Below are 56958 nucleotides of genomic sequence, written 5' to 3'. Positions count from 1 at the left end.
GCTGCGCCGCGCCGTGCTGCAAGACCTGACCTGCGACTCCGACGGCAAGATCAAGCAGTACGTCGACGAGCAGAGCATCGAGACCAGCCTGCCGGTACACGCCCTGAACGAAGGTGAAGACTACCTGTTGGGTATCTTCCTGGTCGGCGCCTATCAGGAAATCCTGGGCGACATGCACAACCTGTTCGGTGACACCGATTCGGTGAACATCTACCAGCGTGAAGACGGTTCGGTGTACAGCGCCGGGATCGAGACACACGACACCATCGAAGACATGCTGCGCTACGTGCACTTGTCGCCGGAGGAGTTGATGACTCACTACCGTGACAAGTGTGCGAGCGCGAAGATCAGCGCGTCGGAGCGTACTCAGTTCCTGGACGCGTTGCGTTTGGGCCTGACGCGCTCTTCGTACCTTTCCTCGTAAGCACAGGCGACACAGATCCAGTGTGGGAAGGGGCTTGCCCCCTCCCATAGCTGGGCCTCGTTTGGCAGTACCTTCTTCGTGGGGGCCAATGATGTCGAGCAAATACCTGCAAGCGTTTACCCTGGCCTTCGCCGCCTTCCTGGCAGCCTGCTCCCCAATAAAAGTGCTCAACGCACTCACTCCCAACAGTACCTTCACCAAGACTTCAGCCATTGCCTACGGCGATGATCCCCGCCAGAAACTCGATATATACCGAGCCGATCCTGCCGTGCCCAACGCTCCCGTAGTGGTGTTCTTTTACGGCGGCAGCTGGAACAGCGGATTCAAGGACGACTACAGCTTCGTCGGCGAAGCCCTGGCTTCAAGGGGCATCGTGGTGGTGATCGCCGATTACCGGCTGTACCCGCAAGTGCGTTACCCCGCCTTTCTTCAGGACGGCGCCAAAGCGGTGGCCTGGACATATAACCACGCCGCTGAATATGGCGCCGATCCCCAGCAGCTTTATGTGATGGGCCACAGCTCCGGCGCCTACAACGCCTCGATGCTGGCGCTGGATGGGCGTTGGCTAAAAGAAGTGGGCTTGGCGCCGTCGATCTTCAAGGGATGGATCGGCCTGGCCGGGCCTTATGACTTCCTGCCGATTGAAAACCAGGACGTGCGCCCGGTGTTCTTCTTCCCCGATTCACCGCCGGAGTCGCAGCCGATCAACCACGTCAGCCGTGACGCGCCGCCGACGCTGCTGATGGCCTCGACCGACGACAACTTGGTCAACCCGACGCGCAATACCGCAGGGCTGGCGAAAAAATTGCGCGAAGCGGGTGTGCCGGTTGAGGCGTTCTACTTCACCAGGACCAACCACGCGACGTTAGTGGCGTCTTTCGCCAAACCGTTGCGCTGGCTGGCGCCAGTGTTGAACCAAGTGACAGCGTTTATCCAAGCCACTGATCCCGCTGGTTCAAGCGCCAGGCTATCGCCCACAAAGTGAGGCTGCGCAGGGCCATGAACAGCAGAAAGGTTATCCACAACCCATGATTGCCCAGGCCCTGCAACGCCCAGGCAAACGGCAGTGTCAGCAATACCGTCAGTAGCATCCCATTGCGCATTTCTCGCGCGCGGGTGGCGCCGATAAACAGGCCGTCCAGCAGGTAACTCCACACCGCAATCAGTGGCAGCAGCGCCAGGTAAGGCAGGTAGATGTCAGCGGTGTCGCGCACGCTGGGGATATCGGTCTGCATGGCGATGAACAGGTGCCCGGCAAAGCTGAACAGCAGCGCAAACCCGACGCTGGCGATCAGCGACCAGCCACCGGCGACCACCAATGAGCGGTGCAGCGATTGGCGGTCGCGGGCGCCGATGGCGTGGCCGCAGAGGGCTTCGACCGCGTGGGCCAGACCGTCCAGCGCATGCGCCGTCAGCAGCAGGCCGTTAAGCAGCAAGGCATTGGCAGCAACGGTGGCATCCCCCAGCCGCGCGCCTTGCACCGTGATCATGAAAAACACCGATTGCAGCGCCAGGCTGCGGATAAAGATGTCGCGGTTGACCGCCAGCAACGGGCGCCAGCTTTGCCACACTTTCAACGCGGCCCAAGCGATATGGCCTGGATAGGCGCGCAGGGCCTTTTGTGTGAGCGCCAGGCCGAGCAGGGCGCCGGTCCATTCGGCGATGACCGACGCTCTCGCCGACCCGACGACACCCCAATCCAAACCGAGTACGAACCACAGGTTGAGAGCGATATTCACCAGGTTAGTGGTCAGCAGAATTGCCAGCGGCGCACGGGCGTTCTGTGTGCCGAGGAACCAGCCGACCAGCGCATAAGTGGCCAGGGCTGCGGGCAGGCCGAACAGGCGCGTGTGGAAGAAGTCGCGGGTGAGCTGATTCAGCTCGGGGGAGGGCTGCATCCATTCCAGGGCGAGGTGGCTCAGGGGGATGCCCACGGTGCCCAGCAGCATCGCCAGCCCCAGTGCCAGCAACAGACCTTGCAGCAGGATTTGCCGCAGTGCCGCCCCGTCATTGCGCCCTGCAGCCTGCGCGGCAAAACCGGTGGAGCCCATGCGCAGAAAACCCATGGCCCACGCGAGAAAGGTATACAGGCTGGCCCCGACGGCCACGGCGCCCAGTTGATGGGCATGGGGAAGGTGGCCGATGACCATGCTGTCGACCAGGGCTACCAGCGGCACCGAGATGTTCGACAGAATCATTGGCGCGGCAAGGGCCCAGACGCGTCGATGGGTAGGGCGGTGGCGCCAGTCGGTGAGTAAGGTGGACATGCAGGCTCCTTGGGGGAGCGGCATTGTAACCGTCCAGTAGCTACGCAGCAGAACCAATGTGGGAGGGGGCTTGCCCCCGATAGCAATAGATCAGCCAGCCTATCTGTAGCTGACCCGCTGCTGTCGGGAGCAAGCCCCCTCCCACAGTTTGATCTCCAGTGGGTGTGGGAACTGGCTTGGCTTGAGCCGATCGAGAACCAAACCACCCTCCGTCGGTCAATGTGACCAGCGCCACATCGGCTTCGCCGGCACTGATATATAGTTCACCCCTCGGTTCCCTCTGACTACGAGTGCCCCATGCTTAACAAAGGATTGTTCCTGGCCTGCGCGCTGGCCCTGCTGAGCGCCTGCGATTCCTCCGATAAAACGGCTACGCCGCCCGCGCCTACAGTGGCGGCAGCGCCGAAACCGGCCAAGGCGGCGGTGGATGTGCCAGCGCTCAAGCAGCGCTACGCCGGGCGTGAGTTGAGCGTGGTGGACGTGTCCGAGGTTCAGTTGGACGGGGCCAGCACCTTGTCGGTGAGTTTTTCCATTCCCTTGGACCCCGATCAGAAATTCGCCGACAAGCTCCATCTGGTGGACAGCAAGTCGGGCAAGGTCGATGGCGCCTGGGAGCTCTCGGATAACCTGATGGAGCTGCGCCTGCGCCACCTTGAGCCGCAACGCAAACTGGTGCTGACGGTCGACGCCGGTGTAAAGGCGGTCAACGACAACACGCTCGCCGCCGAGTACATCGCCCGCCTGGAAACCCGTGACCTGCAGGCCACTGTCGGCTTTGCCAGCCGTGGCACCTTGCTGCCGACGCGCCTCGCTGAGGGCCTGCCGGTGATCGCGCTGAACGTCGACAAAATCGACGTTGAATTTTTCCGCATCAAGCCTGAATCCCTACCGTCATTCCTGGCGCAGTGGGGGCGCAACACCAGCCTGCAAAGTTATGAATCCCGCGAACTGCTGCCGCTGGCGGATCTGGTCTACGGCGGCCGTTTCGACCTCAATCCGGCGCGCAACACCCGCGAAACCCTGTTGCTGCCGATCGCCGGCCTCAAGCAATTGCAACAACCGGGCGTGTACCTGGCGGTAATGCGCGCGTCGGGCACCTACAACTATTCGCAACCGGCGACGCTGTTTACCCTGAGTGATATCGGGCTGTCGGTGCACCGCTATGCCAATCGCCTGGATGTGTTTACCCAGGCGCTGGAAGGCGGCAAGGCGCTCGATGGCGTGGACCTGGAAGTGCTCGATGCCGATGGCCGCGTGTTGGGCCAAGGCAAGACCGAGAAGGGCGGCCACGCTGAGTTGCCGTTGCCGAAAAAGGCCCAGGTCTTGCTCGCCAAGCAGGGCGAACAGACCAGCCTGTTGCGCCTCGACAGCGCCGCGCTGGACCTTGCCGAGTTCGACATCGGCGGCCAACCCTCGCACCCGTTGCAGTTTTTTGTGTTCGGCCCACGCGACCTGTATCGCCCCGGCGAAACCGTGCTGCTCAACGCCCTGCTGCGCGACAAGGACGGCAACGCCGTCAAGCCGCAACCGGTGAGCGTCGAGGTACGTCGCCCGGATGAACAGGTCAGCCGCAAATTCGTGTGGGATGCTGACGCATCCGGCCTGTATCAGTATCAACTGCAACTGGCCGGCGAAGCACCGACCGGGCGCTGGCAGTTGGTGTTCGACCTGGGTGACGGTAAACCGCAGCTGTATGAATTCCTCGTCGAAGACTTCCTGCCCGAGCGCCTGGCGTTGGAACTCAAGGGCAGCGACACTGCGCTGAGCCCGGCGGATAACCCGGTCATCCAGGTTAACGGTCGTTACCTGTACGGCGCGCCTGCGTCGGGTAATCGGGTCAGCGGGCAAGTGTATGTGCGGCCGCTGCGCGAAGCGGTCAAGTCGCTCCCTGGTTATCAGTTCGGCTCGGTCACCGAAGAAGAACTGAGCCAGGATTTCGAACTGGACGAAAGCGTCCTCGACGCCAAGGGCCAGGAAAAACTGACCCTCGAAAGCAAATGGGCCGAAGCTAAATCCCCCTTGCAACTGATCGTGCAGGCCAGCCTGCAAGAGTCGGGCGGTCGGCCGATCACCCGTCGCCTGGTGCAACCGATCTGGCCGGCCGAGCAACTGCCGGGCCTGCGCGGGCTGTTTGACGGCACCGAAACCAATGGTGATGGCCCGGCGGAATTCGAAGTGCTGCTTGCCAATCAGGACGGGCAGAAACTCGCCGCGCAAAACCTTAAGGTGCGCCTGGTGCGCGAGCGCCGCGACTATTACTGGAACTACTCCGACAATGACGGCTGGAGTTACCACTACAACGAGAAATTCCTAAACCTCGACGAACAGACCCTGAATATCAAGGCCGGCGACACCGCCAAGGTCAGCTTCCAAGTGGAGTGGGGGCCTTACCGCGTCGAAGTCGAAGACCCGCAGACCGGACTGGTCAGCAGCCTGCGTTTCTGGGCCGGTTATCAGGCCCAGGACAACACCGAAGGCGGCGCCGTACGGCCCGATCAGGTCAAGCTGGCGCTGGATAAACCGGCCTATGGCGACGGCGACACCGCCAACGTCACCGTGACGCCGCCCGCTGCCGGTAAAGGCTACTTGCTGGTGGAGTCCGCCGAAGGACCGCTGTGGTGGCAGGAAATCGACGTACCGGCCGAGGGCAAAAGCTTCGCCGTGAAGCTCGACCCGAAGTGGTCGCGCCACGACCTGTACGTGAGCGCCCTGGTGATTCGCCCCGGCGAGCGCAAAGCCAACATCACCCCCAAACGCGCAGTGGGCCTGCTGCATCTGCCGCTCGATCGCACCCAGCGCAAGCTTGGCGTGACCCTCAGCGCGCCGGAAAAAATGCGCCCCAAACAACCGCTGACGGTGAAGATCGCCGCCAAAAATGCCGACGGCAGCGTGCCGAAACAGGTGCATGTGCTGGTGGCAGCCGTGGACGTCGGCATCCTCAATATCACCGAGTATCCGACGCCCGATCCGTACTCCAGCCTCTTCGGCCGCAAGGCCTATGGCGTGGACCAATTCGATATCTACGGCCAGTTGATCGAAGCCGGGCAGGGCCGTTTGGCCAGCCTGGCCTTTGGTGGTGACGCCGCGCTGGCCAAAGGCGGCAAGCGCCCGGACACCAGCGTGACCATCGTCGCCCTGCAAAGCGCGCCGGTGACGTTGAACGACAAAGGCGAGGGTGAAGTCAGCGTCAATATCCCCGACTTCAACGGCGAGTTGCGCCTGATGGCCCAAGCCTGGAGCGATGACCGTTACGGCATGGCCGAAGCCAAGACCGTGATTGCCGCACCGCTGATTGCTGAACTGTCAGCGCCGCGCTTTCTGGCCGGCGGTGACCAGACCACCTTGGCCCTTGACCTGTCGAACCTGTCGGGCAAGGCGCAGAAACTCGATGTGCAATTGAGTGCCGAGGGGCAGTTGGAATTGGTCAACACTGCCGCGCAGACCGTTGAGCTCAAGCAAGGCCAGCGCACCACCCTGCGCATCCCGGTGAAAGCTTGGGGCGGGTTGGGCAAAGGCAAGGTGAAAGTGACAGTCAACGGGCTGGATCTGCCGGGTGAAAACCTGCCGCCGTTCAGCCGTGAGTGGACCTTGGGCGTGCGTCCGGCCTATCCCGCGTTGCTCAAGCATTACCGCGCAGTGCTTAAAAGCGAACCCTGGAGTTTGCCAGCCGGCACCCTGGATCAGTTCGACACCTCCGGGCGCGAGGCGCTCTTGAGCCTGTCGAGCCGGCCGCCGCTGAACCTCGGCGCACAGATCTCGGCGCTCAAGGCTTACCCCTATGGTTGCCTGGAGCAAACCGCCAGTGGCCTGTACCCGTCGCTGTACGCTGACGATGCCTTGCTCAAGCGTCTGAGCATCAAGGGCGAGCCGGATGCCGAGCGCAAGCGCAAGATCGAGCTGGGCATTGAACGCCTGCTGGGCATGCAGCGCTACAACGGCAGTTTTGGTTTGTGGGGCGCTGACGGTGAAGAGGAATATTGGCTGACGGCCTACGTCACCGACTTCCTGCTGCGCGCCCGCGACCAGGGTTTTGCCGTGCCGCCTGAAGCCTTGAAAAAGGCCAGCGAGCGCCTGCTGCGGTATGTGCAGGAGCGCAACCTGATCGAAGTCGACTACAGCGACAACGCCGAACACACACGCTTCGCCGTGCAGGCCTACGCCGGCATGGTGCTGGCGCGCAGTCAGCAGGCGCCACTGGGGGCGCTGCGCAGCATTTTCGAACGGCGCAGCGATGCGCGTTCCGGGTTGCCGCTGGTGCAGTTGGCCATTGCCTTGCAGAAGATGGGCGACCAGCCACGCGCGGACCAGGCCTTGCAGGCTGGCTTGGCAGCCCAACGTAGCGCCAAGGAATGGCTGGCCGACTACGGCAGCCCGCTGCGGGACCAAGCGATGATCCTGGCGTTGCTGGAAGAAAATGACTTGGCCAAGGGCAAGCGTGAGGAGCGTCTGTTCACGTTGTCGGATCAACTGGCTGCCAGCCCGTACCTGTCGACCCAGGAGCGCAATTCACTGTTTCTGGCGGGGCGGCTTGGGTTTGCCAAGCCTGAGGCGAACTGGCAAGTGTCCCTCACCGGCAGCGGCGGTGTGCACGAGTTGAACAACCAGCAGTCGACGTTGGCGCTGGAAGGCAACCTGCTGTCCAGCGACCTGAGCCTGAGCAATCAGGGCGAAACTCCGGTGTACCAGCAACTGACGATCTCGGGTTACCCGCAAGTGCCCCCGGCACCGGGTGGCGACAACCTGAGCATCCGCCGCGAATACCTGGGCATGAACGGCCAGCCGCTGAACCTGCGCAACCTCAACAGCGGCGACCTGGTGCTGGTGCACTTGGCGGTCAGCGCCAAGCAGCGTGTACCGGATGCCTTGGTGGTCGACCTGCTGCCCGCGGGCCTGGAGCTGGAAAACCAGAACCTGGCCCAGAGTGCCGCCAGCTTGGAAAACGCCAGCAGCCAAGTGAAGGAATGGCGCGAGTCGATGCAGAATGCGGCGCTTAAGCATCAGGAGTTCCGCGATGATCGCTACGTGGCGGCGATTAACCTGGACGGCGATGGCACCACGCACCTGCTGTACCTGGCACGTGCGGTGACTCCGGGCACCTATCGCGTGCCGCCTCCGCAAGTGGAGTCCATGTATCGACCGAACTGGCAGGCGGTGGGAGAGACCCCGGCGGACTTGGTCATTAAGGGTCGTTGAAGAAACAATGTGGGAGGGGGCTTGCTCCCGAGAGCGGTGGGTCAGTTGCCAGATGCATTGACTGAAACACTGCTATCGGGAGCAAGCCCCCTCCCACAGGCGATTGCTGACCGTCCTGGCTTAGTGCACGACCCAACTAAGCAGCCAAAGGCCCAGCAGCAGCCAGATAATCCCCATGATGATCGACGCCCGCATAAACGCGCGTACTGCCGAGTACAGCAGCATCAGGCCGACGATCAGCGTGATGATGCTGATAATCGACGTATCCATGCCCAAGGTTCGGGACAGGCCTTCGACAAAGTTGCCCCCGGCATGAGTCAGGGCCCCGAATAATCCGCTGAGGCCGTCGACGATAAAACGGATGATGGAACCGAGCGCCTGGCCCAACCATTCGAAAAAGCTTTCTACCTGCATGTGCATGTCCTGATAAGAGGTGGGCGTGTCTGTGCCTTTGGTTGTTAATGCAACAGGCTAGTTCCCTACCAGCATAGAGGTTTGCCCGTTTGAATTTGCGTTTAGTTGCCCGCTGGACCCTGGCGACCCTTCTGTTGGTGATTGCCCTGCTGTGGCTGGCCGACCGCATCTGGCCGCTGCCCCTGCCCAAGGACGACTTGGCGCGGGTGGTGCTGGCCGAGGATGGCACACCCTTGTGGCGGTTTGCCGATGCCAATGGGGTGTGGCGCTATCCCGTGCAAACCGGTGAAGTCTCGCCGTATTACCTGGATGCCTTGCTCACCTACGAAGACCGCTGGTTCTACCAACACCCTGGCGTAAACCCGTTGGCGTTGGTGCGCGCGACGTGGCAGAACCTGACCGGCGCGAGGGTAGTGTCGGGCGGCAGCACCTTGTCGATGCAGGTCGCCCGTTTGCTCGACCCGCATTCGCGCACCTTCCATGGCAAGTTGCGTCAGCTGTGGCGCACGGCGCAGTTGGAGTGGCACCTGTCCAAGGAAGAGATCCTCAACCTCTACCTGAACCGCGCGCCGTTTGGCGGCACGTTGCAGGGCGTGGCGGCGGCCAGTTGGGCGTACCTGGGCAAATCCCCTGCGCAATTGACCCATGCCGAAGCGGCCTTGCTCGCGGTACTGCCACAGGCGCCGAGCCGCCTGCGTCCAGATCGGCATCCGCAGCGCGCCCAGGAGGCTCGGGACAAGGTCTTGCGCCGCCTCGCCGAGTTCCAGGTATGGCCGCAATCGGCGGTCGACGAAGCCCTTGAAGAACCGCTGCTACTTGCCCCGCGTCTGGAACCGAGCCTGGCGCCCTTGCTCGCTCGCCGCCTGAACCGCCCCGACAGCCCGCCGCTGATCCGCACGACCGTTGACGCCACCCTGCAACGCCGCCTCGAAGATCTGTTGCTGGGCTGGCGCGCGCGGCTGCCGGAGCACACTTCGGCGGCGATCCTGGTGGTGGAAGAGGAAACCATGGCGGTGCGGGCGTACCTGGGCTCGGTGGATATCAACGACGCCAAGCGCTTTGGCCATGTGGACATGATCAGCGCGCTGCGCTCGCCGGGCTCGACGTTGAAACCCTTTCTGTATGGCATGGCCCTGGATGATGGGTTGATTCACTCCGAATCGCTGTTGCAGGACGTGCCCCGGCGGTATGGCGATTATCGGCCGGGCAACTTCTCCATGGGGTTTACCGGCGCGGTGCCGGCGAGTACTGCGTTGTCCAGCTCCCTTAACCTGCCGGCGGTGCAGTTGCTGGAAGCCTACGGGCCCAAGCGGTTTGCTGCCGAGATGCGCATCGGCGGTGTGCCCTTGGCATTGCCCGCGCTGGCCGAGCCGAACCTGGCGCTGATCCTGGGCGGCGCGGGCAGCCGTCTGGAAGATCTGGTGGGCGGTTACAGCGCCTTCGCCCGGGACGGCAAGAGCGCCTCTATCCGACTGCAGCCGGACGACGCGCTGAGAGAGCGGCCAATGCTGTCGCCGGGCTCTGCCTGGATTGTGCGGCGCATCCTCAGTGGGCAAGCGCGGCCGGATCGCGACCCGCGTGCCGAGTTGGTGCAGCGCCCGGTGCTCGCCTGGAAAACCGGCACCAGCTATGGCTTTCGCGATGCCTGGGCGATTGGCGTGGGGCCGCGTTACCTGATTGGCGTGTGGATCGGCCGACCGGACGGCACGCCCGTGCCGGGCCAGTTCGGCTTGGCGTCAGCGGCGCCACTGATGTTGCAGGTGCACGACGTGTTGACCAACCGCGACAGCCAGCGCGGCATCAGCGCGCCAGTCAAACCGGTGCCGGCCAACGTCGGCGTGGCGGCGATCTGTTGGCCGCTGGGCCAGCCCATGAGCCGCAGCGACCCCAATTGCCGCCGCCAACGCTTCGCCTGGACCCTGGACAACACCACGCCGCCGACCTTGCAGGCGTTGGATCAACCGCTGAGTGTGGGGTTGATGGAAAGCGTCTGGGTCAATGCCAAGGGCTTGCGGGTCGATGCTCATTGCCCCGGCGCAGTCGCCAAGCCTATCGCCCTGTGGCCAGCACCGCTGGAACCTTGGCTGCCAAGGGCCGAACGCCGTGAAGCACGCATCCCAGCCGCCGACGCGGATTGCCCGCCGCCGGCGCTGGCCGCGTCTTCACCGTTGTCCATCGTCGGCGTGCGTGAAGGCGACCAATTGCGCCTGCCCGCCGCCAGCCAACAAGCCCTGCGTCTTAAAATCTCCGCCTTGGGCGGCAGTGGTCGACGGTGGTGGTTCCTTAATGGCGCGCCGTTGGGCGACAGCGCCAATCAGGACTTTATCAATGCCAGTTTCGAGCGACTGGGCCGCTATCAATTAAGCGTGCTCGATGAGGCGGGGCAGACGGCCAGGATTGAGTTCAGCGTGGTGGATTAACTTGCCTTCTCTGAATTTCCGCCGGAAGCTACACACCTTCAGGAGCCCCTCCCATGAACCTCGAACACCTCACCGAACGTCTGCACCGCATCCGCGATACCAACGACTGGAAGCAGTTCCACAGCCCTAAAAACCTGGCCATGGCTGCCAGCGTGGAAATGGCCGAGCTGGTGGAAATCTTCCAATGGCTGACCGAAGACCAATCTCGCCAGTTACCCGCTGACAAACTCGCCCACGCCGGCCAGGAAGTCGGCGATATCGTGCTGTACCTGCTGCTGTTGTGCAGTGAGCTGGGCCTGGACATGAATGAGGTGGTGCGCGCCAAACTGGCTGACAGCGAACGGCGGTTTGCCCATGAGTGATCGTCATTTCGACCAGTTGGCTACACGCTTTGCCGAGAAAATCTACGGCGGTGCCAAAGGCGCGATCCGCCTGGCGGTGCTTCAGGCCGACCTGGCCGAAGCCCTGCCGGAACGCCCGTTGCGCGTGTTGGATATCGGCGCAGGCCTGGGGCATATGTCGCTGTGGTTGGCCGAGCGCGGCCACCTGGTGACCCTGGCCGAACCCGCCGAGCCGATGCTTGAGGGTGCGCGCCAACGCTTCGCCGAGGCCGGGCAAACGGCGACCTTTATCCAGGCGCCCTGGCAAGACCTGCTTGGCCAGCTCACCGAACCTTACGATCTGGTGCTGTGTCACGCGGTGCTGGAATGGCTGGCCGAACCCCATGCGATCCTGCCGGTGCTGCACCAGCTGACCGTGCCCGGTGGCTGGCTGTCCCTGGCGTTTTACAACCGTGATGCGCTGATTTATCGCAACCTGCTCAAAGGCCACTTCCGCAAAATGCGCAAGAACGACATGGCCGGCGAAAAGCAGAGCCTGACCCCGCAACAGCCCCTCGACCCCCGCGAATTAGCGGCGCAACTCGACGGGCTTTGGCAGGTCGAAAGCCAAAGTGGCGTGCGGGTTTTTCACGACTATATGCCGGTGGAATTCCAGGCCCGCGCGGATTTACAGGACCTTGTAGAGATGGAACTCGCTCACCGTCGTCACCCAAGCTTTGCCGGACTTGGGCGTTATTTGCACTGGATCTGCCGTCCGGTTTAAGCGGCCCAGCCTGCGGAGGTCGAAATGCGTCGTCTCTGTTTGATTTTGTTATCCCTTGGGCTGGGCGCGTGCTCCAGCCCTAACCCTTATGTGGCGGCTTCTGCGCCCATGCCACCGGCGCCGGCCCAGGCAGCCACTACGTTCGATGCCAGTGCGTACCCTGCGCCGGTACGCGACTACGGGGCCTACCGTAATTGGGCCTGGCGCAACGGCCAACTGCCGGCGGGCTCGGCATGGGCCGATTCGGCGCAGATTGCCGAAGCCGTCAGCGGCGCCCTCGACCAGCGTGGCCTGCGCCCTTTGCACGACAACCGGGCGCCCGACCTGCTGGTCAGCGCAGATGTGCGCCTTGAGAAGCGTCTCAAGCAAGTCCAGGACGATTATGGCTACGGTTACGGCGGCTATAACCGCTACGGCAATGGCTATGGCATGTACAACTCGGCGCCGATCGTGCGCACCTACGAGGTGACGGTTGCGGTGGTGCGGGTCAACCTGTTTGATGCCCGCAGCGGTCAGCCCGTGTGGAGCACCAGTGCCGAAACTGCCAGCCAGGGCAGCCTGAGCGAACGTGCTGACGCTTTGCGCCAGGCCGTGCAAAAGGCCATGACCGCTTACCCGCCCAGTTAACCGCTATTCTCATTTCAAGCGCAGTTCGCTCTTTGGAGAAAACCATGTTTCGTCGCATCGCTATGCTCGCTTTTGTCGTGCTGCTGGGCGGTTGCCAGACCAACCAGGTCAACCACGATTTTGACGCCAGCCGAGACTTCGGCGCCTACCGCAACTGGGCCTGGAAAGATCCGGCCCTGCAATATCGCCCAGATGATCCACGGATCAAGAGTGACCTCACCGAACAGCGCATCCGCCAGGCGGTAGGCGAGCAACTCGACCAACGGGGCCTGCGCCCAGCCGCAGCCGGCACCAAGGCTGACCTGATCGTTCAGGCCTACCTGATCGTCGAAGACCGCCAGCAACAAGTCACCACCAATTACGGCGGCGGCTGGGGTGGCCGGTGGAACGGCTACTGGGGTGGGCCGATGTACAACGAAACGCGCAACATCACCTACAAAGTGGCGACCATCCAGATCGACCTGCTCGATGGCAAGGACGGCAAACTGGTATGGCGCGGCAGTGATGAGCAGATGATGGGCAGCACGCCCAACCCACAGGACCGCAACAACGCGATCCGCACGACGGTGACGCACATCCTCTCCACCTATCCGCCGCACTGACTTCAGCCGCCGCGATTTGTGGCGCTTGGCCAGCGCACATTCCAAGCCTTGTCTACACTCCACAGCACCTACGGAGAGTAAGCGCTAAGGAGTGCTCGATGTCTCCCGGACTTCGTTGCAGGCAGCGTGGTGCGATCGGCTTGATGGCGGCCTTGACGCTCGGTTTGGCGTTGGTCTTCTTACTGCTGGTGGTCGACAGCGGGCGGCTCTATCTCGAAAAGCGCAAGTTGCAAGGCATTGCCGACATGGCCGCGCTGGAAGCGGTCCAGCGCAATGGCGATTGCCTGGCCGCGAACAACAACACCGCCACCACCTATGCCGGCGCCAGTGCGGTGCGCAACGGCTACATCATCCCCCCCGCCAATGCACTGGACGTGCGCTGTGGTTCGTTGACCACGGCGGCTTCGAATCTACGGGTGTTTTCCGCAGATGCCACCAAGCGCGATGCGATTCAAGTGATCGCCTCGCGCCCGGTGTTGACCAGTGTCGCCGGTGGTATCTGGTCGATGTTCAATGGCGGCGCCTACAGCCTGACCACCCTGTTGACGGCCAAGGCCGTGGCCGCGCCGAAGATTTTGCCGCCCCAGGCACAATTGACGATCAAGTCCACGTTGGTGACGGTCAACTCCACCGATTCCGCCGCGCTGAACCTGCTGTTCGGCAAGTTGTTGGGCGGTAACCTGTCGCTCGATGTGGCGGGTTGGCAGGGGTTGGTGGACACCAATCTCAACCTGTTGAGTTACCTGAACCAGTTGGCACTGAACGTGGGCGTCCAGGCGGGCAATTACGACGAGTTGCTGGCCAAGAACCTCAAGCTCGGTCAACTCATCGATGCGGCGGTAACCGTGCTTCAAGCCGGGTCGGGTACCGCGACGGTGGCCGCCTCAGGGCTTACGAAGATCAATGCATTGGTGGGCAATCTCGACGTGACGCTGGGCAGCCTGTTGCAATTGCAGACAGGGGCAGTGTCCGCCGGGCTTAACACCACGTTGAACGCGTTCCAGCTGGCTGAGGCATTTGTGCAATTGGCCAACAAGAAGAACGGGGTGGTGGCTGCGGTGCCTGTGACCATTCCCGGTGTGACGGCGAATCTCAAGCTCAAGGTCATTGAGCCACCCATACTGTCCGCGATCGGTGACCCCACCTATGCCAAGAATAAAACCGATGCGAGTACGCGGATTTATGTGCGCACGGCGCAGGTAAGCCTGGGGCTGACAGTGACGCTGCCGGTACTCAACATCCCTGCGGTGAATCTGGTTGTGAACGGCTTGGTCGCTCCGCTTACGGACGTGCTGAACAATTTGCTCAGCCTGAACCTGGCCGGGACTGTCAGTTCGCTGCTGTGTGCCGTGGGAGGCGTTCCTTGTCAGACCACAGACTTGAGGCTGCTGTCTTCCGCCACTAACCCGCCGGTTCCCAGTGTGGATGTGATTCTTGAGCTGGGCATTGCTGAAAGCTATGTCACAGGGTTTACCTGCGCGAGTGACGCGACCAAAACGCTGACCACCCAAACCAATGCGTCGGTGGTGAGCATCAAAGTCGGCCAGAGCCCTACCCTGATCGATTCACTGGGAGCCAGCCCGCCGCTGGCGTCCGTGCCACCGCTGCCGGTGATCGATATCGGCGCGGTGACGTGCCTCAAGCCGCTGCTCGGGCTCGGGCCCACCGTCTGCGATTACCCTAATCGCAAAGCGTTTTATGGTGGGGGGATTGGGATGCTTATCGACCCCAGCGTGGGCTCAGTGACTTCGGCGGGGGGCGCTTACACCTACAACCAGCCACCGGAGATCAAGCAGCCACCGCTCTATCATTCGCTATCGACTGCTAGCCTGGTGACGTCCCTCGGACAGGCTTTGCAAACAGGGCTGAAATTCCAGGTTTACAAGCCTACGGGGTTCAATCTGCTGGGCGGGTTATTGGCGACCAGCGCAACGCTGCTTAACGATTTGAATAGCACGCTGGGCAACGTCATCGGCACTGTCCTTAGCCCAATTGTCGACCCGCTGGTAAACGGCTTGCTGTCCACCTTGGGCATCAACCTCAACAAAGTTGAAGTCGGCGCCAACCTCAGTTGCAGACCCCACGGGCAAGCGGCATTGGTGCTTTAAGCCTCCACGATCGGTAACTCCACACAAAACCTGGCGCCTTCTGCGCCATTGACGACGCTCAGCCGGCCGCCCATGTTTTCCACAATTCCGTAGCTCACCGACAGCCCCAGCCCCGTGCCCACGCCAATCGGCTTGGTGGTGAAGAACGGCTCGAAAATCCGCTCCAGCAGGCGAGGGTCAATGCCGCCGCCGTTGTCCTCGACCCAGATACGCACGTGGCGGCTGTCGTGCTCGCAATGCAGTGCGATCCAAGGACGCAGTGCCGGGTTCTGTTCGCGATTGCTTAGCAGTGCATCACGGGCGTTGACCATCAGGTTGATCAGTACTTGTTCCAATTGGTCGACGTAGCCTTTGACCTGCACGGTGAAGTCCACCGGGGTGACGCGCAGGTCCATGCCTTTGCCCTTCAAGCCTTCGCTGAGCATCGACAGCGTGCCCTCCACCGCCTGTGCCGGGTCGAAGGGCTGCTGCTCGATTTCCGAGCGGCGCCCAAACACCCGCATATGGTCCACCACCCGCGCCGCGCGCAGCACTTGGGCGTCGATGCGCTGAAGTTTTTCGGTGAGGTAATCGACGTCTGCGTTGCCGCTACTCAGGCGCTTGAGCACGTTGACGATGGCCATGCGCATCACGTTCAGCGGTTGGTTGATTTCATGTGCCAGGCCCGTGGCCATTTCGCCGAGGGTGGCCATCTTGGCGCTTTGGGTCAGCTGTTGCTGGGAGCGGCGCACTTCCGTGTTATCCCGGCCTACGGCTTGCACTTCCACCAGCGCGCCGCGCTCATCAAACACCCCTCGGTCCGACCAGACCCACCAGGCATGCTCGCGGCCAGGCAGTTCCAGGCTGATTTCGGCGGTGCTGACCGGGAACTCCGGAGTCAGTTGGTTGATGCGCTGCTCAAAGGCTTGGCGCTGCTCTACCGACAACCAATGCCCCAGGTTCATCCCCGGCAGCTGCGTGGGCAAACATTCCAGATAGTTGGCCAGCGGTGTGTTGCCGAAGGTCAGGGTCAGGTCTGGTCGGTAGCGGCAGATCATGGCCGGGGAGTCTTCCACCAGGATGCGATAGCGCTCTTCGCTCTTTTTGATCTGTTCGGCGGCCAGGGTCGCTTCGGTGACGTCCAGCCATAGCCCGACGGCCTCTACCGGTAGACCCAGTTCATCGCGCAGCAGCTTGGCTTCGTCGAGCAACCAATGGTCTACGCCGTGTTTATCGCGAACGCGGTAGCGGCTGCGCACGTTGCCTTCGCGAAGCAGTTGGCGAGTGCGCTCGAAGTAGAGGTCACGGTCATCGGGATGAATCCATTCGATAAGACTGGCCGGCGTGCATTCTTCGAGGGTGCGGCCGAGTAGAGGCAGCAGGCTGTCGCTGAAAAACAGCGGCTGCAGGGTGCCTTCGACATACCGTTGTACGTAGATGATTGCCGGTGAGCTGGCGATCAGGTTGTCCAGCCTTGCGTGAGCGGCGGCGGCTTGATGCTGCTGGTTTTTTATATCGCTGATATCCAGCATGAAGCCGATCAGCCGCCGTGTGCTTCCCACCCCTAACGCTTGGCCTTGAACGCGGTACCAAAGGGGGTTTTGTGCGGCGTCCATACGATGCAGACGTACGCTGGTGGACACCGGTTTGCTCGCTGTCTGCAAGTCTTGCAGGCGACTGGCGAGCTCCTGGCGGTCAGCGGGGTGGATCAGCATCAGCCAGTCTGTCAGGGCCATGCGCGGGGTGCTGTGGTTGGGGCTCAGGTGTTGTAACAACTGGGGTGCCAGCTGGATCTCTTCAGTGTCTGGTTGGAGTTCCCACCAACCGGTGCCCAGTAACCCCTGCAACGCTTCCAGCCGGTCAAGTTGCTGCTGATGACGCTGCTCGCGAAGGCGGCTGAGTAATGGGGCGGCGATGGCGGCGGTCAGTTGGAGCCAGTCACGGTCACTGGCCTTTTCTTCGCCGCGATAAAACCCGCAAAGCAGCCAGGCGGCAACGCCATGGTCGTCACGGTAGGGCACCAGGAAGCCTGCGGCATTGTTGAAAATGCCCTGCAAGCGCGGGTGCTCGCTGTGGCCATGGTTCAGGCTCAGGTTCAAGGGGGTCTTGCCGTCGAGGCTGTCCAGCGCGGTTCCCAGGGGCTGTCCGTCGTGCCACAGGGCCGGTGCATCGTGTGCGCGGTAGTGGCTGTGGATCAACCAACCCTGCTCCTGGCTATCGAGCAGGGCAATGGCGACACAGGGAATCTGCAAGCATTGCGCAATGCTTTGCAGGTTGTCTTGGAGTTCCTCGGGCAGGCGCGCCAGGCTGCAAACCCACAGTCGCTCACTGATCTGGGCACTCAGGTACTGATTCTGTTCGCGGGTTTCAGCTTGATTGCGGTGGGCAATCAAGTCGCCGATGTCGAGCAGTTGTAATACCCAGCCATCACCTTGAGGTTGAATCCAGCCTCGGGTTTGCAGGACGCGCCCCGCATGCGCCTTGAAATCCAGGTCCAGGGTTTGTCCTTGCCAGTCGCCGGGGCAGCCCTCGATCACCACGGCGCTGTGGGCATCTACATAGTCCAGCAGTGGCATCGGTTGTTGCGGGTCGGTTGTTTTCGCCAAGCGATGGCGCAGCGCGCCGTCGGTTTGCAGCACGCGACCCTGATTATCCAGATAAATGTGCAGGCCGGCGTTCGCGGGGGCGTGTGCTGGCGAAGCAGAGATACCCGGAGGGCGGCCCAGGAGTCGATCGAAAAACCTTTCCCCCGAGTTCAAAACTGCAGGCTCGCTTGGGCCGAGAGTGTCGTAGGCAAGTTGGGCACAGTGCCGAAGCCCGGCAGGACCAGGAAGGGCAGAACGCTCTTGAGGTTGTCGGAGGGGTAATTGATTCGTACGGTCAGCATCCCGGTGCCCGAATAGTCTGCTGTGACATAGGCCGGTACGAATTTGAAGGCCGGCGGCAGCCACTGCAATTGCGCCTGGGCGGCACTGATCGCGCGGGTTTTCAGCGCATCGGTGTAGCCAGGCGTCGTAGGGTCAAGCGCCACGCCGCGTCTCACACCTTCTGCCGTTGCCTGGTTGAACGATTGCAGCAGCAGTAACGGCAGGCTGTAACTGACCAAACCATAAAACACGGCAAAAAAAATCATGAATACCATCGCGAACTCAAGCGCGGCGGCACCTTTCTGTTTTCTAGGGAGGCCCTTTTTCATGACTGCGTCTACCCTGACAACCACTACCTGATATCAGCATAGAATCATTCAGCGAAAAGGGATTTTTTTTACGTGATTCATAGCCTGTTGCTGTTTGTTTGGCTGGCGTTATGCGCCGTGCAAGATATCCGTCAACGCCAGATCGCCAACCGCCTGACGTGGGGTGGGTTGCTGCTGGCATTGGTTTATTTGCTCTGGAGCGGGTCCACCTGGCTAGGGGCATCCGCTGCCGAGGGCGGGTGGGCGTTTACCCTGGCGCTGCTGTTTACCTTGCCCGGTTATGCCTTAGGTCGGCTGGGCGCGGCGGATGTGAAGTTATTGGCGGCGTTGGCGTTGGCAACCAACAGCCAGTACTTGCTCGGCACGTTTGTCGGCGCAGGGCTGGCGAGCGTTGCGTGGTTGTTGGTGGCGCCCAGGATGTGGCCGCTGATGAATCAAGGAGTTAGAAACGCTCTTTGTCACCTTGAGCCGCAGGCGTCAAACAAACAGCCATTTGCGCCCTTTTTGTTCGTCGGATTTGTACTCGCTTGGGCTTGGATCCCATTAGTCGTGACGTAGCCTAGTGCTATGTACATAGTAAGAAAGTACGTCTACGTTTAAGGGTGAGTTGTACGGAAAATAAGCGGTTGGAATGGAACGGTTGGTCTTTGGCTTGCCCAGGCATGGAGTCGCGCGTGAACAAGCTTACCTCTCTAGTGAAAGTGCTCGTTGTCGATGATCAACCTTTGATCGTGGAAGAGCTGTGCGAATACCTCGAAAGCAGCGGCTATCGCTGCATCCCATGCCATTCCAGCCTCCAGGCTGTAAAACGTTTCAGCGAAGACGCTGACATCGGCCTGGTGCTGTGCGACCTGCATATGCCGGAAATGGACGGTATCGAGTTGGTGCAGGCGTTGCAGCGTTTGGCCGGTAAACAGCGTGCCTTTGAATCCATCATGCTGACGGGGCGCGCCGACAAACAAGATGTCATCAAGGCCCTGCGCGCAGGAATCGCGGACTATTATCAAAAACCGATCAATCTCCCCGAGTTGCTCGAAGGGTTGCAACGTCAGGAGGCGGTGCTGCAGGAACGGCATAAAAGCCTTGAGCTGGGGCACCTGAACCAGAAGCTGCAATACCTGTCGGCGTCCATCGATGACCTCTATCACGATCTCGACAAGGTGCGTAGCAACCCTCAATCCTCCATCAGCGCCACCGAGGCGCAGGGGGAGGGTGAAGCACTTGATGTGGAGATGCCGGTTATTTTCAAACAGTTGTCACCACGTCAATTGGACGTTGCACGGCTGGTGGGTAAGGGGCAGACCAACTACCAGATTGCCTGTGAGCTGGGCATCACTGAAAACACGGTGAAGCTCTACGTCTCCCAGGTGTTGCGCCTCACCCATATGCATAACCGCACGCAGTTGGCGCTGGCGCTGTCACCGAGCAATTCGGCGATACGCCAGCGGGTGACCGCCCACTAGTTGCTACCGCTCGGCGAGGTACCGCCTTGTTTCTGGTCGTAGTACTCAGGAATAGGGTGCTTGTAGCTCTCTATCAGGCGCAGCATGGCGCCCTCGCGTTCAGCGGGGGTCGCCTTCTGCGGCTTGGACGACGCCAGTTGGCCGCTGACCTGCAGCTGTAGCCAGCCTTCAGTCTGTTTCTGTTGAGGCGAAGACGGGCCGGGCTCAATGGCCATGGCGGTCAGGGGCAGCGTTGCCAGCAGCAGGTTGGCGAGCAATGCGAGTTTCATCTGGATTCTCCCTGATTGACTGACTTGATAGGCGCCTGCAAGGCATCTCTGACAGCCGCTATTTGATCCTTGGCGGGCGACGCAGGCGAACGCTTGAGTTGCTGCGCCCGGGCCTGGGCCTGGCTGACTTGAACGGGGCTCAACCCCATGCGACTGACCACTTGCGCGGCCTGCCCCCAGTTGTCCTGGTAGATCAGCAGGGTCACCAGGTTAATGGCAGCCAACTGATTGCTCTGGTTGAGCTCCATGGCGGTGAGGAACTCGAAACGTGCATCGTCCATACGCAGTTGGTTGAGGTAGACCACTCCTAAGTCGTTGCGGATTTTTTCATCGGTAGGCGAGAGCTGGGCGGCCCGTTGCAAATGGGCCAGGGCTTTACCGTTGTCGCCCTTGGCGACGGCGAGTTGCCCGAGTCCATGTTCGCCTTCAGCCGACAAGCATGTACCCAGCAGGGTTTTGTACAACGGCTCTGCGTCGTTGCGCCCTAACAGCCGGTAGACCTTTGCTTTGCGCAGGCGTACTTGAGGCAAGGAGTCCGGCAGATTTTGCAAATTGGCCAGGCTGGCGTGCAGCTTGCCGTCGTTGGCCATGTCGTCGGCGAGGTTCAGCGAAAGCTCCTGGTCGGCGCTGGGCTTGGAGCAACTGCCGTTAGCGGCGAACCCGGACCAAGGCGTCTGGCCCAGGTTCGCGCAGCCGCTCATGAGCAACAAACTGCACGCGGCAATCAGTGTTTTCATCGGTTGTCCTTTCAAGGCCCCATGGCCTTCGAGATGGCGATAAAGCCGGGACCGGCCAGTACGATCAGTAACGCCGGAAACAGAAAGACCATCATGACCACGGACATCTTGGCCGACATCTTGGAAATGTATTCCTGCATGCGCGTCAGGCGCCGGTCGTCCAGCAGTTGCTTGAGTGCCTGCAGCGACTTCATGGCGCCGCCGCCCTGATGCAGCAGCTGTTGCAGAATCGTGCAGGTGTCGCTGAACTCATCGACGCTCAGCATCAGGCTGGTTTTGTTCAACTCTTCGCCAAGCTCCAGGCCCGAGTCCACCCTGGCCAGCACAATGCGCAATTCCGAAGTGAGTACCGGCAGCAGCTTTTGCGCTTCTTGGGACATCACGCGCAAGGTTTGCTCAACGGCCATGCCGGATTCAAACAGGATGCGCAGCAGCGGAATGAAGGTCGAGATTTCCTGGGTGATCTGCTCCTGGCGCCGTTTGGCCAGCGACGCGAGCACGCGCTTGGGCAGCAGGTAACCGGTGGCCAGCCCGAGGAAGGGCGCTAGCCAAACGGGGTCCGCCTCAGGGAAAAACACGCTTTGTATCAGCAGCGTCAGGCCCAGCAGTACCAGTGGCGCGCCCACTTGGCAGGCGGCGAACATCGAGCGCTGCCCGGCCTTGCGCCAGCCAATACGGTTGAGCAGGGTTTGGGTTTCGTTGTCGAGGCTGATGGTGCGTTGGCCAATCCGGGTGTTGCCCAGCGTGCGCAACCATCGGCCTATCTTGTCTTCACGCTCGGTCTCGCCCTGCAGCCGAGAGGTGACCACGCGCTGTTGACGACGGTGAGCCAGGACGTTACCGACCAGCAGTAACGTCGCTGCGAAAAACAATACTGCGCTGATCAACATGGCCATGTCAGACGCTCCTCAGCATGCGCCACAGGGCGACGCAACCGAACACCTGCATGGCGAAGGCACCAATTAACATCCACCTGCCGCTGTCATCGGCCCACATACCCACCAGATACGTTGGGTTGGTCACCAGGAAGTAACCGGCCACGCTGATCGGCAGCAACGCCAGCACCACGGCGGTCACGCGAGTCTCCCCCGTCATCGCCCTGAGTTGGCGAGCGCCCTGGTCCCGTTCGCGGATCATTTTGATCAGGTTTTCCAGCAACTCGCTGGCGTTGCCGCCATAGCGATGATTGACCTTCAACCCCAGGGCAAAGAGGCGCAGCTCATCCTGTTCGTAAAACTCGGCAAAGTCGTGCACCGCATCCGGCAGGCTGACCCCGAGGATGACATTGCGCTTGATGCGTCCCATGGACTTCTTCAGCGGGTCATCACTGGCTTCAATGCCACCCAGCACGGCGTCCGCCAGCGTGCGGCCGGATTTGAGGCTGCGTACGGCGTGATCGAGCAACTGAGGCAACTGCTCAATCATCCGGCGCAAACGGCGTTGATAGCGCAGGGCCAGGTAGAACCGCAGGATCAGGGGCGGCAGTACGACCATCGTCAGCAAGCCCAGCCATTCGGCAGCCAGGAAACCGAGCGCCACGCCAAAGCCCCAAAGCATGAGCCATAGCCCCAGGCGTTCGGTGGGCTTGCCCAGGCCGGCACGGATGAACATACGTTCAAGGCTGGTCACGACGGCCTTGTCATTCACTGCCTTAGGTTGGCCCTGGCCCAGTCGCTCCATCACACGCTCGGCCTGTGCCTGGCGCAAGCCACTGCGCATCATGTGCGTCGCCAGCAACAGCATGCCCAGAGAGATCAATGCGAGCAGGATCGGACCGATCATCAGGCGGCTCCTACAACGGCAGCGGGATTTCGCGGCGCAGTTTGTCGCCGGCGGGGTTGATGGCTTCGCGCAGGAAACCGAAGCCGGTGCGTTTGTCATGCCGGAACAGTGTGTTGGTGACGTACACGTCATCACGCACGCCCACGACTTCCACCACTTCACTGACGCAACGGCGACCGTCGGGCAAACGCGTCAGTTGGATCACCACATCCAGTGCCGCGCAGATCATCTGGCGCAGGGTTTTCTCCGCGACCACGCGGCCGGTGAGTCCCACCAGCGTCTCCAGGCGCAGCAGCGCATCCTGTGCGTTGTTGGCGTGCACGGTGCTCATCGACCCGTCGTGGCCGGTGTTCATCGCCGTGAGTACATCGAGCACTTCCACGCCACGAATCTCCCCCAGAATGATGCGGTCCGGGCGCATCCGCAGGGCGTTGCGAATCAGGTCGCTGGCCTTCACTTCGCCGTGCCCTTCGGCATTCGGCGGGCGGGTTTCCAGGCGTACTACGTGGGGGTGGCCCAGTTGCAGTTCGGCTACATCTTCGATGGTGACGAGCCGCTCATGGGGGTTGATCAGTTGGCTCAGAATGTTCAGCAGCGTGGTTTTACCGGTGCCGGTACCGCCGCTGATCAAGATGTTGCAGCGCTTGCCCACGGCTTCTTGGAAGAACTCGAAAATCAGTTGATCGATGGTCTGCATGGCCATCAGGTCGCTGCTTTTGAGCATGTCCTTGCGAAACTTTCGGATCGACAGGCAGGGGCCGTCCAGGGCAATCGGAGGAATTATCGCATTGACCCGACTCCCGTCCGGCAACCGCGCATCGACCATGGGTGACGACTCATCCAGTCGTCGCCCCAAGGGTGCGAGGATGCGTTGCATGACCCGCTCCACATGGTGGTCGTCGATAAAACGCAGGTCGCTTTGGTGCAGCAGGCCGTCGCGTTCGACGAACACTCGGTGCGGGCCGTTGACCAGGATTTCAGTGACGGATGTATCGCGCAGCAGCACCTCAAGCGGCCCGAAACCGGTGAGTTCGTCGACGATTTCTTCTGCCAGTCGCTCCATTTCATAGCGGGAGATCGCCAGGTGCATGCGGGTGATGTACTCGGCGACTTTATCCATCACAAATTGCGCCAAAGATTGGCGCGTGCCTTCCAACAGGTTTTTCCCCGACTCCTCTATGGCATCGATGATGTAGCGGTGCAGGACCAGTTTGAGGCCGTCGTGATCGGTGTTGTCGACGGTGCCGCGTAAGGGCGAACCGAACAGTTTATCGCTGCTCATTTCGTACTCCAGAGACGGGTAAGCCAGTTGGCCGGTGGTTTCTCAAGGCCTTCGGAGCGTTTGGCCAGGCGCTCGCCAAGGGTGCGCAGGCCTTGGGTGAGCGGCTCGCGGGGCGATAAGGCAAATAAGGTCTGGCCCTGATTTTTGGCATTCAGGCGGATTTCCGCGCTCAGGGGCAGCACGGCAATCACTTCCAGGCCGAAGGTCTTGCCCAGCGCTTCGGCCTCCGGTGCGGCGCCTTTGATATAGCGGTCGACCAGCAGACGGCCGTGCTCCAGTTTCATGCCTTTTTCACGCCATCGATTGAGCACCGCCAGGTTGCGTCGGCAGTCGAGCACGCTTTGATCGGTGCACCACAGCAACTTGTCGCAATGACTGACGAAGGTGCGCAGCGCTTCGCTGTCCGGCTGGCCGGTTAGGTTGACGACAATGTGCTGGAAGTGTTGACGCAGGGCGCTGAGCAGCATGTACAGCTCGGCAGCGCTGGTTTGCTCCAGCGATTCGTCGCCGTCGGTGTAGGCCAGAATGCGCAGACCAGCCTCGGCCGAGGTAAAGGCGCTGTTGATCAAGGTGGCATCCAGGCGTCGTAAGTGGCGCAGGGCATCACCGAAGTGAAACGAGCTTTCCAGGCCCAACAGCGCCAGGCTGTCGCCCCGAGGCAGTCCCAAATCCAGTACCAAGGTTTGCTGCCCGCTTTTTTGCACCACTTGCGCCAGGTGGGTGGCCAGTAACGCGCCGTCGGTACCGCACTGGGTGCCATAGAGCACCGTCAGGCCACCCAGGTGAGTGGTGTGGCTGACCGTCGGCAGGCGCTTGCTCAGGCGTCGAACCAGGCCGGCCACTTCACTGGAACGCGAGCCATAAGCGACGAAGTCGCGGGCGCCGGCCCGCATGGCATTGAGTACGAGTTGATTGTCCATGCCGTCGCCCAGCGCGACGATGGCCAACATGGGTTTGGCCTCCAGTGCCCCTTCAATCAGGGCACATTGCGTGGTGACGTTTTCACGGTCCAGTCCGATGAAGACCAGGTTGGCGAAGGTCACGTCGACCAGTGCCAGCAGTTCGTCCAGACTGCCGCCGCCGGCGCTGACCACTTGGCCCAACGGTGCAAGCGCGCCCTGAAGCCACTCCAGATCGGTGCTGTTACGCGTTATTGCCAGAAACGTTTGGCTCAGGCTTTCGCTCATTGGGACAGCCCCGTGCGACGGTCGAAGTTGCCATTTTCAAGGAAAAACAGGCGGTACCAATTAGGGTCGTAGCTGCGCAGCTTTTCGCCGGGCAGGGACGGCAACTGCGCATGGGCCGCCAGGGGTTGTACGAGGTGGGGTGTGACGATCATCAGCAACTCTTTTTCCTCGCGGCTGATGTTGGAATCGCGGAAGAACGCACCCAGGATCGGGATGTCGCCCAGGCCGGGAAATTTGTTGATGGTGGAACGGTTGTTGGTACTGATCAGGCCACTGATGACGAAGCTTTCGCCATCGGCCAGGGACACGCTGGTGTCGGTGCGACGCACAGTGAGTGCGGGTACCTGAATGCCCTGGATCTGCACGGCGTTGCTGTAGTCCAGTTCGCTGACCTCCGGTGCGACCTTGAGGGTGATGCGGTTTCGGTCGACCACGGTGGGGGTCAGGGTCAACCGAATACCAAACTCTTTGTACTCGATGGAGATGGTGTCGCTGCCGGCGCTGGGCACCGGCACAGGCACTTCGCCCCCGGCCAGGAACGTTGCGCTTTGCCCGCTCAGGGCGACCAGGCTGGGTCGCGCCAAGGTGTAGGCAAAACCGCTGCTTTCCAAGGCATTGATCATCGCCGACACGCGCCCGCCGCCGAAGCCGATATTGAAGTTGGAGGCGCTCACCGGCAGAGCCAAGGTGTTAGCGCTGGGCACCGCGAGGTTGGGGCTGCCGATCAGGAAGTTTTTGCCAATCCCCAGGATCGAGGTGCTTGCCTCCTTGAGCTTGGTGCGACTGACTTCGACGAAGCGGATATCGGTCTGTACCTGGCTCGGCAGCAAGGGGTCGTCCGAGGGGGACAGCGACAAGCTGGTTAACGCTGAAGTGGCTTTGCCTTTGACGAACACCATGCTCTGGCGTGGGGTGTTAGAGCACGCGGTCCAGATCATAAGGCTGGTGGCGCCTTGGGAGATGCCAGTCAGCAGGAACGCCTGGTTGCCGTTGACTTGAACGTCGGCGATTTTGGGGTCGCCGACCGCCAGGCGGGTAATGGCAACCGGGGATTGCATGGCTTGTTGCATGCCTTCACCGACTTCGAGCGTCGCAGGAAGCTTGCCCAGGCTGGCGCAGTTGCCCGGTGCTGCCTGTGCGATCGCGATGGGCAGCGTCAGGGTGACGAGGGCCCAGAACGCTCGTGAAAAAAACCTCAGGGAACGACTGCTCATTCAAGGCATCCTTAGCGCTATCTGGGCGTTTGTTGAGTAACCTGGTTGCCGCGTATCACCTCGACACCCGAGCGACGTGGAGCGCTGGTGGTGGCCGATGGGCTGAAGTTGCTGGTGGGTGGTGCAGTAAAGGCCAACTGATTGAACTGGTAGAGGTCGCGCTTGGCGTTGTCGAGGTTTGCCGCTGATTCATTGGTGCCCGACCAGTATTGGCTCAAGCGTTGTTCGTCAGCGCTGCGCAGGGCCAGGCGCATTGCACCGGCTTGTGTGGCAAGCACCAACCGACTCATCAGTTGTTCTGGAACGGCCAGCAACACGGTGCGCGCACTGGCACGGCTCTGTTGTTGCTTGGCTTTGTCTTCGGCCGTTGTTGCTACAGGGGAGCCGGGTTTACCGTCATTGGTCAGCCCGAGTTGGTCACCCACTCCAAGCAGGCGAAGTGCGGGGACTACGGTTTGCGCCGAGGGTTGCGGGTTACCGTTTTCCTGGCGCAGGTACAGCATCACGTCAACATAATCACCCGGGTTCAATTGCCCAGCGGCGCCGGTTACTTCATCCACGGCAACGGCCAGCGCGCGTTCGTCAGAGCGGATCATCCGGGCGAGGCTTCCGCCAGCCTCGAAGCTTTGTTCGGTCAGCCAGGTTCCGGCTTCCAGGCTGCGCCAAGGCGTGCGTCCGATGGCTTGCTCCAGCGTGGTGAGGCTGCCAGCCGGTGCAGTGCGCAGTTTTTCCAGGGTCAGGTCGGCGGCGGTGAGGGCGACGAAGGGCGGCACGTCGTGGGCCAGTACCACCACGGGTTGACGTGTCGGGTCTTCGACGGGGGCCACTGAAGAGGGGGTGGCAACGGGCTGAGCAACCACGGCGGCCGCCGGTTCCGGACGGCTCAACACGAGGCCCCAATAACCGGCAATCAGCGCTCCCAACAAGAGCAACCCGGCCAGAATCATACTGATGCGACTGCTCATAAAGGCTCTCCCTTTCCCACTGCAGAACCTGCTGTCTGGTCCATCCAGCACTGCGCAATCAGTTCACTATCAAGGTCTAACTATTTCGCTATTTGAAGGTAGTTCAGCTAGGACGAAATGCCATTACTCCTTGGAAAATTTCTCTTCATTAGTGGGAAATAAGGTTCTTCAGGCGTCATCGATTTGGCTACTACTTTGTGATTAGTCGCTTATTACAGTTGTTGGGAGTGGATTTGCCGACAATGCTCTAATGGCACAGCGAGATCATGCTGTAGCCCAGCTACATCAGCGCCCGGAGCGCAAAGGAGAAGTCAAATGTTCCTTGACGTCATTCGCAAGGTGTTTATCAAAATCCAGATTTTGTCTTACGGAAGAGAGGGGGCCTCCGGTATCGAATATGCAATTGTCGCGGCGATGTGTGCAGCGGTGATCGGGCTGTTCATGACGCCCATCAGCACTAAAGTCAAAGCCATTTTTACATCGATTCAGACCGGTATTGGCACTTGAGCTTTTAACCCTTGTTGGAGAGTCGCATGTCAGCAATTGGCAAGGTGTTCTTAAAGCTTCAACTGATGGTCTGCGCCAGGGATGGCGCTTCCGGTATTGAGTACGCCATTGTGGCTGCCATGTGTGCGGCTGTGATCGGTATCTTCATGACGCCCATCAGCGACAGAGTCACTGCGCTGTTCAAGTTGGTCGAAGCCAGTATCTTGTCCACTTGATCAATGGCGCGATACGACTACCCTGAGTGCACGTTTAGTATCAGGATCCTTAAATGAGCCCCATGTCGTCCCCCCGGCAACAAATCCTGTTAGTGGACGACGAAGAGGACGCGCTGATCGAGCTCGCCGAATCCCTCGGAAACGAGGGGTTTGTGTGCTTTACGGCAACATCCGTCACCTTCGCCCTGCAAGAGTTGACACTTCACCCCGATATCGCCTTGGTCATCACCGACCTGCGCATGCCCGAGGAAAGCGGTATCTCCTTGATCAAGCGCCTGCGCGAACACACCTCACGCTCGCACCTGCCGGTGATTGTGATGTCCGGTCATGCCGAAATGGATGACGTCAGCGACATGCTGCGCCTGCAGGTCCTGGATCTGTTTCGCAAGCCGATTTACCTGGTGCGGTTGATTGATACGTTGGACAGCTTGTTTCCTCTCAGCAAGCGGTAGGGCTTTTGGGGACTGTTGCGCAGTCGAACACGAGCAAGCCCGCTCGCCACAACACGCCCTCTTACCACAGCAAGCTCGTCTGCCGCAGAACCCCGCTCAGCCTAAACTGAGCGCTGTAGGCCTTGTCAGAGTTGATAGCTGAAACTCAACGTATACCGCGGCTGGCGGTTGAGGCTGTCGAGGGCCTCGTCCGACATCGGCTTGGCCGCTTCGAGCGCGATGTTGTAATACTTCGCGTCGCCAAAGCGCAGGCCCACGGCGGCTGATGACAGGTTGTTGCCTTTGATGGGCTGGTCGTTGAACCAGGTCTTGGCACGGTCGAACACGATGTAGGGTTGCAGGATTCTCACCCACTCGCCGGCACGGTTGTAGCTGTAGTTGACCTCATAGGCCATGCCCCAGCCCTTGTCGCCCGAGCCTTGATCATCGGGGTAGCCACGACCGAAGTTCTGCCCGCCGAAGGTGGCGCGCTCGCTGTCGGGCAAGGTGTCGTCACTCCAATAAAGCGCTCCTGACAGCACGCCCTGAACGTTGCCGAACAGCTTGTTGCTTTGCACGCCCGACAGGCGCAGGCGGAAGAAGTCCAAGTCAGGTTTGAGGCCTTCGAGGTCGCTGCGTGTCTTGGCGCCCATGCCGTCGATGCCTTGGTACAGCCCCGCGCTGAGGATGCGCAGTTGGTCGGCGTCGGCCTTGCGCCAGTCGCCTTCGAACGCCACGGCGCGCAGGTTGGTTTCGATGTCAAAGCGCTGGGGGAATCCCACCAGTTGATAGCGGGTTTTCTGGTCGACCCCATAGAACCGCGTGCCCAGGGTCAACGACTCGGTGGGCGAGGCGATCAGCGGGTGGCTCAGGCCAATGGAGAATCGGTCGATTGCCTGATGGGGCTTGAGTTCGAAGCCGCCGCCCAGTTGCAGGTTGGTGCCGGGGTCGGCGCGATAGCGTTCACCGGATAGCACCAGTTGGGTGCCCTCGGCATTGACGAATTGGCTGTAGGCGGCGCGGTAGTAGTGTTCTTTGTCGTCGCCCGGTGGGAACAGGCCGCTCACGCTCAGTTGTTCACCCATGGCGGTCTGGGAATTGCTGGTGGCGGTTAACAAGGCTTGCGTGCCGCCACGACTGGCCTGGTTGAGGCTCATGCTGGTGGTGAAAGGCTTGCGGCTGGCAGTGATCTGCATGTGGGTGCCGCCGTCGGTGGTGCCGGGTGGCGGCACTTGCGCTTGCAAGGTGACGCCGGGGATCGCGCCCATGAGTGTGGTGTAGCGCTCGAAGGCTTTACGGGTCAGTGGGCGCTCGGCCTTGAGTTTGTCGGCGAGCTTTTCGACGTAGGACGACACTGAGCCAATATCGCCTTGTACTTGGTAATCGCGGATATAACCCTCCACCAGAATGACGTGCACCAGGCCGTCATCGAAGCGTTGCTCCGGCAGGAACGCATAGGACAGCAGGTAGCCGTCTGCCTGGTAGCGCCGGGTGATGCTGCGTGTCGCCTCGATCAATTGGGCCAGGTTGGTTTCGTGGCCGATCAAGGGCTCGAACGCCAGGGCAACGTCGTTGAGCGGGTAGACCGTGCCGCCGTCGATCTGCAGTTTGCGAATGGTCACCTTGGTGTCCATCAGTAACGGTTGCGCCTCACTCGCCGCAGGGGTGGGCAGCTGCGTTTGCGGGGTGTTCGGGCGGTAGGCATCGGCGGGCAGATTGGGCACCGGCAGGTTGCGGATGGTGTCGTTGCTATTGAGGAAGCTGGGCAGAGTATCGGCGTGGGCGTAAGCACTGAGGGTGAGCAATAACAACGGTGTCAAAGCGCGCATAGGACACTCCATGGTCAAAGCAGCAGCGTTTCGCAGGTGCCCGCCGGGCTCTGAAGGCGCGGTTCGGGTGTTTTTCAGGGGCCGTTCAGTGGCCCTAAAAAAAGACGAGAGATTTATTAGATCTCTCGTCTCAACCAAGCGTAGGCGCTGTAGGTGAGGCCGTCTAATCGGCCAGGTGCAATTCTATTTTTTGCCGGTGAGGCCACCGAGCAACCCCCCCAGGCCACCGCTGGTGCTGGCCCCGGCACTGGCACTGGCGCCGGCAGATGCGCTGCCGCCCAGGTTCAAGCCGCCGCCGAGCAACCCGCCGCCGCTGGTACCGCCGGTGACTAGGCCACCCACCGACGCCACGGTGCCGCCGACAGCGCTCACGGTGCCGCCCAGGGCGTTGGTGACCGGGTTGGCATTGGCGCCGCTGATTTTGCCGCCCAGGCTGTTGACGGCGCCGCCGACGTTAGTCACCAGTCCATTGACTGGGGCGCCCAGGCCGGTGGCGTTGCCGACGTTTTGGGTCAGGCTGGCGATGCCACTGGTGGCAGGGTTAAGTGCGCTGCCGAGGTTGGTGGTCACCGCCATGATCGGAGCGCCCGCGGCGGTGTTTGGAGTGCCGCTGCCGCCCAGCAAGGTGCCCAGAGATGCCACCGTGCCGCCGGCGCTGGCGCCGGTGACGCCAGCAGCGCTCACCACGCCATTGGTATTGCCAACGTTGAGGCCGTTGCCGGCGCCGGCGATGACACCACCGATCAGTTCCGGCAGACCGAGTTTGACGCCACTGCCGCTACCGCCGCCGTTGCCGGTGCCGGTGGCTGGGTCGACATAGCCGCTTGTGGTGCCGACCACGGTGCCGACGCCATTGAGCAGGTTACCCACGGCGCCGGTCACAGGGTTACCGGTGCCGCCAGCGCCGGCGACTTTATCGCCGAGGCCATCGACGGTGCTGCCGACTTTATCCAGCAGGCCGCCGACCGGGCTGTCCAGGCCCGTTGCGTTGCCAACTTTGCCGGTGGTTTTTTCCACCAGCGAGACGACTGGCACCAGCACTCGGGCGCCCACGGCATTTGTCACATTGCCCAGCGGGCCGGTGGTGCTGGCGGTGCTCAGGGTATCGCCGAGCATGGTCACCACGTTGCCGACTTTATCGACCGCGCCGCCCACCACTGGCGCAGTTGCGCTGACCACGGGCACTTTACCCAGCAGCGTGCGCACGTTAGCGCCGGTGGTGCTGACGCCATCGCCCAGATCGGAAACACCTTGGCCTACGCCGTCGAGGGTGTTGCCCAGTGCATTGCTGTCAGTGCCCAACGAGCCGAGCCCATCCGACAGGCCGTTGCCGATGCTGCCGACCGCAGTGCCTGTGGCCACCACCAGACCTTGGGTGGTCGCGCCAACAATCGGCAAGCTGCCGAGGGTGGTGCCGAGACTGCTGACGGTGCCGCCCACGCCGGTCACGGTGTTGCCCAGCGTGTCGACGACGGTCGCGGTGACCAGTGGCGTGGTGGTGCCGCCACCAGTGCCGCCACCGGTACCTCCACCAGTGCCGCCACCGGTACCTCCACCGGTACCTCCACCAGTGCCGCCACCGGTACCGCCACCAGTACCTCCACCGGTTCCGGCAGTATCCGAAGAGGAGGAGCCGCTACTGTGATGCCCGCCACCACCGCTGCTGCAGCCACAGAGTGTCATTGCTATTGCCAGGGCCAACGCGGTACTTGCTTTCCAAAACACTACTTGAGTTTTCATGATTGAATTCCTTGCACCCGTACAACCTTAGTTGTCTTCAAACGCTCGTTATTTCTTGGGATAGCGATGCGTTTGTCCGTAGGTCTATAACAGACCCGGGTGCGTGTTCCCTCAAGGCTAAACTTGGTATTAACGATTTATATAGAGGGCGTGAAGTGTATGCTTAATGACTAGTCGTAAGGGTATAAGGGGAGGGCGTATCAAGATGTATATGTCTATTGAATCAGTCGCTTAGATAAACAAATAGCGGACTTTTTCAAGTCCGCTATTACTTATGGCGTATATATACAATTAAGCAGGTTTTGTTATGCGATTGGCCGCCATTTCCCCACCATATGTTCAATATCCCCCGCGCCTTTCAACAGTAATTCGCCACTGGAACCGGCGGTGCTACTGTGCAACGTCACTTCGCTGGGCAGGCGCACCGGTTTTTTGAATACCACTTCGATTTCTACATTGGCAGCGGGCAGGTGCTCACCGAGTGCGGCCAGTGTGCGGGCCTTGTTCCACAGTCCGTGGGCGATGGCCTGGGGGAAGCCAAACAACTTGGCGGTCGGGGCACTCAGGTGAATCGGGTTGTAGTCGCCGGAGACCCTCGCATAGCGACGGCCGATATCCGAAGGGGCCTTCCAGCGGGTCAGTTCGCTGATGTGTGCAGGTGTGGGCTGGGTGTCATCGGCAGCTTCGCCTTCGAGTTTTACGCCTCGGCAGAGCATTCGGCTCTCGGCTTCCCACAGCACTCCGAGAGAATCTTCGACGGTGGTTACCACCTCAAAGGTTGCGCCCTTGGCGTGAGGTTGGAGGTTTTGCGCGTGCACGCTTATGAAGAGTTCGTTTACCCCGCCCAATGGGCGATGGATTCGAATGCAATTGCTCAGGTGGATCAACCCCAGCAACGGGAAGGGAAATGCCTTGGCCGTGAGCAGCTGCATTTGTAATCCAAACGCCAGGATGTGTGGGTAGGTCGCCGGTAGGATCGGGCTGTCGGCAAAACCGCAGACCTTGCGATACGCCGCGACGTCCTTGGGGTTGACGCTGACCCGGCAGCGCAGCCCCTGTTCAGGCAGTGTGCTGCCGGTAATCTTGCGCTTGAGCGCCGCTCGCCAATACAACGGCGGCAGAAACGGGGTATTGCCTAAGGTCTGCCATTCCATGCTCACGCTCCCAATAGACTTTGCCCGCACACCCGCAATGCTTGCCCGCTGACCGCGCCGGAACCGGGCTGGCCCAGCCAGGCCACAGCTTCGGCGACGTCCTGCGGCAAACCGCCTTGGCCCAGGGAGCTCATGCGGCGCCCGGCTTCACGCAGGGCGAACGGGATGTGTGCGGTCATCTGGGTTTCGATAAAGCCTGGCGCCACAGCATTGATGCTGATCCCGCGCTCCTTGAGCAACGGCGCCCACGCCTGCACCAGGCCGATCAAACCCGCCTTACTCGCGGCATAGTTGGTTTGCCCACGGTTACCAGCGATGCCGCTGATGGACGCCAGCACCACCACGCGGGCGTTGTCGTGCAGGCTGCCGCTGTCGAGCAGCGCTTTGGTCAATACCTGCGGTGCATTGAGATTGACCGCGAGCACCGCATCCCAATATTCCGGGGTCATGTTGGCAAGGGTTTTGTCACGGGTGATACCGGCGTTATGCACCAGAATATCGAGGCCATCGGGCAGGTGTTCGATCAACTGGCTGGCGGCGTCTTCGGCGCAGATATCCAGCACCACCGTGCGAGCACCCAAGCGCGCCGCCAGGGCTTCGAGGTCGGCCTTGGCCTGGGGGACGTCAAGGAGAATGACCTCAGCGCCGTCGCGGGTCAGGGTTTCAGCGATAGACGCACCGATGCCACGCGCCGCACCCGTGACCAGCGCTTTGCGCCCGGCCAGTGGGCGGGTCCAGTCCTCAACGGGCGTGGCGCAAGCCTCCAGGCGAATCACCTGGCCGGAAATGTAGGCGCTTTTCGGTGAGAGGAAGAAACGCAGCGCGCCTTCCAGTTGGTCTTCGGCACCCTCGCCGACGTAGAGCAATTGCAACACTCCGCCGTTGCGCAGTTCCTTGGCCAAGGAGCGGCTGAACCCTTCCAAGGCCCGCTGGGCGCTGGCGGCAAACGGGTCGCTGAGACTTTCCGGGGCGCGGCCGAGGATCACCAGGTGGGCGCTGTTATCGAGGTTTTTCAGCAGGGGCTGGAAGAACTCGCGCAGTTGCTTGAGCTGGTCGGTGTGTTGCAGCTCGCTGGCATCGAACACCACGGCCTTGACCTTGGGGCCGTGCCCGGGAATCCACGTCGATGACTCGGCGCCGTAGGTATAAATCGCGTCGGTGAGTTTGTTGGCAAATGCCTGCACCTTGCTTGTCAGGGCTCCACCGCCCAGCAGCAGTGCACCGTCTACCGGGCGTAGGCGTCCGGCTTGCCAGCGTTCCAGGCGTACCGGTGACGGCAGGCCAAGGGCGGCGACCAGGCGATGGCCGAGGCTTGAGTTGGCGAAGTCGATATAACGGTCAGACATGGAACGCTCTCCGAAGGCTGGGGTTCAAAGGGTTGACCATCCCAGGGTAGCAGTCGTTCGACTAGGCTCAGTGATCAAGCCCATAACAGACAGAGGGAGCTTTCCATGACTCAATTGCGCCGTGTAGCGATCATTGGCGGTAACCGCATTCCTTTCGCCCGTTCCAATGGCCCCTACGCCACGGCGAGTAACCAGGCGATGCTGACCGCCGCCTTGGAAGGCTTGATCGAACGCTACAACCTGCACGGCCTGCGCATGGGCGAGGTGGCCGCCGGCGCGGTGCTCAAGCATTCGCGCGACTTCAACCTGACCCGCGAATGCGTGCTGGGCTCGCGCCTGTCGCCGCAGACCCCAGCCTATGACATCCAGCAGGCCTGCGGCACCGGGCTGGAGGCGGCATTGCTGGTGGCCAACAAGATTGCCTTGGGCCAGATCGAATGCGGCATCGCCGGCGGGGTGGACACCACGTCAGACGCACCGATTGGGGTGAATGAAGGGCTGCGCAAGATCCTGCTGCAAGCCAACCGCAGCAAATCCATGGCGGATAAATTAAAAGTCCTGTTACAACTTCGTCCCCATCACCTTAAGCCAGAACTGCCGCGCAATGGCGAGCCGCGTACCGGTTTGTCCATGGGCCAGCACTGTGAGTTGATGGCGCAGACCTGGCAGATCCCCCGGGCCGAGCAAGACCAGCTTGCGCTGGAGAGCCACCAGAAAATGGCGGCCGCCTATGCCGAAGGCTGGCACAACGATCTGCTCACCCCGTTTCTGGGCCTGACCCGCGACAACAACCTGCGTCCCGACCTGACCCTGGAAAAACTCGCCGCCCTCAAACCCGCCTTCGAGCGCAGCGAAAAGGGCACGCTCACCGCCGGCAACTCCACACCGCTCACCGATGGTGCATCTCTGGTGCTGCTGGGCAGTGAGGCTTGGGCGAAGGAGCGGGGGCTGCCGATCCTGGCGTATCTGCGCGATGGCGAAGCGGCGGCGGTGGATTTCGTCAACGGCGCCGAAGGCCTGTTGATGGCTCCGGTGTATGCGGTGCCGCGTCTGTTGGCGAGGAATGGCCTGACGCTGCAGGACTTCGATTATTACGAGATCCACGAAGCATTCGCGGCCCAGGTGTTGTGCACGCTAAAAGCCTGGGAAGATGCGGATTACTGCAAGACCCGCCTGGGGCTGGACGCGCCGTTGGGCTCCATCGACCGCAGCCGGTTGAATGTGAAGGGCAGCTCCCTGGCCGCCGGGCACCCATTTGCCGCCACCGGCGGCCGTATCGTCGCCAACCTGGCTAAGTTGCTGGATGCGGCGGGCAAGGGCCGAGGGCTGATTTCGATCTGCGCGGCGGGCGGTCAAGGGGTGACGGCGATCATTGAGCGTTGATTGCAGCCGAAACTGGCATATAGGATGCATTCTTGAGTGGTCAAAGATCGGTAGCCCCTCCCACCGGCGAGCCGATTGCCGTATAACGAGTGCCATACGCGTATTTGGTAATAAAGGACCCACAATAAAAGCTGATGAAGACTCCTAAACGCATTGAACCCCTGATCGAAGACGGTCTGGTCGACGAAGTGCTGCGCCCTCTCATGAGTGGTAAAGAAGCAGCTGTTTATGTGGTGCGCTGCGGCAACGAATTGCGTTGCGCCAAGGTTTACAAGGAGGCGAACAAACGAAGTTTTCGTCAGGCATCCGAATACCAGGAAGGCCGTAAGGTCCGTAACAGCCGTCAAGCCCGGGCCATGGCCAAGGGCTCCAAGTTCGGTAAGAAAGAAACCGAAGATGCCTGGCAGAACGCCGAAGTGGCGGCATTGTTCCGCCTGGCCGGCGCGGGCGTTCGCGTGCCCAAGCCCTACGACTTCCTCGAAGGCGTGCTGTTGATGGAGCTGGTGGCCGACGAGTACGGCGATGCGGCGCCACGTCTGAATGACGTGACACTGGAGCCGGACCAGGCGCGCGAATACCACGCCTTCCTGATTTCCCAGATCGTGCTGATGCTGTGTACCGGCCTGGTACACGGTGACTTGTCCGAGTTCAACGTACTGCTTACCCCCACGGGCCCGGTGATTATTGACCTGCCCCAGGCAGTGGATGCGGCGGGCAACAACCACGCGTTCAACATGCTGGAACGGGATGTGGGCAACATGGCCTCCTACTTCGGGCGTTTTGCCCCGGAGTTGAAGAAGACCAAGTACGCCAAGGAAATGTGGGCGCTGTACGAAGCCGGTACCTTGCACCCGGCCAGCGTCTTGACCGGCGAGTTCGACGAGCCGGAAGAGTTGGCGGATGTGGGCGGTGTGATTCGCGAGATCGAAGCGGCGCGGCTGGATGAAGAGCGCAAGCAAGCGATTCGGGCGGCAGATGATGCTCCGCCGAGCAAAGCGTCCGAAGAACCGCCACCGCCGCCTTGGATGCAATGATCTCCGGGTAAATGAAGATCAAAATGTGGGAGGGGGCTTGCTCCCGATAGCGGTGTGTCAGTTACAGATATTGAGACTGACACACCGCCATCGGGAGCAAGCCCCCTCCCACATTGGTTTTGTAGTTAGTCAGTTAGAGCCTCACGCGCAGCAGCTTCCCGACGCCAACTCCTTGAGAATCGGACAATCCGGCCGATGATCGCCCTGGCAGTGCTCAACCAGATCTTGCAACGTATCCCGCAACTGCCCCAGCTCCAGAATCTTCTGGTTCAACGCCTCGATATGCTGGCGCGCCAAGGCTTTCACGTCGGCGCTGGCCCGTTGCCGGTCCTGCCACAGGGTCAGCAGCTTGCCGACCTCTTCCAATGAAAACCCCAGATCCCGCGAGCGTTTGATAAACGCCAATGTGTGCAAGTCGTCCGGGCCATACACACGGTAGCCACTGTCGGTGCGGTGGGCGGCTTTGAGCAGGCCGATGGATTCGTAGTAGCGAATCATCTTGGCGCTCAGCCCGCTTTGGCGTGCGGCTTGGCCGATGTTCATGGGCGTTGATCCTCTAGGTCAGTGGGTTTCCAGGTTTTCAACAACAGTGCATTGCTCACCACGCTGACGCTGGACAAGGCCATAGCCGCGCCCGCCAGCACCGGGTTGAGCAGGCCGAATGCGGCCAGGGGAATACCGATCAAGTTATACACAAACGCCCAGAACAGGTTCTGGCGGATTTTTGCGTAGGTCTTGCGGCTGATCTCCAGAGCGGCCGGCACCAGGCGTGGGTCGCCGCGCATCAGGGTGATACCGGCAGCATGCATGGCCACGTCGGTGCCGCCGCCCATGGCGATGCCGATATCGGCCGCCGCCAGGGCCGGGGCGTCGTTGATGCCGTCGCCGACCATCGCCACCACGCCGGTTTTTTTCAGCTCGGCGACGGTGGCGGCTTTATCGGCGGGCAGCACTTCAGCGTGGACATCGTCGATGCCCAGTGCGTGCGCCACCACGCGGGCGCTGCCGCGGTTGTCGCCGGTGAGCAAGTGGCTGCTGATGTGCTGGGCCTTGAGTTGCTCAACGGCTTCCAACGCACCGGGTTTGAGGGTGTCGCCAAAGGCGAACAACCCGAGTACGCGCGGTTGTGGACCCTGTTCGATCAGCCAGGACAGGGTGCGGCCTTCGGACTCCCAATCGCTGGCGACACCTGCCAAGTCACCCGCGCTCAAGCCGATTTCTTCCAGCAGACGGCGATTGCCCAGTGCCAGTGGCCGACCGTCGAGGGTGCCGGCAATGCCGCGCCCGGTGAGGGATTGGCTGGCGCTCACATCCGCCACCTTCAGCCCTTGTTCGCTGCAGGCATCCAACACGGCTTTTGCCAGGGGATGTTCGCTGCCGCGTTGCAGCGCGCCGGCCTGTTGCAGCAGCAGGGCTTGATTGCCATCCACCGCGACCAAGTGGGCGATTTTTGGCGTGCCGGAGGTGAGGGTGCCCGTCTTGTCGAAGACCACGGCGCTCACTGCGTGGGCGCGCTCCAGCGCTTCGGCGTCCTTGATCAGGATGCCGTAGCGGGCGGCGACACCGGTGCCGGCCATGATTGCAGTCGGCGTGGCCAGGCCAAGGGCGCAAGGGCAGGCGATCACCAGCACGGCCACGGCGTTGATAATCGCGGTCTCCAGCGACGCGCCGTACAGCCACCATCCCACCAGCGTGAGCACCGCCAGTACCAGCACGGTCGGGACGAAGACCTGGCTGACTTTATCCACCAGTTTCTGAATCGGCGCCTTGGCGGCCTGGGCGTCTTCCACCAGGCGGATGATGCGTGCCAGGACACTTTCAGCACCAAGGGCGGTGGTGCGCACCAGCAGACGACCTTCGCCGTTGATGGCACCGCCGGTGACTTTATCGCCGGGTTGTTTCGGCACCGGCAGGCTTTCACCGCTGATCAACGCCTCGTCGGCATGGCTTTGGCCTTCGATCACTTCACCGTCCACCGGGAAACGCTCGCCGGGTTTGACCAACACCAGGTCATCGAGCTTCAACGCGCTGATGGCGACGTCTTCTTCACGGCCATCCTGGACACGCAGTGCACGTTCAGGGCGCAGGGCTTCCAGCGCACGGATGGCGCTGGCAGTCTGGCGTTTAGCACGGCTTTCCAGGTATTTGCCCAGCAATACCAAGGCAATTACCACCGCTGAAGCTTCGAAGTACAGGTGCGGCGCCATACCCGCATGTGCGGTGAGCCATTCATAAATGCTCAGGCCGTAACCGGCGCTGGTGCCGATGGCGACCAGCAGGTCCATATTACCGGCGCCGGCGCGTACGGCTTTCCAGGCGGCTATGTAGAAGCGCGCACCGAAAATGAATTGCACGGGCGTGGCGAGGGCGAACTGCACCCAGGGCGGGAGCATCCAGTGCAGGCCAAAGGGCTCCAGCAGCATCGGCAGCACCAACGGCAATGCCAGCGCAATGGCCAGCAGCAGCGACCAACGCTCGCGGTGCAGGCGCTGGGCTTGATCGGTATCGGTGGCGATTTCGCTTTGAGGCAGGCTGGCGCTGTAACCGGCCTTGTCGACCGCCGCAATCAGCACGGCGGGGTCCATTTGGCCCTGCACTTCGACGTGGGCGCGCTCGTTGGCCAGATTGACACTGACGCTTTGCACCCCCGGCACCTTGCCCAGCGCACGCTCGACACGCCCGGCACAGCTGGCGCAGGTCATGCCGCTGATGGGCAGATCAAAGGTGGTGGATCCATTCATGGGGCATTCCTCCAGAAGAAGTTGCCCCTAGCATCAACCTTGACCTGTGGGTAAGGTCAAGCGCCTTCAGTAATCCAATGCAGCCGCTTTGAGGTACATGCCATCCGGACCCTGGGCGATCCGTAACTTGCGTACGTCACCGGCCTTGAGCGTGATGTTTTGCGCGGGCGGGGCGAGCAGGCCAGGCAGGCAGCCCGCAGCTTGGCCCGGCAGCAGCTTCAGGCGCAGTGACACATCGCCGGCGGGCAGGTTGAACGAGGTGGACTGTTCCTGGAACAGGCGCCCGGCCAACTGGTCCTGGATGTACAGGCCGATCTCGCAATTGGTCAGCACTTCCAGGCGTTCCCGGGAAATGATCAACACCGCATAGTCTTGATCGGCACTGGCCATGGGCGCAGCGGCAGACAAACTCATCAAGCCGGCAAGGGCAAAATACGACCAGCGCATGGCGAATGCTCCGTGGTGTGAATCAAAGATGGTTCAAGCTTGGCCGACAGTGCCGCCGAATACCAGCCCGGCCGATTTTTTCAGAACTTGACCTTGCCATTGTGGCAAGGTCGAGACTGGGTTCAACCTCATCAAAGGAGTTATGTCATGCAAGTATTCAGTGTTGAAGGAATGACCTGCGGCCATTGCGTCCGGGCGGTGACCCAGGCGGTACAGAGTAAGGATTCAAGCGCCAGTGTGAAGGTCGACCTGGCCGCCAAGGAAGTGGGCGTGGAAAGCCGCTTGTCTGCCGAAGAGGTGATCAGCTTGATCACTGAGGAAGGCTACAGCGCCAAGCTCGCCTGATTTTAATAGTTAGCGAGCTATCGTTATGTTCAAGGCATCCAGGCCCGGCTAGACTGTCGGGCTGCCGACTCTCTTGGGTGCCTGATGAACCTTCGCATAATCCTGATTCTGGGTGCCTTGAGCGCCTTTGCGCCGCTGGCGATCGATTTCTACCTGCCGGGCTTCCCGGCGATGGCCACAGCGTTTGCCACCGATGAAAAACACATCCAGCTGACCCTGGCGGTGTACTTCGCCGGTCTGGCCATTGGCCAATTGATCTATGGCCCGCTGGCGGACCGTTTTGGTCGGCGCGGGCCGCTGCTCAGCGGCGTGACCCTGTTTACCCTGGCGTCCTTCGCCTGCGCCTACGCGCCCTCCCTCGATTGGCTGATTGGCGCACGCTTCGTGCAGGCCCTTGGCGGCTGCGCGGGCATGGTGATTTCCCGCGCGGTGGTCAGCGACAAATGCGATGCCGTGGGCTCGGCTAAGGTGTTTTCCCAGTTGATGCTGGTGACCGGCCTGGCGCCGATTCTTGCGCCGCTGGCCGGCGGGGTGATGGTCGGGTTGTGGGGCTGGCAGTCGATTTTCCTGGCATTGACGATCTTCAGTGTGATGGCCGCTATCGCCGTGGCATTCGGCTTGCCTGAAACCTTTCCAGCCCATCAGCCACGCCAGCCGTTGTCGGGCTCGTTGCGCCGCTATTTTGGGCTGTTGTCCGACCGGGTTTACCTCGGTTACGCCCTTACCGGCGCGCTGTCGATTGCCGGGATGTTTGCCTACATCGCGGGTTCACCGTTCGTGTTTATCAAACTGTATGGCGTGCCCGCTGAGCATTACGGCTGGGTATTCGGCTCCAACGCCGCTGGCTTCATCCTAGTGGCGCAGCTCAACGCTCGCTTGCTGGCCAAGCGTGGCCCGGCGTTTTTGCTGTCGCGTTCGGTGTGGGTGTATCTGCTGGCGGGTCTGACGCTGCTGGGCATCACGGCGTTGCGCACCGATGCGCTGTGGCCATTGCTGGTGCCGCTGTTTATCTGCATCGCCAGTCTGGGCTGCATTTTGCCCAACACCTCGGCGTGTGCCATGAGCGGGCAGGGCGCTCGGGCAGGCAGTGCGTCGGCATTGCTCGGCTGCATCCAGTTCGGTGTGGCGGCGGGGGCGGCGTCGCTGGTGGGGGTGTTGCACGATGGCACGGCCATGCCAATGGCGATGGTCATCAGCCTGTGCGGTGTATTGGCGGTGACGGTGGCCGTGTCGACCCAACGCCTGCAACGGGCCAGAGCCTTGCAGGCGCAGGGCTGAGAGGCGGGTCAGCCAGCGGCGGAGTGTTGCTGGCTGATTGGAAAACGGTGGGGCGCCTTGATACGCGCTTGCAGGGTATCGGCAAAGGCGCGCGCCTCGGCTTCAGTGTGGAAAGTAATGGCTTTCTGGTCCAGACGGACCTCCCACTGGGATTTTGCTAACGCTTTTATCAGGATCTTCATTGCTGACTTCCTCACGTAAAAGAATCGTGGCAAAGGCGGCCAATATAAACCCCGGATACGCTCACAAATATGACAAAGATCAACTCTCTGACTAGCGGTGTCGTCCATTACTCACACGAATAACGGACAACACTGACAGCCGTTGTTTTAGAACCCTTCCAGCACGATCTTGCCCTTGGCCTTACCGCTTTCCAGCAGTGCATGAGCCCGGCGCAGATTCGCCGCATTGATCACGCCGAAGTGCTCGCCCACTGTGGTTTTCAAGGTGCCGGCGTCGATCAGCTCGGCCACGCGATTGAGTAGGTTGTGCTGCTCAATCATGTCCGGCGTCTCGAACATCGAGCGCGTGTACATAAACTCCCAATGCAGCGACAGGCTCTTGCGCTTGAGTTTGCTCACGTCCAACGCCTTGGGGTCGTCGATCAGTGCCAGCTTGCCTTGGGGTTGCAGCGCTTCGACCAACTGGTCCAGGTGATGCTCGGTTTGGGTCAGGCTGGCGACGTGGGTGACCTGCGGGTGGCCGGCTTGTTTCAACGCTTCACTCAGCGGTTGGCTGTGGTCGATCACTAGGTCGGCGCCGAGGGCCTTGGTCCATTCCTGGGTTTCCGGGCGCGAGGCGGTGCCGATTACTTTCAATCCGGTGAGCTGGCTGGCCAGTTGGGTCAGGATCGAACCCACGCCACCTGCGGCACCAACGATAAGCAGGCTCTGGCCTTCGTCTTCTTTACCTTCATGCACCTGCAGGCGCTCGAACAGCAGTTCCCAGGCGGTGATGGCGGTCAGCGGCAGCGCGGCGGCTTCGGCAAAGCTCAGGCTCTTGGGTATATGGCCGACGATACGCTCGTCCACAGTGTGCAGTTCACTGTTGCCACCTGGGCGTACCAAGGAGCCGGCGTAGAACACTTTGTCGCCGACCTTGAACAGGCTCACGTCACTGCCGACAGCCTTGACCACACCGGCGACGTCCCAGCCCAGCACTTTGGCGGCGCCGTTTTCCGGGGCGACGTTCTGGCGCACCTTGGTGTCCACCGGGTTCACCGAGATGGCTTTGACTTCCACCAGCAGGTCGCGTGGGCCGGCGACGGGCGCCGGCAATTCGATGTCTTGCAGGGATTTTTCATCGGTGATTGGCAGTGATGCGTAGTAGGCAATGGCTTTCATGGGGGGCTCCGGAAAAAGGCGGTGATCAGGCGAGAAACTTCAGGCGCTTGAGTTCGAAGTGTTCGAGTACATCAGCGGCCTTGGCGCGAAAACTTTGGATATGTGCGCTTTGGTCATGGTCGGCCAGTGCGGCGTCATCGCTCCAGCGTTCGAGCATGTAGAAAGTCTCGGGGTGTTGCAGGTCTTGGTGCAGGTCGTATTGCTCGCAACCGGCTTCAAGGCGGGTAGGTTCCAGCAGGCCGCGCAGCAGGGTTTCCAGGGTGGCCTGTTGGCCAGGTTTGGCGATCAGCGTGGCGATGACGTTAAAAGCTTTGGGCATATTCAATTCCAGACACGTAATGAACGGGATGGACAGATGATTGGTCATTTCCCCTGAAGATAAAAGCGGCTAAAACAGCACTCTGTTTCAATAATATTTTGATAATGGGTGGGTGGATGCTGCGTTTTGATGATTTGCAGTTGTTTGTGCGCGCTGCGGACTTGGGGAGTTTGTCGGCGGCGGCGCGGGTGATGGACCTGTCGCCTGCCGTGGCCAGCGCGGCGCTCAAGCGTATCGAGCAACAATTGGGCGCGCGCTTGCTGGCCCGTTCCACCCGTAGCCTGCGCCTGACTGCCGAAGGCGAGGGCTTTCTGGAATACGCCCGCGCCTCGTTGAGCTCCCTTGATGAAGGGCGACGTCTTTTGGCCAGCGGTCAGGACCATGTCAGCGGTGTGCTGCAACTGTCGGCGCCCTCGGATTTTGGCCGCAACCAACTGCTGCCGTGGCTGGACGAGTTCCAGCGTGAGTATCCGCAGCTCGCCGTACGCCTGCTGTTGGGTGACCGGATTGCCGACCTGTTCCGCCAGCCGGTGGACATTGCCCTGCGTTATGGTGAGCCCGAGGACTCCAGCCTGATTGCACTGCCCGTCGCGCCGCGCAACGTTCGTGTGCTGTGCGCAGCCCCCAGTTACCTCGCACGCCACGGTGAGCCGCGACACTTGGAGCAATTGGCCCAGCACAATTGCTTGCTGTATATGCTCGGCACCCGAGTGCATGACCACTGGACGTTTCACGACGGCAAGCGCGAAGTCAGCCTGACGGTCAGCGGCGACCGCTTCAGCGACGATGCCGATGTGGTGCGCCGCTGGGCCGTGGCGGGTATGGGCATTGCCTATAAATCCTGGCTGGATGTGAGCACCGACCTGCTGGCTGGACGACTGCGCCTGATCCTGCCGGAACTGCGCGGCGAGCGCACGCCGCTCAATCTGCTGTGTGCCCATCGCGCGCAGTTGAGCAAACCCATCAACCTGCTGCGGGAAATGCTCGTAGCTCGCTGTGCGACATTGACGGCTCAATTGTCGGAGCGATTGGACCTCGTGTAATAGCCTCCGTAACGCAAGGAAATTTCACTCAAAACCCGTCCCTACTCTGGCTGTCAGACGCCACGGAACCCGCCCTTGGCGCACTTATACTCTGGCGCCTACCGCATCAGAAAAGTAATTCGACAGGGAGTGAATCGATGGAAGAAGCACCATGCATTAGTCAGATTGCCAGCTTGCTCGCTGAGCCAAAACGCACAGCCATGCTGTGGTCCTTGATGGACGGCTCGGCGAAGTCGTCGAAGGAACTGGCGGCACTTACCGGTCTACCGTCGGCCTCGGCCAATGCACATCTGGCGCGGCTGACCAGTAGCGGCTTGCTGCGAACCGAAGCGCGGTATGGCAAGCGACTGTTTCGCTTGGCAGACGGCGATGTCAGCGCCGCCATCCATGCCTTGGCCAGTACTACCCTGGCCAGTGCCACACGCAGTGCGCCGGGTGTTTCAACGCAGGTCTTGGTTGCGCCGCCGTCATTACGCCGTGCTCGGCTGTGTCATGGTCATCTTGGTGGCGAGCTGGCGGCGCAGTTGTATGAACGAATGATGGCGGCGAGGTGGATCGAGCGCCATGAGCAACGGCTCGCCGTCACATTCAAGGGCGCGCAGCAAATGGCGGGCCTGGGCATTTTTACCCAAGCATTGGCAATGCCGCTGCTGTGCGATTGTTTTGACTGGAGCCAGCAGCAACCACACCTCGGGGGCGCGCTGGGTGCTGGGTTGTTTCAGTTGTTCCTGCAATCGAACTGGATCAGCCTGGTCAACGAGTCCCAGGCTGTGGTGGTCAACGACGTCGGGCTGGAAGAGATCGCCCGATTGGCCGCGCTGTAGGAGCAGGCGCCGTGGTCACAGGCGCTCACTCCAACATTCGCTCACGTCAGGGCTTTACGAGTCGCGCATCCAGGCTGTTCTGCGCCAGGCGTTTGGCCTGGTCCTGGGTCATGCCCAAGGAGGTGTACAGCGCGTGGAAGTTCTCGGTGACATAACCGCCGAAGTAGGCCGGGTCATCGGAGTTCACGGTCACTTTCACGCCACGCTCAAGCATGTCGAGGATGTTGTGCTGGGCCATGTCGTCGAACACGCAGAGCTTGGTGTTGGACAGCGGGCACACGGTGAGTGGGATCTGCTCGTCGATGATGCGCTGCATCAGGCGTTCGTCTTCGATGGCGCGCACGCCATGGTCGATTCGCTGGATTTTCAGCAGGTCGATGGCTTCCCAGATGTACTCCGGTGGGCCTTCTTCGCCGGCGTGGGCAACGGTGAGGAAGCCTTCATGGCGGGCACGGTCGAACACGCGCTGGAACTTGCTCGGCGGGTGACCCATCTCGGAGCTGTCCAGGCCCACGGCCACGAACGCATCACGGAACGGCAGCGCCTGGTCGAGGGTTTTTTGTGCTTCGTCTTCGCTCAGGTGACGCAGGAAGCTGAGGATCAGCCCGCTGGTGATGCCCAGTTGCTGCTCGCCATCTTTGAGTGCTGCGGCGATCCCGTTGAGCACGACTTCGAACGGCACGCCACGGTCGGTGTGGGTTTGCGGGTCGAAGAACGGTTCGGTGTGGATCACGTTCTGCTCTTTGCAGCGCAGCAGGTAGGCCCAGGTCAGGTCGTAGAAGTCCTGAGACGTGCGCAGCACATCGGCGCCCTTGTAATACAGGTCCAGAAACTCTTGCAGGTTGTTGAACTCGTAGGCCTTGCGCAAGGTTTCGACGTCGTTCCACGGCAGCGCAATCTTGTTACGCTCGGCCAGGGCGAACAGCAGCTCAGGCTCCAGCGAGCCCTCCAGGTGCAGGTGCAGTTCAGCCTTGGGCAGGGCGTTGAGCCAATCGTACATGTCTAAATTCTCATCAGGTGCAATGGCGGCATTCTACAGGGCATAGCCGAAATAATCGGTAAAACCTGACCGGCAGGAGAGTATTCGTTTTATTCGCGCAAGAGGGTTGTGAACTAAGGTGTAACGAAACGTTAGCAGCGTGGCGCAGTCTGTACCCCATCAATGACTGATTTGCTGTACGAAAAAGGCCCCGAATGCTCACCTCCCTCAAGCAAGAAAAATTCATGCTACTGGCGCTGATTGCCGCCATCGCCGCCTACCCGCTGGAGCACTGGATGCTGCACAGCGGGCAAATAGTCGCGCTGTTGGCAGGCGTGGCGCTGATTGGTTTTATCGTAGTGGCGTCGATGCGCGTGGCCCACCACGCCGAGCAACTGGCGGAGAAAGTTGGCGACCCCTACGGCACCATGATCCTTACCCTGGCCGCCGTGCTGGTGGAAGTGGTGATCCTGGCGATCATGATGAGTAATGAGCCATCGCCCACCCTTGTGCGTGACACTATTTATTCGGCAGTGATGCTGGATATCAACGGCATCCTCGGCCTGGCCGCCTTGATGGGCGGCATCAAGCACGGCGAGCAGTCCTACAACGACGACTCGGCGCGCACCTACAGCGTGATGATCCTCACCGCCATGGGCGTGTCGATGGTGGTGCCGGAATTCATCCCCGAAGCTGACTGGAAAATTTACTCAGCCTTCACCATTGGCGCGATGGTGGTGCTCTACACCTTGTTCCTGCGCATGCAGGTGGGGCCGCACAGTTATTTCTTCAGCTACAGCTATCCGGAAAAACGCCGCAAAAAACTGCCGGAAGAGGAGCAAACGCCGCCGGTGAACTTGGTGTTCTCCATCGGCACGTTGGTGTTTGGCGTGATTGTGATTGGCGCGTTGGCCGAGGTGATGTCCAAGACCCTCGACCTGGGTCTGGAAGGCACGGGCGCACCGCCGGTGATTACGGCGATTGTGGTTGCAGCCATTTCGGCGGCACCGGAAATTCTCACGGCCTTGCGCGCCGCATTGGCCAACCGCATGCAGTCGGTGGTGAATATTGCACTGGGAGCGTCGTTGTCGACGGTGATTTTGACGGTGCCGGTGATGGAGGCCATGGCGCTCTACACTGGCCAGCCTTTCCAGATGGCGATGACGCCGGTGCAAACGGTGATGGTGTTTATCACGCTGATTGTCAGTGCGATCAACCTCAACGATGGCGAAACCAACGCTATCGAAGGGATGACCCATTTTGTGCTGTTTGCGACATTCATCATGTTGTCGCTGCTGGGATTGTAAGAACACAGCAGATAAAAAGCGGGAGGGGTTGTGCGACGAATCGACGTTCCCCTCCCGCATGTTGAACGGTGTTTATTTAGGTCCCTGCGATCAATCGTCGCGCCGCCTGGCTGTGATCGGCGATCAAACGTTTCAGATCCAGGCCCTCGACCTGCCCGTCGATCACTCGCCATTTGCCCGCGACCATCACCCGATCCGCACGATCCGCACCACACAACAGCAGCGCCGAAATCGGATCATGGCTACCGGAGAACCGCAGCTCATCAAGTTTGAACAGCGCCAGATCCGCCTGTTTGCCGACGGCCAATTCACCGATATCCGTACGCCCCAGCAACTGCGCCGAACCTTTGGTGGCCCAGCCGAGCACGCCTTCGGGGGTGATCTTTTCTGCGCCATAACGTAGACGCTGGATGTACAGGGCCTGTCGTGCTTCGAGAATCATGTTCGATGCATCATTGGAGGCGGAACCGTCCACGCCCAGGCCAATGGGCGCGCCCGCGGCTAGCAAGTCGAGGGTAGGGCAGATGCCGGACGCCAGGCGCATATTTGAGCTTGGGCAGTGGCAGATACCGGTACCGGCGGCGCCAAGGCGGGCGATCTCATCAGGGTTGAAGTGAATGCCATGTGCCAGCCAAGTGCGTGGGCCGAGCCAGCCCACGCTGTCGAGGTAATCCACGGTGCGCAGGCCGAAGCGTTGCAGGCAGAAATCTTCTTCGTCGAGGGTTTCCGCCAGATGGGTGTGCAGGCGCACGTCTAGGCTGTTGGCCAGTTCGGCGCTGGCACGCATGATTTCCGGTGTGACGGAGAACGGCGAGCAAGGCGCCAGGGCAATCTGGATCTGTGCGCTGTCGCCGCGTTGGTGGTATTCGCGGATCAGGCGCTGGCTGTCGTCGAGGATGACCTGCCCTTGTTGCACGGTCTGTTGCGGCGGGAGGCCACCGTCGGCTTCGCCCAGGCTCATGGAGCCCCGGGTAAGCATGGCGCGCATGCCCAATTCGCGCACCGTATCAACTTGCACGTCGATGGCATTTTCCAGGCCGTCGGGGAACAGGTAGTGGTGGTCGGCGGCGGTGGTGCAGCCCGAGAGCAGCAATTCGGCCAAGGCGACTTTGGTGGCCAGAGCAAGTTTCTCGGGCGTCAGACGCGCCCACACCGGGTACAGGGTTTTCAGCCAGGGGAACAACGGCTGATTGACCACCGGCGCCCAGGCACGGGTGAGGGTTTGGTAAAAATGATGGTGGGTGTTGATCAGGCCGGGCAGGATCACGTGTTCGCGTGCATCGAACACCTGTCCACAAGGCACAGCGGGCTCTTTCCCCCAGCCCAGCACTTCGGTGATCACACCGTCCTGCTGCACCAGGCCGCCACGGGCATCGAGGCCATTGGCAGTGAAAATCGCGAGGGGGTTTTTTAACCAGATACGGGTCGCAGGCATTGGCCGGCTCCTCTGAATGATGGGTTCAGGTTTGCCAGCTCAGTGTTGCCCTGTCTGCTGATCCAGGGTCGCCGGTTGGGGCGAGGGCGCAGTCTACGCGCGCAGCGTTATCGACGGCAATCAGTCGATAACGCTGCCCGTCGCTTACCAGGCGATGGTGTCGCCTTTGTAGTCCACGAAGTGGTGACCACCTTTGCCGGTGTAGGCATTTACCTGATCCACCAGGCCGCGCACGCTGGTGTCGACATCGATGTGCGCGTTTTCGCCGCCCATGTCGGTCTTCACCCAGCCCGGATGCAGTGACAGAACAGTGAGTGTGTGGTCGCCCAGTTGAGTGATGAAGCTGTTGGTCATGGAGTTCAGCGCGGCTTTGCTGGCCTTGTACAGCGCCAGGTCTGAGCCGTCGGGGATCGTTACGCTGCCCAATACCGAACTCATGAATGCGAGCACGCCGCTGTCTTTGCGGATCTGCCCGACAAAGCGCTGCGCCAGGTTGATCGGCGCCACGGCATTAGTGAAAAACAACTGGCCGACTTCCGCGAGAGTGGCGTGACCGGGCTCCTGGTTGGCCGGACCCTTGACGCCGGCGTTGACGAACAGCAGGTCAAAGGTGCGCTCTTTGAGGCGCTGTGCCAGGGCGATCACGGCTTGCTGATCGTCCATGTCCAGTTTTTCGATCTGCACCGGACCCACCGCTTTAAGGGCATCAGCCTTGCTCGGATCACGCACGGTGGCGGTCACGTCCCAGCCGTCCTGGAGCAATTGCTTGACCAGGCCAAGGCCCAGCCCGCGCGAGGCGCCGATGATCAGTGCGGTTTTTGGCGTAGACATGAAAAGCTTCCTTTAGAGTCGCGGTTCAGGGGGATTCAGCAAATAACAGTAACAGTTTCAGCGTTGCAGCAGGATACGCCCACGGCTCAGGTCGGCGAGTTGGGCTTGGAGCGTGTCGATGTGCGCCTCACCCAGTGCCAGTTGCAACTCCACACCATTGGCGGTGAAGTTTTCTTCCACCACTAGGCCGCCAAGTTCAGCAACGCGCAGCTTCAGCAAGTTCAGCTCGGAGAATCCACAGGCGCAACTCAGTGGTACGCGGCTGATCAGTTCGAGACGCTCGGCATTCTGCAGGCATTTGTTCGCTCCGCCGCCATAGGCGCGGGCGAGGCCGCCGGTGCCCAATTGGATGCCGCCGTACCAGCGAATCACCAATACCGCGACTTGATCAAAACCCTGGGCTTCGATGGCTGCGAGAATCGGCCGCCCGGCAGTGCCACCGGGTTCGCCGTCGTCACTGCTGCGGTATTGGTCGGCCAGCTTCCAGGCCCAGCAGTTGTGCGTGGCGTTCAGGTCGCTGTGTTGCTCGAAAAAAGCCTGAGCGTCCTGCGGGCTGGTGATCGGGGCGGCGAGGGTGATGAAGCGGCTTTTGCGTATTTCTTCACGAAACTCGCAAAGGCCGGTGAGCGTGAAAGGCATAAGTGACTTCGTCTATAGGCTCGGCTTGATGCCGCAGCCTTTGAGAATGATGTGGATCAGGTTGGTGCCGGCATCTTCCATATCTTGCTTGGTCAGCTTGGTGCGACCGGTGACGCGGCAGATCTGGGTGGCGAAGTCTGCGTAGTGCTGGGTGCTGCCCCACAGCAGGAAGATCAGGTGCACGGGGTCGATGGGGTCCATCTTGCCTGCGTCGATCCAGGCTTGGAACACTGCCGCCCGGCCACTGAACCACGTGCGGTAATCCTGGCTGAAATATTCGGTGAGGCATTCGCCGCCGCTGATGATCTCCATGGCGAAGATCCGCGAGGCCTGGGGTTGGCGTCGCGAAAACTCCATCTTGGTGCGGATGTAGCGGGAGAGGGCCACGGCAGGGTCGTCCTCGGCGGTCAGCGTGTTGAAGGTGCTGTCCCACAGTTCGAGGATATTGCTGAGCACGGCAATATACAGGCCCAGCTTGTTCGTAAAGTAGTAGTGCAAGTTGGCCTTCGGCAATCCGGCGCTGGCAGCAATAGTGTTCATGCTGGTGCCCTTGTAGCCATGGCGCGCGAATTCATCTTCAGCAGCCTGGAGAATCGCTTGTTCGTTCTTTTGCCGAATGCGGCTGGCGGGCTTACCGGCGTGGTTGCTGTGGGCAGGAACTTCGAGGCTCATGGAGATTACCGTGCTGATCGATAGAGACGACGTGTGCACAGATAACCCACCCTCGAGCCTCAGACAAGTCCCGATGCAATAAAACCCTTAAAGCGGTTCCAAGGTGTCGCTTTCCGGCGCTTGGTTTGCGGCAGTTTCGATCGCCTTGGATTCCGGCAGTAGCAGGCACAGTACGATGGCGGTCAGCCCGCCGCTGGTGATGGCGGAGTCGAACAAGTTCTGCACCAGGGTTGGCATCAGGTGAAGCAGATTGGGTTGGGCGGCGATGCCCAGGCCGACGCCAAACGACGTGGCGATGATCAGCATGCTGCGTCGGTCCAGCGGCGCCTGGGCGAGGATGCGCACGCCAGCGGCGGCCACACTGCCGAACATCACCAGGGTCGCGCCGCCCAATACGGGTTTGGGGATTTGCTGCAGCACCGCACCAATCAACGGAAACAAACCGAGGCAAAACAGCACCACGCCTATATATAAGCCAACGTAACGGCTGGCCACGCCAGTGAGTTGGATCACGCCGTTGTTCTGAGCAAAGGTGGTGTTGGGGAAGGCACTGAAAGTGGCCGCGATCATGCAACTCACGCCATCACCCAGTACGCCTCCCTTGAGTCGGCTTATATAAGAAGGGCCGCTGATGGGCTGGCGGGCGATCATGCAGTTGGCGGTGAGGTCGCCGACGGTCTCGATGCTGCTGATCAGGTAAATCAGCGCGATCGGTAGGAAAGCGCTCCAGTCGAAGTTGAACCCAAAGCGAAACGGAATCGGCAGGCTCACCAGAGGTAAGTCAGGCAGGGCTTGGGGCACGAGTTTGCCGCTGAACCACGCCGCTAGGCTGCCAAGGGCCAGGCCGATAATGATCGCCGAGAGCCGCACCCAGGGCGTGTTGGAACGGTTGAGCAGAATGATCGTCAGCACCACGAACAGGCCCAATGCAAGATTGGTGGGCGCGCCGAAGTCAGGGGCGTTGAAGCCACCGCCGAGGTCGGTAATGCCGACTTTGATCAGGCTGATGCCGATTAGCGTGATGACAATCCCTGTCACCAAAGGCGTGATGACTCGGCGCAGTTGGCCGATAAAACGGCTCAGCACGATCTGCACCGCCGCGCCGAAAAAGCACACGCCGAAGATCATCGCCATGATGTCTTCCGGGCTGCCGCCGCGTTGTTTCACCAGGAAGCCTGCCGACAGTACCGCGCCGAGAAAGGCAAAGCTGGTGCCTTGCAGGCAAATCATCCCGGCGCCTATCCCAAATGGCCTACGCGCCTGGATGAATGTGCCGACACCGGACACCATCAACGCCATGCTGATCAGATAGGGCAAATGGGCGGTCAGGCCCAGAGTGGAGCCGATGATCAGTGGCGGAGTGATGATGCCGACAAAAGCGGCCAGCACGTGCTGCAGTGCGGCCAGAAATGCCGGGGCGGGTTTGGGGCGGTCGTTGAGGCCGTAGATCAGGTCGCTGGGGGTGGAGGATTCTGGTGGCATGGCGGGCTAACTCAAGGCGGATGGTCAAGTTCCATCTGTTCTTGCAAAAAGCTGTCCAGTTGCTCAGCTTTTAGCGTAAAGCCTGAGCTAGCGCGTTGTGGCCAGGCTGTCGAGGAAGCTTTCCAGCACCAAATGAGGGCGACGGCCCTTGCGTGTGACCGATGCGAGGCTTAAATCGTAAAAACGCGTAGCCGATTTCAGCGCACGCAGTCGGCCTTGTTGTACCCAGAGGCTGGCGTAGTGGTCGGGCAGGTAGCCGATGTAGCGGCCGGTCAGGATCAGGAACGCCATGCCTTCGCGGTCCGAGGCGCTGGCGGTGCAGTTGAGCGCTTGGTAATGGGCCTGGATTTCGGCAGGCAAACGGAATGTTGGAGCGATGGCGTCCTGGCTGTCGATGCGCTCGTCGCCCAACTGCTTGTCTTCGGCGTAAAACAACGGATGGCCGACTGCGCAATAGAGCAGCGAGCGTTCGCTGTACAGCGGTTGGTACTCCAATCCCGAAAGGGCGCTGGCCTGGGGCACTACGCCCACATGCAAACGACCATCGAGTACGCCTTGTTCGACTTCATTGGGGGCGATCATGCGGATTTGGATCTGCACGTCTGGGCCGCGCTCCTTTAATTGGGCCAAGGCGTGAGTGATGCGCATGTGGGGCAGGGTGACGAGGTTGTCGGTGAGGCCAATGATCAACTCGCCGCGCAAATGCTGGTGCAGACCGTTGACCTCGGTGCGAAAACTTTCCAGTGCACTTAATAGTTGCAGGGCTGACTGATAGACCTCGCGGCCTTCTTCGGTCAGTGAGAACCCCGCGCGGCCACGTTGGCAGAGGCGCAATCCGAGACGCTGCTCAAGGTCGCTCATTTGCTGACTGATGGCCGAGCGCCCGATGCCGAGCACGGTTTCCGCTGCCGAGAAGCCGCCGCATTCCACCACACTCCGGAAGATGCGCAGCAGGCGAATATCAAAGTCGCTCACTTGGGCGAGGGGATCGGGTCGACGGCTGCTCATAGTTTAGTGAAGGCCTGACTGAAGGTTAGAAGAGTTGAATTTCACCGACTTTATCGCCGTGGCAATTTAGCTGCAACAACGCGTTTCAATCCCGACGCGGCCTTTTGCCCTGCGAGGTTTTGCTGATGAACATGCCTGAAAACGCCCCATCGTCCCTGGCCAGCCAACTGAAGTTGGACGCGCACTGGATGCCCTACACGGCCAACCGCAACTTCCAGCGTGACCCGCGCCTGATCGTGGCCGCCGAAGGTAGCTGGTTGACCGATGACAAGGGCCGCAAGGTGTACGACTCGTTGTCTGGCCTGTGGACGTGCGGCGCCGGGCACACACGCAAGGAAATCCAGGAAGCGGTGGCCAAGCAATTGGGTACGTTGGATTACTCCCCTGGCTTCCAGTACGGTCATCCGTTGTCCTTCCAGCTGGCGGAAAAGATTACCGACCTGACCCCAGGCAACCTTAATCATGTGTTCTTCACTGACTCCGGCTCCGAGTGTGCCGATACTGCGGTGAAGATGGTGCGTGCCTACTGGCGCCTGAAGGGCCAAGCCACCAAGACCAAGATGATCGGCCGCGCCCGTGGCTATCACGGTGTGAACATCGCGGGCACCAGCCTGGGCGGCGTGAACGGCAACCGTAAGATGTTTGGCCAGGCGATGATGGACGTTGACCATTTGCCGCACACCTTGCTGGCAAGCAATGCGTTCTCCCGCGGCATGCCTGAGCTGGGCGGCATCGCATTGGCCGATGAGTTGCTCAAGCTGATCGAGCTGCATGACGCTTCCAACATCGCGGCAGTGTTTGTCGAACCGATGGCTGGTTCCGCTGGCGTGTTGGTGCCGCCGCAGGGGTATCTCAAGCGTCTGCGAGAGATTTGTGACCAGCACAACATCCTGCTGGTGTTTGACGAAGTGATTACCGGTTTTGGCCGTACCGGCTCGATGTTCGGCGCCGACAGCTTCGGCGTGACTCCGGATCTGATGTGCATCGCCAAGCAAGTCACCAATGGCGCGATCCCCATGGGCGCGGTGATTGCCAGCAGCGAGATCTATCAGACCTTTATGAACCAGGCGACGCCTGAGTACGCGGTGGAATTTCCACACGGCTACACGTACTCGGCGCACCCCGTTGCTTGCGCGGCTGGCCTGGCGGCACTCGACCTGTTGCAGAAGGAAAACCTGGTGCAGAGCGTAGCCGAAGTCGCTCCGCACTTTGAGAATGCGCTGCACGGTTTGAAGGGCAGCAAGAACGTGATCGACATTCGCAACTACGGCTTGGCCGGTGCGATCCAGATTGCCCCGCGTGACGGTGATGCCATCGTGCGTCCATTCGAGGCAGGCATGGCTTTGTGGAAGGCGGGTTTCTACGTGCGCTTTGGCGGCGACACCCTGCAGTTCGGGCCAACCTTCAACAGCAAGCCGCAGGATCTGGATCGCCTGTTTGATGCGGTCGGCGAAGTGCTGAACAAGATCGACTGATTTCTCTTTCTATATAGAACAACTTTTCAGGAGCCCTGCATGAGCCTTATCCAGCATTTGATCAACGGTGAGTTGGTCAACGACAGTGGTCGCAGTGCCGACGTATATAACCCGTCCACCGGCCAGGTGATTCACCAAGTACCGCTGGCCAGCCGTGAAACCATTCAACAAGCGATCGACTCGGCCAAGGCAGCATTCCCGGCGTGGCGTAATACCCCGCCGGCCAAGCGTGCCCAGGTGATGTTTCGTTTCAAGCAGTTGCTGGAACAGAATGAAGCGCGAATCTCGCAGTTGATCAGCGAGGAGCATGGCAAGACCCTGGAAGACGCGGCGGGTGAGTTGAAGCGTGGCATCGAGAACGTTGAGTACGCATGCTCGGCGCCGGAGATTCTGAAGGGCGAGTACAGCCGCAACGTTGGGCCGAACATTGATGCTTGGTCGGACTTCCAGCCGTTGGGCGTGGTAGCGGGTATTACGCCGTTCAACTTCCCGGCGATGGTGCCGCTGTGGATGTATCCGCTGGCAATCGTGTGCGGTAACTGCTTCATCCTGAAGCCTTCGGAGCGTGATCCGAGTTCGACGCTGCTGATTGCGCAACTGTTGCAGGAAGCCGGTCTGCCTAAAGGCGTGCTGAGTGTGGTGCACGGTGATAAGGGCGCGGTTGACGCATTGATTGAGGCGCCGGAAGTCAAAGCGCTGAGTTTTGTGGGGTCGACGCCGATTGCTGAGTACATCTATTCCGAAGCGACCAAGCGCGGCAAGCGCGTGCAGGCGCTGGGCGGGGCGAAGAACCACGCCGTACTGATGCCAGATGCGGACTTGGATAATGCGGTCAGTGCGCTGATGGGCGCGGCGTATGGCTCCTGCGGGGAGCGCTGCATGGCCATCTCCGTGGCCGTCTGCGTAGGTGACCAGGTAGCTGATGCGTTGATCGCCAAGCTGGTGCCGCAGATTAAGGCGCTGAAGATAGGTGCGGGCACGATGTGCGGGCTGGATATGGGGCCGCTGGTAACCGGTCAGGCGCGGGATAAGGTCAGCGGCTACATAGAAGACGGTGTTGCTTCGGGTGCAGAGTTGGTGGTCGATGGCCGTGGGCTAAGTATTACCGGGAATGAAGATGGCTTCTTCCTCGGTGGCAGCCTGTTTGACCGTGTGACGCCTGAGATGCGCATCTATAAGGAGGAGATCTTCGGTCCGGTGTTGTGCGTGGTCCGGGTGAGCAGCCTGGAGGCGGCGATGCAATTGATCAACGACCATGAGTATGGGAACGGTACGTGCATCTTCACCCGTGATGGTGAGGCGGCCCGTCTGTTCTGTGATGAGATTGAAGTGGGTATGGTTGGGGTGAACGTTCCACTGCCGGTTCCGGTGGCTTATCACAGCTTTGGTGGCTGGAAACGATCGCTGTTTGGTGACTTACATGCGTACGGTCCGGATGGCGTGCGTTTTTACACCCGGCGCAAGGCGATTACCCAGCGTTGGCCTCAGCGGGCCAGTCATGAGGCGTCGCAGTTTGCTTTCCCTAGTCTGTAAGGCTCTATGAGCAGAAAGCCGGCCCTTTTGGGCCGGCTTTTTCGTTTCTAGGGCTTTTTTTGAGTTATATGGCAAAAATATGAAAAAGAAGGTTGACCACAGATTCTAGGAGCCTATAATTCGCCCCACTTCCGGCGCAGTCGAAACGGAAAACTCCTTGGTAAACAATGGGTTGCGCAGTTTTCGGCGGTAAGTTGCTTCAGTTCATCGAAGCCAAAAGGAAGTTGAAAAAGAGGTGTTGACAGCGGCGTGTAACGCTGTAGAATTCGCCTCCCGCTGATGAGAGATCAGAAGCGCAAGTGGTTGAGGTTGTTGAAGAAATCTTCGAAAGCTTCTGAAAATAATCACTTGACAGCAAATGAGGCTGCTGTAGAATGCGCGCCTC

Annotated in this window: 52 protein-coding genes and 1 pseudogene (1 of these 53 only partly in view); 23 read left to right on the top strand and 30 right to left on the bottom strand. The window is 60.9% G+C overall.

The window, feature by feature from the left end:
• Both speA and AOA61_RS16635 read left to right on the top strand, forming a co-directional pair.
• Nucleotides 1-424: the 3' end of an arginine decarboxylase gene (gene speA, locus AOA61_RS16640; RefSeq protein WP_032887150.1), read on the top strand. The gene continues 1490 nt to the left of window position 1, outside the view; 424 of the gene's 1914 nt are visible here — the last part of the coding sequence; its start codon lies beyond the left edge, outside the window; its stop codon occupies nt 422-424.
• A gap of 91 nt (nt 425-515) precedes the next feature.
• Nucleotides 516-1409 (top strand): alpha/beta hydrolase, encoded by an 894-nt coding sequence (locus AOA61_RS16635; RefSeq protein WP_099602180.1) that lies wholly within the window; start codon nt 516-518, stop codon nt 1407-1409.
• Here the strand turns inward: AOA61_RS16635 and AOA61_RS16630 are convergent.
• Nucleotides 1354-2691, bottom strand: coding sequence for an MATE family efflux transporter (locus AOA61_RS16630; RefSeq protein ID WP_099602178.1), 1338 nt, complete (start codon nt 2689-2691; stop codon nt 1354-1356). The two genes, AOA61_RS16635 and AOA61_RS16630, sit on opposite strands and share 56 nt — an antisense overlap.
• Nucleotides 2692-2988: 297 nt before the next feature.
• Here AOA61_RS16630 and AOA61_RS16625 point away from each other — a divergent pair, with 297 nt between their 5' ends.
• Nucleotides 2989-7884, top strand: a complete 4896-nt coding sequence (locus AOA61_RS16625; protein WP_099602177.1) for an alpha-2-macroglobulin — start codon at nt 2989-2991, stop codon at nt 7882-7884.
• 120 nt (nt 7885-8004) lie between these two features.
• Here AOA61_RS16625 and AOA61_RS16620 read toward each other — a convergent pair whose 3' ends face one another.
• On the bottom strand, nt 8005-8298 hold the full coding sequence (locus AOA61_RS16620; protein WP_032887145.1) for a hypothetical protein: 294 nt from the start codon (nt 8296-8298) through the stop codon (nt 8005-8007).
• 89 nt (nt 8299-8387) lie between these two features.
• On the opposite strand from AOA61_RS16620, the gene pbpC reads away from it, so the two are divergent.
• From pbpC to AOA61_RS16590, 6 genes are all read left to right on the top strand, one after another.
• The gene (pbpC, locus tag AOA61_RS16615; protein ID WP_050442835.1) at nt 8388-10718 is read left to right on the top strand and encodes a peptidoglycan glycosyltransferase PbpC; all 2331 of its coding nucleotides are present in this window, start codon (nt 8388-8390) and stop codon (nt 10716-10718) included.
• A gap of 53 nt (nt 10719-10771) precedes the next feature.
• Nucleotides 10772-11080, top strand: a complete 309-nt coding sequence (locus AOA61_RS16610) for a MazG-like family protein (protein WP_003188211.1) — start codon at nt 10772-10774, stop codon at nt 11078-11080.
• Complete coding sequence (locus AOA61_RS16605) at nt 11073-11822, top strand: methyltransferase domain-containing protein (RefSeq protein WP_032887143.1); 750 nt, start codon at nt 11073-11075, stop codon at nt 11820-11822. Before AOA61_RS16610 ends, AOA61_RS16605 begins: the two co-directional genes overlap by 8 nt.
• Nucleotides 11823-11846: 24 nt before the next feature.
• Nucleotides 11847-12449, top strand: coding sequence for a DUF4136 domain-containing protein (locus AOA61_RS16600; RefSeq protein ID WP_032887142.1), 603 nt, complete (start codon nt 11847-11849; stop codon nt 12447-12449).
• 44 nt (nt 12450-12493) lie between these two features.
• Nucleotides 12494-13051: a DUF4136 domain-containing protein gene (locus AOA61_RS16595; protein WP_099602176.1), complete on the top strand. Its 558-nt coding sequence runs from the start codon at nt 12494-12496 to the stop codon at nt 13049-13051.
• 98 nt (nt 13052-13149) lie between these two features.
• Nucleotides 13150-15159: a pilus assembly protein TadG-related protein gene (locus AOA61_RS16590; protein WP_099602175.1), complete on the top strand. Its 2010-nt coding sequence runs from the start codon at nt 13150-13152 to the stop codon at nt 15157-15159.
• Here the strand turns inward: AOA61_RS16590 and AOA61_RS16585 are convergent.
• Both AOA61_RS16585 and AOA61_RS16580 read right to left on the bottom strand, forming a co-directional pair.
• On the bottom strand, nt 15156-17897 hold the full coding sequence (locus AOA61_RS16585; RefSeq protein WP_032887138.1) for an ATP-binding protein: 2742 nt from the start codon (nt 17895-17897) through the stop codon (nt 15156-15158). The genes AOA61_RS16590 and AOA61_RS16585 overlap by 4 nt on opposite strands.
• The gene (locus AOA61_RS16580) at nt 17894-18334 is read right to left on the bottom strand and encodes a TadE/TadG family type IV pilus assembly protein (RefSeq protein WP_032887137.1); all 441 of its coding nucleotides are present in this window, start codon (nt 18332-18334) and stop codon (nt 17894-17896) included. The genes AOA61_RS16585 and AOA61_RS16580 overlap by 4 nt, the downstream gene beginning before the upstream one ends.
• 72 nt (nt 18335-18406) lie before the next feature.
• Here AOA61_RS16580 and AOA61_RS16575 point away from each other — a divergent pair, with 72 nt between their 5' ends.
• On the top strand, nt 18407-18892 hold the full coding sequence (locus AOA61_RS16575; RefSeq protein WP_177326438.1) for a prepilin peptidase: 486 nt from the start codon (nt 18407-18409) through the stop codon (nt 18890-18892).
• A gap of 116 nt (nt 18893-19008) precedes the next feature.
• Complete coding sequence (locus tag AOA61_RS16570) at nt 19009-19797, top strand: response regulator transcription factor (RefSeq protein ID WP_032887159.1); 789 nt, start codon at nt 19009-19011, stop codon at nt 19795-19797.
• On the opposite strand, the gene AOA61_RS16565 is transcribed toward AOA61_RS16570, so the two are convergent.
• From AOA61_RS16565 to cpaB, 8 genes are read right to left on the bottom strand one after another with little or no spacing between them, the layout of a single operon-like run.
• Nucleotides 19794-20066 (bottom strand): DUF3613 domain-containing protein, encoded by a 273-nt coding sequence (locus AOA61_RS16565; protein WP_032887136.1) that lies wholly within the window; start codon nt 20064-20066, stop codon nt 19794-19796. The two genes, AOA61_RS16570 and AOA61_RS16565, sit on opposite strands and share 4 nt — an antisense overlap.
• On the bottom strand, nt 20063-20803 hold the full coding sequence (locus AOA61_RS16560; protein ID WP_032887135.1) for a lipopolysaccharide assembly protein LapB: 741 nt from the start codon (nt 20801-20803) through the stop codon (nt 20063-20065). The genes AOA61_RS16565 and AOA61_RS16560 overlap by 4 nt, the downstream gene beginning before the upstream one ends.
• 11 nt (nt 20804-20814) lie before the next feature.
• Nucleotides 20815-21699, bottom strand: coding sequence for a type II secretion system F family protein (locus AOA61_RS16555; RefSeq protein WP_099602174.1), 885 nt, complete (start codon nt 21697-21699; stop codon nt 20815-20817).
• Nucleotide 21700: 1 nt separating this feature from the next.
• A complete protein-coding gene (locus AOA61_RS16550) occupies nt 21701-22585 on the bottom strand; it encodes a type II secretion system F family protein (RefSeq protein WP_099602173.1) in 885 nt (294 codons plus the stop codon).
• Between the two features lie 10 nt (nt 22586-22595).
• On the bottom strand, nt 22596-23867 hold the full coding sequence (locus AOA61_RS16545) for a CpaF family protein (RefSeq protein ID WP_032887132.1): 1272 nt from the start codon (nt 23865-23867) through the stop codon (nt 22596-22598).
• Nucleotides 23864-25054: a pilus assembly protein gene (locus tag AOA61_RS16540; RefSeq protein ID WP_032887131.1), complete on the bottom strand. Its 1191-nt coding sequence runs from the start codon at nt 25052-25054 to the stop codon at nt 23864-23866. The genes AOA61_RS16545 and AOA61_RS16540 overlap by 4 nt, the downstream gene beginning before the upstream one ends.
• A complete protein-coding gene (locus AOA61_RS16535) occupies nt 25051-26268 on the bottom strand; it encodes a type II and III secretion system protein family protein (RefSeq protein WP_099602172.1) in 1218 nt (405 codons plus the stop codon). Before AOA61_RS16535 ends, AOA61_RS16540 begins: the two co-directional genes overlap by 4 nt.
• A gap of 17 nt (nt 26269-26285) precedes the next feature.
• A complete protein-coding gene (cpaB, locus tag AOA61_RS16530; RefSeq protein WP_099602171.1) occupies nt 26286-27233 on the bottom strand; it encodes a Flp pilus assembly protein CpaB in 948 nt (315 codons plus the stop codon).
• A gap of 315 nt (nt 27234-27548) precedes the next feature.
• Between cpaB and AOA61_RS16525 the strand changes: the two genes are divergently transcribed.
• The 3 genes from AOA61_RS16525 to AOA61_RS16515 are packed head-to-tail and all read left to right on the top strand — an operon-like array spanning nt 27549 to nt 28407.
• On the top strand, nt 27549-27740 hold the full coding sequence (locus AOA61_RS16525; protein WP_032887128.1) for a Flp family type IVb pilin: 192 nt from the start codon (nt 27549-27551) through the stop codon (nt 27738-27740).
• A gap of 26 nt (nt 27741-27766) precedes the next feature.
• Complete coding sequence (locus AOA61_RS16520) at nt 27767-27955, top strand: hypothetical protein (protein WP_032887127.1); 189 nt, start codon at nt 27767-27769, stop codon at nt 27953-27955.
• 53 nt (nt 27956-28008) lie between these two features.
• The gene (locus AOA61_RS16515) at nt 28009-28407 is read left to right on the top strand and encodes a response regulator (protein ID WP_032887125.1); all 399 of its coding nucleotides are present in this window, start codon (nt 28009-28011) and stop codon (nt 28405-28407) included.
• A gap of 125 nt (nt 28408-28532) precedes the next feature.
• On the opposite strand, the gene AOA61_RS16510 is transcribed toward AOA61_RS16515, so the two are convergent.
• The 4 genes from AOA61_RS16510 to AOA61_RS16495 form a co-directional block, all read right to left on the bottom strand.
• Nucleotides 28533-30215 carry a ShlB/FhaC/HecB family hemolysin secretion/activation protein gene (locus AOA61_RS16510; RefSeq protein ID WP_099602170.1) on the bottom strand — a complete coding sequence of 561 codons (1683 nt, stop codon included), beginning with the start codon at nt 30213-30215 and terminating at the stop codon, nt 28533-28535.
• A gap of 183 nt (nt 30216-30398) precedes the next feature.
• Nucleotides 30399-31955 carry a collagen-like triple helix repeat-containing protein gene (locus AOA61_RS16505; RefSeq protein WP_099602169.1) on the bottom strand — a complete coding sequence of 519 codons (1557 nt, stop codon included), beginning with the start codon at nt 31953-31955 and terminating at the stop codon, nt 30399-30401.
• 305 nt (nt 31956-32260) lie between these two features.
• A complete protein-coding gene (locus AOA61_RS16500) occupies nt 32261-33109 on the bottom strand; it encodes a MaoC family dehydratase (protein WP_099602168.1) in 849 nt (282 codons plus the stop codon).
• A 2-nt stretch (nt 33110-33111) separates the two neighbouring features.
• Nucleotides 33112-34455 (bottom strand): 3-oxoacyl-ACP reductase, encoded by a 1344-nt coding sequence (locus AOA61_RS16495; RefSeq protein WP_099602167.1) that lies wholly within the window; start codon nt 34453-34455, stop codon nt 33112-33114.
• Between the two features lie 105 nt (nt 34456-34560).
• Between AOA61_RS16495 and AOA61_RS16490 the strand changes: the two genes are divergently transcribed.
• Together AOA61_RS16490 and AOA61_RS16485 are read left to right on the top strand one after the other, a co-directional pair.
• Nucleotides 34561-35838, top strand: coding sequence for an acetyl-CoA C-acetyltransferase (locus AOA61_RS16490; RefSeq protein ID WP_099602166.1), 1278 nt, complete (start codon nt 34561-34563; stop codon nt 35836-35838).
• Nucleotides 35839-35972: 134 nt separating this feature from the next.
• Nucleotides 35973-36872, top strand: coding sequence for a PA4780 family RIO1-like protein kinase (locus AOA61_RS16485; protein WP_032887119.1), 900 nt, complete (start codon nt 35973-35975; stop codon nt 36870-36872).
• Nucleotides 36873-37013: 141 nt separating this feature from the next.
• Here the strand turns inward: AOA61_RS16485 and cueR are convergent, their stop codons facing one another.
• The 3 genes from cueR to AOA61_RS16470 all read right to left on the bottom strand — a co-directional run bounded on the left by cueR (nt 37014) and on the right by AOA61_RS16470 (nt 40060).
• Nucleotides 37014-37415: a Cu(I)-responsive transcriptional regulator gene (gene cueR / locus AOA61_RS16480; RefSeq protein WP_032887118.1), complete on the bottom strand. Its 402-nt coding sequence runs from the start codon at nt 37413-37415 to the stop codon at nt 37014-37016.
• Nucleotides 37412-39613: a cation-translocating P-type ATPase gene (locus AOA61_RS16475; protein ID WP_099602165.1), complete on the bottom strand. Its 2202-nt coding sequence runs from the start codon at nt 39611-39613 to the stop codon at nt 37412-37414. Before AOA61_RS16475 ends, cueR begins: the two co-directional genes overlap by 4 nt.
• Before the next feature lie 66 nt (nt 39614-39679).
• Nucleotides 39680-40060, bottom strand: a complete 381-nt coding sequence (locus AOA61_RS16470; protein WP_099602164.1) for a hypothetical protein — start codon at nt 40058-40060, stop codon at nt 39680-39682.
• A 147-nt stretch (nt 40061-40207) separates the two neighbouring features.
• On the opposite strand from AOA61_RS16470, the gene AOA61_RS16465 reads away from it, so the two are divergent.
• Both AOA61_RS16465 and AOA61_RS16460 read left to right on the top strand, forming a co-directional pair.
• Entirely contained in the window at nt 40208-40405 is a 198-nt protein-coding gene (locus tag AOA61_RS16465) for a heavy-metal-associated domain-containing protein (protein WP_032887113.1), read from the top strand.
• 84 nt (nt 40406-40489) lie between these two features.
• Nucleotides 40490-41683, top strand: a complete 1194-nt coding sequence (locus AOA61_RS16460) for a multidrug effflux MFS transporter (protein WP_032887112.1) — start codon at nt 40490-40492, stop codon at nt 41681-41683.
• Between the two features lie 8 nt (nt 41684-41691).
• Here AOA61_RS16460 and AOA61_RS31545 read toward each other — a convergent pair whose 3' ends face one another.
• The 3 genes from AOA61_RS31545 to AOA61_RS16450 form a co-directional block, all read right to left on the bottom strand.
• Nucleotides 41692-41865, bottom strand: a complete 174-nt coding sequence (locus AOA61_RS31545) for a hypothetical protein (RefSeq protein ID WP_163033283.1) — start codon at nt 41863-41865, stop codon at nt 41692-41694.
• A gap of 147 nt (nt 41866-42012) precedes the next feature.
• Complete coding sequence (locus AOA61_RS16455) at nt 42013-43026, bottom strand: zinc-binding alcohol dehydrogenase family protein (RefSeq protein ID WP_099602163.1); 1014 nt, start codon at nt 43024-43026, stop codon at nt 42013-42015.
• A 25-nt stretch (nt 43027-43051) separates the two neighbouring features.
• Nucleotides 43052-43345 (bottom strand): putative quinol monooxygenase, encoded by a 294-nt coding sequence (locus AOA61_RS16450; RefSeq protein ID WP_099602162.1) that lies wholly within the window; start codon nt 43343-43345, stop codon nt 43052-43054.
• A 116-nt stretch (nt 43346-43461) separates the two neighbouring features.
• On the opposite strand from AOA61_RS16450, the gene AOA61_RS16445 reads away from it, so the two are divergent.
• Both AOA61_RS16445 and AOA61_RS16440 read left to right on the top strand, forming a co-directional pair.
• A complete protein-coding gene (locus AOA61_RS16445; RefSeq protein ID WP_099602161.1) occupies nt 43462-44388 on the top strand; it encodes a LysR family transcriptional regulator in 927 nt (308 codons plus the stop codon).
• Between the two features lie 137 nt (nt 44389-44525).
• Entirely contained in the window at nt 44526-45212 is a 687-nt protein-coding gene (locus tag AOA61_RS16440) for a helix-turn-helix transcriptional regulator (RefSeq protein ID WP_032887106.1), read from the top strand.
• Nucleotides 45213-45258: 46 nt separating this feature from the next.
• On the opposite strand, the gene AOA61_RS16435 is transcribed toward AOA61_RS16440, so the two are convergent.
• Entirely contained in the window at nt 45259-46212 is a 954-nt protein-coding gene (locus AOA61_RS16435; RefSeq protein ID WP_099602160.1) for an adenosine deaminase, read from the bottom strand.
• Nucleotides 46213-46406: 194 nt separating this feature from the next.
• Between AOA61_RS16435 and AOA61_RS16430 the strand changes: the two genes are divergently transcribed.
• Nucleotides 46407-47498, top strand: coding sequence for a calcium:proton antiporter (locus AOA61_RS16430; protein WP_032887104.1), 1092 nt, complete (start codon nt 46407-46409; stop codon nt 47496-47498).
• A gap of 76 nt (nt 47499-47574) precedes the next feature.
• On the opposite strand, the gene AOA61_RS16425 is transcribed toward AOA61_RS16430, so the two are convergent.
• From AOA61_RS16425 to AOA61_RS16400, 6 genes are all read right to left on the bottom strand, one after another.
• Nucleotides 47575-48933, bottom strand: coding sequence for an 8-oxoguanine deaminase (locus AOA61_RS16425; protein ID WP_099602159.1), 1359 nt, complete (start codon nt 48931-48933; stop codon nt 47575-47577).
• A gap of 144 nt (nt 48934-49077) precedes the next feature.
• Nucleotides 49078-49764, bottom strand: a complete 687-nt coding sequence (locus AOA61_RS16420) for an SDR family oxidoreductase (RefSeq protein ID WP_032887102.1) — start codon at nt 49762-49764, stop codon at nt 49078-49080.
• Between the two features lie 57 nt (nt 49765-49821).
• Nucleotides 49822-50403: a YigZ family protein gene (locus AOA61_RS16415; protein ID WP_099602158.1), complete on the bottom strand. Its 582-nt coding sequence runs from the start codon at nt 50401-50403 to the stop codon at nt 49822-49824.
• A 12-nt stretch (nt 50404-50415) separates the two neighbouring features.
• On the bottom strand, nt 50416-51075 hold the full coding sequence (locus tag AOA61_RS16410) for a TetR/AcrR family transcriptional regulator (RefSeq protein ID WP_032887099.1): 660 nt from the start codon (nt 51073-51075) through the stop codon (nt 50416-50418).
• A gap of 87 nt (nt 51076-51162) precedes the next feature.
• A complete protein-coding gene (locus AOA61_RS16405; protein ID WP_099602157.1) occupies nt 51163-52557 on the bottom strand; it encodes a uracil-xanthine permease family protein in 1395 nt (464 codons plus the stop codon).
• An 87-nt stretch (nt 52558-52644) separates the two neighbouring features.
• Nucleotides 52645-53565 carry a LysR family transcriptional regulator gene (locus AOA61_RS16400; RefSeq protein ID WP_032887097.1) on the bottom strand — a complete coding sequence of 307 codons (921 nt, stop codon included), beginning with the start codon at nt 53563-53565 and terminating at the stop codon, nt 52645-52647.
• 125 nt (nt 53566-53690) lie between these two features.
• Here AOA61_RS16400 and AOA61_RS16395 point away from each other — a divergent pair, with 125 nt between their 5' ends.
• Both AOA61_RS16395 and AOA61_RS16390 read left to right on the top strand, forming a co-directional pair.
• A complete protein-coding gene (locus tag AOA61_RS16395) occupies nt 53691-55040 on the top strand; it encodes an aspartate aminotransferase family protein (RefSeq protein WP_032887096.1) in 1350 nt (449 codons plus the stop codon).
• Between the two features lie 39 nt (nt 55041-55079).
• Nucleotides 55080-56573, top strand: coding sequence for a CoA-acylating methylmalonate-semialdehyde dehydrogenase (locus tag AOA61_RS16390; protein ID WP_099602156.1), 1494 nt, complete (start codon nt 55080-55082; stop codon nt 56571-56573).
• A gap of 199 nt (nt 56574-56772) precedes the next feature.
• On the opposite strand, the pseudogene AOA61_RS31840 reads toward AOA61_RS16390, so the two are convergent.
• Nucleotides 56773-56958 (bottom strand): annotated as a pseudogene (locus AOA61_RS31840) (hypothetical protein); the annotation flags it as partial.

The organism is Pseudomonas sp. 2995-1, assembly GCF_002742505.1.
Taxonomy (GTDB): Bacteria; Pseudomonadota; Gammaproteobacteria; order Pseudomonadales; family Pseudomonadaceae; genus Aquipseudomonas; species Aquipseudomonas sivasensis.
The sequence above is the reverse complement of the archived record's forward strand: the minus strand, read 5'-3'. Positions and strand labels throughout refer to the sequence as shown.

Coding starts and splice junctions, on each gene's coding strand:
- AOA61_RS16635 (WP_099602180.1), top strand. CDS start 516: ATGTCGAGCAAATACCTGCAAGCGTTTACCCTGGCCTTCGCCGCCTTC.
- AOA61_RS16630 (WP_099602178.1), bottom strand. CDS start 2,691: ATGTCCACCTTACTCACCGACTGGCGCCACCGCCCTACCCATCGACGC.
- AOA61_RS16625 (WP_099602177.1), top strand. CDS start 2,989: ATGCTTAACAAAGGATTGTTCCTGGCCTGCGCGCTGGCCCTGCTGAGC.
- AOA61_RS16620 (WP_032887145.1), bottom strand. CDS start 8,298: ATGCAGGTAGAAAGCTTTTTCGAATGGTTGGGCCAGGCGCTCGGTTCC.
- AOA61_RS16610 (WP_003188211.1), top strand. CDS start 10,772: ATGAACCTCGAACACCTCACCGAACGTCTGCACCGCATCCGCGATACC.
- AOA61_RS16605 (WP_032887143.1), top strand. CDS start 11,073: ATGAGTGATCGTCATTTCGACCAGTTGGCTACACGCTTTGCCGAGAAA.
- AOA61_RS16600 (WP_032887142.1), top strand. CDS start 11,847: ATGCGTCGTCTCTGTTTGATTTTGTTATCCCTTGGGCTGGGCGCGTGC.
- AOA61_RS16595 (WP_099602176.1), top strand. CDS start 12,494: ATGTTTCGTCGCATCGCTATGCTCGCTTTTGTCGTGCTGCTGGGCGGT.
- AOA61_RS16590 (WP_099602175.1), top strand. CDS start 13,150: ATGTCTCCCGGACTTCGTTGCAGGCAGCGTGGTGCGATCGGCTTGATG.
- AOA61_RS16580 (WP_032887137.1), bottom strand. CDS start 18,334: ATGAAAAAGGGCCTCCCTAGAAAACAGAAAGGTGCCGCCGCGCTTGAG.
- AOA61_RS16565 (WP_032887136.1), bottom strand. CDS start 20,066: ATGAAACTCGCATTGCTCGCCAACCTGCTGCTGGCAACGCTGCCCCTG.
- AOA61_RS16560 (WP_032887135.1), bottom strand. CDS start 20,803: ATGAAAACACTGATTGCCGCGTGCAGTTTGTTGCTCATGAGCGGCTGC.
- AOA61_RS16555 (WP_099602174.1), bottom strand. CDS start 21,699: ATGGCCATGTTGATCAGCGCAGTATTGTTTTTCGCAGCGACGTTACTG.
- AOA61_RS16550 (WP_099602173.1), bottom strand. CDS start 22,585: ATGATCGGTCCGATCCTGCTCGCATTGATCTCTCTGGGCATGCTGTTG.
- AOA61_RS16545 (WP_032887132.1), bottom strand. CDS start 23,867: ATGAGCAGCGATAAACTGTTCGGTTCGCCCTTACGCGGCACCGTCGAC.
- AOA61_RS16540 (WP_032887131.1), bottom strand. CDS start 25,054: ATGAGCGAAAGCCTGAGCCAAACGTTTCTGGCAATAACGCGTAACAGC.
- AOA61_RS16535 (WP_099602172.1), bottom strand. CDS start 26,268: ATGAGCAGTCGTTCCCTGAGGTTTTTTTCACGAGCGTTCTGGGCCCTC.
- cpaB (WP_099602171.1), bottom strand. CDS start 27,233: ATGAGCAGTCGCATCAGTATGATTCTGGCCGGGTTGCTCTTGTTGGGA.
- AOA61_RS16525 (WP_032887128.1), top strand. CDS start 27,549: ATGTTCCTTGACGTCATTCGCAAGGTGTTTATCAAAATCCAGATTTTG.
- AOA61_RS16520 (WP_032887127.1), top strand. CDS start 27,767: ATGTCAGCAATTGGCAAGGTGTTCTTAAAGCTTCAACTGATGGTCTGC.
- AOA61_RS16515 (WP_032887125.1), top strand. CDS start 28,009: ATGAGCCCCATGTCGTCCCCCCGGCAACAAATCCTGTTAGTGGACGAC.
- AOA61_RS16510 (WP_099602170.1), bottom strand. CDS start 30,215: ATGCGCGCTTTGACACCGTTGTTATTGCTCACCCTCAGTGCTTACGCC.
- AOA61_RS16505 (WP_099602169.1), bottom strand. CDS start 31,955: ATGAAAACTCAAGTAGTGTTTTGGAAAGCAAGTACCGCGTTGGCCCTG.
- AOA61_RS16500 (WP_099602168.1), bottom strand. CDS start 33,109: ATGGAATGGCAGACCTTAGGCAATACCCCGTTTCTGCCGCCGTTGTAT.
- AOA61_RS16495 (WP_099602167.1), bottom strand. CDS start 34,455: ATGTCTGACCGTTATATCGACTTCGCCAACTCAAGCCTCGGCCATCGC.
- AOA61_RS16490 (WP_099602166.1), top strand. CDS start 34,561: ATGACTCAATTGCGCCGTGTAGCGATCATTGGCGGTAACCGCATTCCT.
- AOA61_RS16485 (WP_032887119.1), top strand. CDS start 35,973: ATGAAGACTCCTAAACGCATTGAACCCCTGATCGAAGACGGTCTGGTC.
- cueR (WP_032887118.1), bottom strand. CDS start 37,415: ATGAACATCGGCCAAGCCGCACGCCAAAGCGGGCTGAGCGCCAAGATG.
- AOA61_RS16475 (WP_099602165.1), bottom strand. CDS start 39,613: ATGAATGGATCCACCACCTTTGATCTGCCCATCAGCGGCATGACCTGC.
- AOA61_RS16470 (WP_099602164.1), bottom strand. CDS start 40,060: ATGCGCTGGTCGTATTTTGCCCTTGCCGGCTTGATGAGTTTGTCTGCC.
- AOA61_RS16465 (WP_032887113.1), top strand. CDS start 40,208: ATGCAAGTATTCAGTGTTGAAGGAATGACCTGCGGCCATTGCGTCCGG.
- AOA61_RS16460 (WP_032887112.1), top strand. CDS start 40,490: ATGAACCTTCGCATAATCCTGATTCTGGGTGCCTTGAGCGCCTTTGCG.
- AOA61_RS31545 (WP_163033283.1), bottom strand. CDS start 41,865: ATGAAGATCCTGATAAAAGCGTTAGCAAAATCCCAGTGGGAGGTCCGT.
- AOA61_RS16455 (WP_099602163.1), bottom strand. CDS start 43,026: ATGAAAGCCATTGCCTACTACGCATCACTGCCAATCACCGATGAAAAA.
- AOA61_RS16450 (WP_099602162.1), bottom strand. CDS start 43,345: ATGCCCAAAGCTTTTAACGTCATCGCCACGCTGATCGCCAAACCTGGC.
- AOA61_RS16445 (WP_099602161.1), top strand. CDS start 43,462: ATGCTGCGTTTTGATGATTTGCAGTTGTTTGTGCGCGCTGCGGACTTG.
- AOA61_RS16440 (WP_032887106.1), top strand. CDS start 44,526: ATGGAAGAAGCACCATGCATTAGTCAGATTGCCAGCTTGCTCGCTGAG.
- AOA61_RS16435 (WP_099602160.1), bottom strand. CDS start 46,212: ATGTACGATTGGCTCAACGCCCTGCCCAAGGCTGAACTGCACCTGCAC.
- AOA61_RS16430 (WP_032887104.1), top strand. CDS start 46,407: ATGCTCACCTCCCTCAAGCAAGAAAAATTCATGCTACTGGCGCTGATT.
- AOA61_RS16425 (WP_099602159.1), bottom strand. CDS start 48,933: ATGCCTGCGACCCGTATCTGGTTAAAAAACCCCCTCGCGATTTTCACT.
- AOA61_RS16420 (WP_032887102.1), bottom strand. CDS start 49,764: ATGTCTACGCCAAAAACCGCACTGATCATCGGCGCCTCGCGCGGGCTG.
- AOA61_RS16415 (WP_099602158.1), bottom strand. CDS start 50,403: ATGCCTTTCACGCTCACCGGCCTTTGCGAGTTTCGTGAAGAAATACGC.
- AOA61_RS16410 (WP_032887099.1), bottom strand. CDS start 51,075: ATGAGCCTCGAAGTTCCTGCCCACAGCAACCACGCCGGTAAGCCCGCC.
- AOA61_RS16405 (WP_099602157.1), bottom strand. CDS start 52,557: ATGCCACCAGAATCCTCCACCCCCAGCGACCTGATCTACGGCCTCAAC.
- AOA61_RS16400 (WP_032887097.1), bottom strand. CDS start 53,565: ATGAGCAGCCGTCGACCCGATCCCCTCGCCCAAGTGAGCGACTTTGAT.
- AOA61_RS16395 (WP_032887096.1), top strand. CDS start 53,691: ATGAACATGCCTGAAAACGCCCCATCGTCCCTGGCCAGCCAACTGAAG.
- AOA61_RS16390 (WP_099602156.1), top strand. CDS start 55,080: ATGAGCCTTATCCAGCATTTGATCAACGGTGAGTTGGTCAACGACAGT.